The following is a 56,663-nucleotide window of genomic DNA, read 5'->3' on the forward strand; positions in this document are numbered from 1 at the left end:
GACCCCTCACCGGGCCACCGGCATCGCAACGAGTACTGCGAGAACGGCGCCAAGCACATCAACGACGAGGCGACGTCCCGGCGCATCACCGCCCGCTCCCGGACCGCGCGCCCGGCCACGGACCCCCCCTCGCCGCGCCGCCCGGCCGGGGGACACCCCGGCTCCCCGGCCCGGCGGCCGGCTCCGGATCACCCCAGTCCCGGGACGCGGAGGCCGGCCGAGGAGCGCCCCGGCCCTTGGGAGCGGGCGACCGGGGGGCGGTCGCCAGGGCGCGCACGGCGTGGAGTGCGCCCCATGCGCCCCCCGCGTTGGCGGGCGCGCCCGCCCGGTGACGGCGTCCGTCGCAGTGCAGCAGGACGCCCGGTGCGAAGGGGCGCAGCACCAGGGCGTCCAGCCCGGGCGTCCGCCGCAGTTCGGGATACGCCGTGGACAGCAGCTGTCCGATGCGGTCGAGCCGGAAGCCGTCGACCTTCTCGGTCGCCATCCGGCCGCCCGCACACGGGGCGGCCTCCAGCACCGCGGTCGTCACTCCTGCGCTGGTCAGCCGATGTGCCGCCGAGAGCCCGGCGACCCCGGCTCCCACGATCACGACGTCCGCCTGGTACGCGGGCTCAAGCACGTGCCCCTCCTCGAGGTTGCGCGGCCGGTGGAGACGTCATGCCCCCAACTGGCTCCGGGGATACCCGAGTTCGGGTCGAGGGTAGGGCCGTGATCGGGCGGGGACAGTCGCGCATCGACAGGGCACGGTCGCACGACGGTCGCATACGACCGCAGACGTCACAGAGCCGCCCGGATCGCCCCCTCGATCTCCGGGAACGCGAACGTGAACCCCGACTCCAGCAGCCGCATCGGCAACACCCGCTGGCTGCCCAGCACATCCCCGGCCATCTCGCCGAGCACCGCCCGCAGCACCGGCGCGGGCACCGGGAACAGCGTCGGCCGGTGCAGCACCCGCCCCATCGCCGCGGTGATCTCCCGGTTCGTCACCGGCCGCGGGGCGGTGATGTTGAACGGCCCCGACAGGCCGTCGGTGTCGATGAGATGCCGGATCGCGGCCACCTCGTCGTGCAGCGAGACGAACGACCAGTACTGCCGCCCGTCACCCATCCGCCCGCCGAGCCCCGCCCGGAACAGCGGGAACAGCCGCCCCCAGGCGCCGCCCCCGCGGGCCACGACCAGGCCCGTGCGGGTGAACACCGTCCGGACGCCCGCCTCCCGGGCCGGCGCCGCGGCGCCCTCCCACTCCACGCACAGCTCGGGCAGGAAGCCCGCCCCGGGCGGCGCGTCCTCGTCGACGGGCCGGTCGCCGGTCTCGCCGTAGATGCCCATCGCGCTGCCGTTCACGAAGACCCGCGGCGGCTCATCCAGGGCGGCGACCGCCTCGGCGAGAGCGGTCGTGCCCCGCACCCGGCTGTCCCGGATCCTCGCCTTGTAGGCGTCCGTCCAGCGCCGCCCGCCCACGTTCGCCCCGGCCAGGTTGACCACGGCGTCGCACCCGGCGAGCCCGGCCGCGTCGACGTACGCGCGCTCGGGGTCCCAGCGGACCTCGTCCCCCGCCCGGGGCTCCCGGCGCACCAGGCGCACCACCTCGTGCCCGTCCGCGGCCAGGGACCGCACCAGGGCGCCGCCGATCAGACCGGAGGCGCCGGCCACCGCGATACGTGAACGTCTCATGACCGCCATCCTCGCTCAGTGGTCCGAGGGAATCCCGTTGGGGTCCTCGCCGGCTCCGGCCTAGGGTGACCGTCATGCCGGTACCCCGCATACGCCACGCCACCTCCGGGGACGAGGAGCCACTGGGCCGCCTGGACCGCGCCGCCTGGTCCCCGGTGCACGCCGTCCAGCCGCGCCCCGAGCCGCCGTACGAACCGTTCTTCGGCGAGCGGTTCGGGCCCCGGGACCACCTCGTCGCGGAGCTCGACGGTGTGCTCGTCGGCTACCTCAAGCTCGGCTTCCCCACCTCCCTCGCCTGCAACGCCCACGTCCGCCAGATCCAGGGGCTGGTGGTCGCCGAGGAGGCGCGGGGCGCCGGAGTCGGCCGGGCGCTGCTGCGGGCCGCGCGGGAGCGGGCCCGCAGCAGCGGGGCGCGCCGGATCACCCTGCGGGTGCTGGCGCACAACACCCCGGCCCGGGCGCTCTACGCGTCCGAGGGCTTCGTGGTGGAGGGCGTGCTGCCCGGGGAGTTCCTGCTGGAGGGCCGGTACGTCGACGACGTGCTCATGGGACGCACCCTCTGACCTGGTCGGCGGTGGCGGTCTCCCGGCGTCTGCGCACGACCAGGTACAGCGGGATCCCCGCCACCGCGGCCGCCGTGGCGAAGCCGACGAGCATCCAGCCCGGGCTGACCGGGTGCCGGGCCGGGGCGGCGGCGGTGAGCGCGAACAGGGAGACCGGCAGCAGGGCGGTCCGCAGGGCGGTCCGGAGAGAGACGACAGCAGGTGACATGCGCCCACAGGTACGCCCGTGCGGGCCGCCGGACGCGGCATTGCCCCGTCCGAGGGCGGGGTGGGCCGCCGCGGGGCGCCCGGCGGCCCGCGCCGGTCAGGACGTGACCAGGTCGCCCGTGTCCACCGGCGCCGTCGCGCTCGCGGCGCGCTCCGCGTCGTCGGCGACCTCGTCCGCCGTCAGCACGTACCCCGTCTCGTCGTCCGAGGTGGAGCGGGCGAAGACGACGCCGTAGACCTCGCCGCCGGTGGTCAGCAGCGGGCCGCCGGAGTTGCCGGGGCGGACGGTGGAGCGGATCGAGTAGATCTCGCGGGTGACGGTCGCGTCGCCGTAGATGTTCTGCCCGGTCGCGCGCACCCGGTTCGCCACGGTCGCCGCCTGGAGGTTCAGGTCGCCGTCCTGCGGATAGCCGGCGACGACCGCCGCCTCCCCGCGCGGGGCCTCGTCGTCGAACCTCAGCACCGGCGCGCTCAGGCCGGGGACATACAGCACCGCCACGTCCTTGTCCGGGTCGAAGAGCACCACCCGGGCCTCGTACGACCGGCCGACGCCGCCGACCCGCACACTCGGATCGTCGATGCCGGCCACCACATGCGCGTTGGTCATCACGTGCGCCCGCGCGTACACGAAGCCGCTGCCCTCGCGGCCCTGGGTGCCCGAGACGCCCTCGATCTTCACGGTGCTCCGCTTGGCGGCGTCGGTGGCGCTCGCGGTGACGCTGTCGCCGGTCGGCCTGGCGACCTCGGCCGTCGACTCGTTCTCGAACGGGTTGAAGACCTGCGGGAAGCCCGCCTCGGTCAGCGCGGACGTGGCCCGCGAGAACCAGGAGGGAGTGGTGTCCGGCATGGTGTCCTGCACGGCGCCCAGCAGGGTCGAGTCCCGGATCGCGGTCGTGACCAGGGGCGACGACGACGCGCCCAGCACGCTGGCGACCACCCACGCCACGATCAGCACCGCCACCGAGTTGGCCGCGGCCCCGCCGACCCCGTCGGCCACCCTCAGCGGCCCCCGGTCCAGCTCCCGCCGCAGCGTGAGCGCCAGCCGCCCGGCGAGTTCGTGCCCCAGCACGGCCGGGACCAGCACCGTCAGCACCGCGGTCACCGTCGCCGCCGTGGTGCCCGGCGTCGCCAGGTCCATCACCCACGGCAGCGCCCACACGCCGACGACCGCGCCGCCCACGAAACCGGCGAGCGAGACACAGCCGGCCACCAGGCCGCGCCGGTAGCCGGACGCCGCGTAGGCGAGGATCACCAGCAACAGCAGGATGTCGAGCAGGTCCACGGAGCCGCCTTTCTCTCGGACCCCTCACGGGGGTGTCTCCCAGGGCGTGCTTCGAAAGTCCCGTCTGGCTCGCGACGCCTGGCACGGCACCTCGCCGGGTTGTCGGGATCGTCCACGTACACCCGGTACGCGGACGACCCTCCGCCTTGCGATGCACCGCACCAGACGCCGCGAGCCCCGCCCTCCGGGCGAACGACGCCACTTTCGAAACACGCCCTAGTACGCGCGGCACGGGCCCAGTGATCAGCCACCCGCGCGCGTGGCCACCGGAACCGGCCACGCCCGCGCGCACCTGGGGAAACGTCGCGGACCCGGACGATGGTTCCACCGGGTGGCACAGCACACATCGCGGACGCGTCGGATCCGGCCGACAGTGGGAAGCATGTGCGTCCTGCGAAGACCGCGGCGGGCACGGAAACGGCGTCCCGTACGGATACCGGCCGCCGTGCTCCTGCTGCTCGGCTGCCTGCCGGGCCTGGCCGCCGCCGGGGGGCTGGTGCTGTGCGCCAGCGGCGTCGAGCACACGGTCGAGGCCCGCTCCGGCCGGCAGACCCTCGCCGCCCGGCAGGCCGGCGCGCACGCCGCGGCCAGACCGCGCGTCGTGCCCCGGACGTCCTGGCTGAACGCCGGCACCCGGCGCGCCCAGCCACCGCCGCGCTACGACGACAAGGTCGTCGCCGTCTTCGTCCACCACACCGACTCGCCCAACGCCTACGACTGCGCCGACGCGCCCCGCATCATCCGCTCCCTGTACACGGGCCAGACCGGCGCCCGCGCGTGGGACGACATCGGCTACAACTTCCTCGTCGACCGCTGCGGCACCATCTACGAGGGCCGCGCGGGCGGCATCGACCGGGCCGTGACCGGCGCCCACACCCAGGGCTTCAACCACCGCACGACGGGCGTCGCCGCCCTCGGCACGTTCACCGCGGGCGTCCCCGTCCCGACGGCGATGACCGACGCGATCGCCGCGCTCGCCGCCTGGAAACTGGGCCCGGCGGACGTCGATCCCCGCGCGCGGGTCCGCCTGGTCTCCAGCAACAGCCACAGCCGGTTCGCGGCCGGCGCCGCCGCCTCGCTGCCCGCGCTCGCGGGCCACGACGACGGCTACATGACCAGCTGCCCGGGCGCCGCGCTGAGCGCCCGCCTGCCGGAGATCAGGGAACTGGCGGCACGGCTGCAGGGACGGCCATGAGGCTCACAGGCAGGGCACAGCGGGCCCGCAGGGTCCTGAGATCCCCGCGGCCTACGGTCGGTGACAGCAGCCGACCTGAGGTGGGGATCATGAGCAGCACCATGAGGAGCAGCAGCCGCGTGTGGACCGTGGTCTGCGCGGTCGCGACCGTCGTCCTGGGACCGGCCGCCGTCACCGCGTCCGCGCTCGACCAGGCCAACCGGGCGCCGATGCACCACGCGGTGAAGGCGGACCAGACGCAGGCGTACGTCCCGGCGGACACGACCCGCCGACGGGTCGTCGCCTGAGGACCGGGCACATCACGACCGTCGCATCACGACCGTCGCATCAGGACGGGCGCCGGAGGACCGGCGCACCGCCCGCCCGTCAGCCCTTGAACCGCTCCCACAGCTTGGGATAGCGCTCCGCCAGCACCCGCTCGTTCTCGAAGTCGACGGGTGTGCCGGCCGGCTCCGACGCCGCGGGCGGGATGCCGAGGTCGGGGGCGACGACCCCGGTGAGCTGTTCGTAGGCCTCGTCCGCCGCGTACCCGAGCTCCTCGCCGTCACCGTCGAGCTCCTCGTCGAAGTCGTCCAGGAGATCGGCGAGCGCGTCGGGGTCGTGCACGGCGCCCTCGTACACCTCGCGGCCCTGGCCGATCAGCCAGCACCGGAAGAAGTCGAACGCGTCGTCGCTCGCCCCGTCCAGCAGGACCCAGGCCGCGCCCCACAGGTCCCAGGTGTACGCGCGGTTGTAGCGGGCCTCGAAGTGACGGGCGAAGTCGAGGACCATCTCCGGGTCCAGCTGGAGCAGCCGGTCCACCAGCAGGTCGGCCTGCTCCTCGGGGTCGCCCTCGGCGGCCTCGCGGCTGGCGTCCACCAGCTCCCAGAACTCCGTCTCGTCCATCACGGGTCCAGCATCGGCCCTGGACGGGTGGGTCGCACGTGGAGTGAGGCGGATTGTTATGTCCGCGACGATGTTATGTCCCGTACAGGGCGGCCAGCCGTGCCGCGTCCGTGACGAAACGTGCCCGCAGGCTGTCCGGCGCCAGCACCTCGGCCTCCGGGCCGAGCGCCGCGAGCTGGCTGTGCGCGACCTCCTCGGACTCCACCGGGAGGGTCACCGTCACCCACCCGTCCCCGTCCGGTCCGTCCGCGGCCTCCAGCGCCTCCCGGGCCGACCGGGCGTCCACGGTGTACGGCAGCGCCCGCGCCCCGTCCCGCGACAGCCGTACGACCACCTCGGCGCGCAGGATCGACCGCGCGAACTGCTCGGCCCGCTCCTCCCAGAACCCCGGCAGGTCGAACTCCTCGTCCCGCGTGAACCGCTCCTCGCCGGTGTCCACCGCCGTGAACCGGTCGATCCGGTACACCCGGTACGCGCCGCGCCCCGCGACCCGCGCGCACAGGTACCAGACCCCCGCCTTGAGCACCAGCCCGTACGGCTCCAGCTCCCGGACCACCTCGCCCTCACCGCGCCAGTACCGGGCGCTGATCCGCCGGTCGTCCCACACCGCGTCCGCGACGGCGGGCAGCACCTCGGGCGTCTTCGGCTCCTTGAACCAGCTCGGCGCGTCCAGGTGGAACCGCTGCGCCGCCGTGCGCGAGGCGTCCCGCACCGACGGGAGCAGGGCCGCGGACACCTTCAGCCGGGCCGCCGAGGCCGCGTCCTCCAGGCCCATCTCGCGCAGCGCGCCCGGCACCCCCGACAGGAACAGCGCCTCCGCCTCACCGCGGGCCAGCCCGGTCAGCCGCGTCCGGTAGCCGCCGATCAGCCGGTAGCCCCCGGCCCGTCCCCGGTCGGCGTACACCGGCACCCCCGCCTCCGACAGCGCCTGAGCGTCCCGGGTCACGGTCCGCTCGGACACCTCCAGCTCCCGCGCCAGCTCGGCGGCCGTCATGGACGGCCGGGACTGGAGCAGCAGCACCATTTTGATGAGACGGGCAGCACGCATACGGCCATGATGCAGGCGCCCGCACCACCGGTGTGCGCGAGTACGGGAGTCTCCGCCGACGCCAATCCCGGCGCGGGCCCGCAGCTACCGGCAGCGCAGTTCCTCGCGCCCCCGAAAACCCTCCCCACCCACCCACACCCCCACAGAACCCCGCCCCCACCGAGCAAGGCACGACGGCAGCCCTCGAAGGGGCGCGGGGAACCGCGCGATCCGCCACGACGGCCCCGCAGCCAACGTCCGACGGGAGCCCTCAAGGGGCGCGGGGAACTGCGCGACCGGCCACGACGGCCCCGCAGGCGGCATGCGACCGCGACCGGGCCGGCCGGACCGGGGCCGGAATCGAACCGGGCCAGGGCCGGAAACGCGGCGAGGGGACCCGCGGCTGACGCCAGTCGGATCCCCCCGCCCCGAAGGACCCCGGGCCTACAGCCCGTAGCGCTCGCGCGCCTCCTTCACCGCCGTCGCCTGGACCTCGCCGCGGCGGGCCAGCTGGGCCAGGGCCGCCACGACGACCGACTCGGCGTCGACGCCGAAGTGGCGGCGGGCCGCCTCGCGGGTGTCCGACAGACCGAAGCCGTCGGCGCCCAGCGAGGACCAGTCCTGCTCGACCCACTGCGCGATCTGGTCCGGGACCTGGCGCATGTAGTCGGAGACCGCCAGCACGGGGCCCTCGGCGCTCTGCAGCGCCTGCCGGACGTACGGCACCCGCTCCTCGCCGCGCAGCAGGGCCGCGTCGGCCTCCAGGGCGTCCCGGCGCAGCTCGGTCCAGGAGGTCGCGGACCACACGTCGGCGGCCACGCCCCAGTCCTCGGCCAGCATCCGCTGCGCCTTGAGCACCCAGTGGATCGCCGTACCGGAGCCGAGGAGCTGGATCCGCGGGGCGTTGGCCACCGGGGAGAACCCGGCCGACTCCGCCGTGTTGAAGCGGTACAGCCCCTTGACGATGCCCTCGTCGACGCCAGGGCCGGACGGCTTGGCCGGCTGCGGCATCGGCTCGTTGTAGACGGTCAGGTAGTAGAAGACGTTCGGGTCCTCGCCCGGGGCCGCCTCGCCGTACATCCGGCGCAGGCCGTCCTTGACGATCGCCGCGATCTCGTACGCGAACGCCGGGTCGTACGTCAGGGCGGCCGGGTTGGTCGCCGCGATGACGGGGGAGTGGCCGTCGGCGTGCTGGAGGCCCTCACCGGTCAGGGTGGTGCGGCCGGCCGTCGCGCCGACCAGGAAGCCGCGGCCGAGCTGGTCGCCGAGCTGCCACATCTGGTCGGCCGTGCGCTGCCAGCCGAACATCGAGTAGAAGATGTAGAACGGGATCATCGCTTCGCCGTGCGTGGAGTACGCGGTGGACGCGGCGATGAAGTCGGCCATCGAACCGGCCTCGGTGATCCCCTCGTTGAGGATCTGGCCGTTCGTGGCCTCCTTGTAGTACATCAGCTGGTCGCGGTCGACCGGCTCGTACGTCTGGCCCTTGGGCGAGTAGATGCCGAGCGAGGGGAACAGCGACTCCATGCCGAAGGTGCGCGCCTCGTCGGGGACGATCGGCACCCAGCGCTTGCCGGTCTCCTTGTCGCGGACCAGGTCCTTGACCAGGCGGACGAACGCCATGGTGGTCGCCACGTTCTGCGAGCCCGAGCCCTTGTCGAAGGAGGCGAACGTCTTGTCGGCCGGGGCCGGGAGCGGCGCGAGGGCGTGCGTACGGCGGGCCGGGGCCGGGCCGCCGAGGGCCGCGCGGCGCTCCTGGAGGTAGCGGACCTCGGGGGAGTCGGCGCCCGGGTGGCCGTAGGGCACCACGCCGTCGACGAAGTCGCTGTCCCTGATCGGCAGTTCCAGCAGGTCGCGCATCGCCTTGAACTCGTCCACCGAGAGCTTCTTCATCTGGTGGTTGGCGTTCTTCGACGCGAAGCCCTCACCGAGGGTGTGGCCCTTGACCGTCTGGGCCAGGATGACCGTCGGGGCGCCCTTGTGCTCGACGGCCGCCTTGTAGGCCGCGTACACCTTGCGGGCCTCGTGGCCACCGCGCGAGAGGTGGAAACACTCCAGGATCTTGTCGTCGCTCAGCAGCTTCGCCATCTCGGCGAGCGCCGGGTCGGAGCCGAAGAAGTCCTGGCGGATGTAGGCGGCGTCCCGGGTCTGGTACGTCTGCACCTGGGCGTCGGGCACCTCGCGCAGCCGCCGGACGAGCGCGCCGGTGGTGTCGAGCTGGAACAGCTCGTCCCAGGCCGAACCCCACAGCGTCTTGACGACGTTCCAGCCGGCGCCGCGGAACTGGGCCTCCAGCTCCTGCACGATCTTGAAGTTGGCGCGGACCGGGCCGTCGAGGCGCTGGAGGTTGCAGTTGATGACGAAGGTGAGGTTGTCGAGCTCCTCGCGGGCGGCGAGCGCGAGGGCCGCCGTCGACTCGGGCTCGTCCATCTCGCCGTCACCGAGGAACGCCCACACGTGGGACGCGGAGACGTCCTTGATGCCGCGGTGCGTCAGGTAGCGGTTGAAGCGCGCCTGGTAGATCGCGGAGAGCGGGCCGAGGCCCATCGACACCGTCGGGAACTCCCACAGCCAGGGCAGGCGCCGCGGGTGCGGGTACGACGGGAGACCGTTGCCGCCCGCCTCCTGGCGGAAGTTGTCGAGGTGCGTCTCGGTCAGCCGGCCGTCGAGGAAGGCGCGGGCGTAGATGCCGGGGGAGGCGTGGCCCTGGATGTAGAGCTGGTCGCCGGAGCCGGGGGAGTCCTCGGACTCCTTGCCCTGGAAGAAGTGGTTGAAGCCCGTCTCGTAGAGCCAGGCCGCCGAGGCGAAGGTGGCGATGTGGCCGCCGACGCCGTGTTTCGCGCCCCGGGTCACCATCGCGGCCGCGTTCCAGCGGTTCCAGGCGGTGATCCGGGCCTCCATCGCCTCGTCACCCGGCGGGGCGGGCTCGGCGGCGGTGGGGATGGTGTTGACGTAGTCCGTCTCGAGCAGCTTGGGCAGCGCGATGCCGTTGCCCTCGGCACGCTCCAGCGTGCGCCGCATCAGGTACGCGGCACGGTGCGGCCCGGCCGCCTTGGCGACCGCGTCCAGCGAGGCCCGCCATTCGGCGGTCTCCTCCGGGTCCCGGTCGGGGAGCTGGTCGAGAGCGCTCGGCTGGATGGCGTGGGGGTCGGTCATGTCGCCGCCTTCCTCAGTCGAAGGGGGTTCCCTCATCGGTAAGGGTTCGGGGTGCCCTTTGTCTTTGGCAGGACAGGGCGTTGGGGCCTCGGTGCGGTGTCCAGGTGAGGCTCCGCCGCGCGACCCGTCGGTGACTGTAACTCCCTGATCGATGATCGATCAAAGGGTTGAAGGGCAAAACCTCTCGATTACGAGAAAGTCGGCACGCGGTGCCTCCGCCGGAGACACCGAGTGTCGTACCAGGCCCGGGATTTCCGCAGGTGAGAGCACGTCTGAGCGCACACCCGCTCCGGTGACCGGTCAAGCGCGCGGCGCGCACCCCAGCACGTGCGCCTTCACGAGGTCCGCGATCCGCGGGTCCCGGCGCCGGAACGCGGCCATCAGTTCCTCGTGCTCCTCCGCGTACGACTGCTGCACCGTCCCCAGCCAGCGGATCGACAGGGCCGTGAACACCTCGATGCCCAGCCCCTCCCAGGTGTGCAGCAGCACCGAGTTGCCCGCCGCCCGGACCAGCTCGCGGTGGAAGCCCACCGTGTGCCGCACCTGGGCCGTGCCGTCCGACGCGCGGTCGGCCTCGTACAGCGCGGCCACGTGCGGCTCCAGGGCCGAGCAGTCCTCCGCCAGCCGCCCCGCCGCCAGCTCCGCCGCGATGGCCTCCAGGCCGGCCCGGACGGGGTAGCTCTCCTCCAGGTCGGCCGCCGTCAGGTTCCGCACCCGTACGCCCTTGTTCGGCGCCGACTCGATCAGCCGCAGCGACTCCAGCTCGCGCAACGCCTCCCGCACCGGCGTCTGGCTGACCTCCAGCTCGGTCGCGATCCGTCGCTCCACGATCCGCTCGCCCGGCTTCCAGCGCCCGCTGACGATCCCCTCCACGATGTGCTCGCGGATCTGTTCGCGCAGCGAGTGGACGACGGGCGCGGTCATGAGGGCTCCTTAAGGAGGGGCCGCCCATCGGCCCCGGGGGCGTTCGACGTTTAGACAATAAGGCCGTGGGCGCTTCGGGGAAGGGCGCACGGGGGCGCTTTCGCGCAGGTGAGACGAGACTTACACGTTCCGGGACGGGGGTCCGCCGACCCCGGGGGGAAAGCGCGGTGCCCCCGCCCGGAGAACTCCGGACGGGGGCACCGTACAAGCGGGATCCCTGCTTACAGGCCGAGCTCGACCTCGAACTCGCCCGCCTCCAGGATCGCCTTGACCGCGGTCAGGTAACGGGCCGCGTCGGCGCCGTCCACCAGACGGTGGTCGTAGGACAGGGTCAGGTACGTCATGTCGCGGACGCCGATGACCGTACCCTCCTCCGTCTCGATGACGGCCGGACGCTTGACCGTGGCACCGATGCCCAGGATCGCGACCTGGTTCGGCGGCACGATGATCGTGTCGAAGAGCGCGCCGCGCGAACCGGTGTTGGAGATGGTGAAGGTCGCGCCGGACAGCTCGTCCGGAGTGATCTTGCTGGCGCGGACCTTGCCCGCGAGCTCCGCCGTGGCCTTGGCGATACCGGCGATGTTGAGGTCGCCGGCGTGCTTGATGACCGGGGTCATCAGGCCCTTCTCGGAGTCCACCGCGATACCGACGCTCTCGGTGTCGAAGTAGGTGATCGTGCCCTCGGCCTCGTTGATCCTGGCGTTGATGACCGGGTGGGCCTTCAGCGCCTGGGCCGCCGCCTTCACGAAGAACGGCATCGGGGAGAGCTTGACGCCCTCGCGCGCGGCGAAGGAGTCCTTGGCCTGGTTGCGCAGGCGCATCAGGCGGGTCACGTCGACCTCGACGACCGAGGACAGCTGGGCCTGCTCGTGCAGCGCCTTGACCATGTTGTCGCCGATGACCTTGCGGATCCGCGGCATCTTGACGGTCTGGCCGCGCAGCGGGGAGGCCTCCAGCTTCGGGGCCTTCTTCGCGGCGGCGGCCGGGGCGGCGGCCGGAGCCGGAGCCGCAGCGGCGGCCTTCGCGGCCTCGGCGGCGGCGATGACGTCCTGCTTGCGGATCCGGCCGCCGACGCCGGTGCCCTTGACGGTGGACAGGTCGACGCTGTTCTCGGCGGCGAGCTTGCGCACCAGCGGGGTCACGTAGGCGCCGTCGTCACCGGAGGTGGCGGCCGGAGCCGGAGCCGGGGCGGCCGCCGGGGCGGGCGCGGGCGCCGGAGCGGCCGGGGCCGGCTCGGGAGCCGGGGTGGTCTGCTGCTGCGGGGCCGGAGCCGAGGGCGCCTGCGGGGCCGGAGCCGGAGCGGCCGGAGCCGCGGGGGCGGCCGGCTCGGGGGCCGGAGCCGGAGCCGGGGCGGGGGCCTCGGCGGCCGGAGCCGGCGCGGGGGCGGGGGCCTCCGCGGCCGGAGCCGGAGCCTCGGGAGCCGGAGCGGCGGCCGGAGCCGCGCCCGGGGCGCCGATGACGGCCAGCTTGGCACCGACCTCGGCGGTCTCGTCCTCGCCGACCACGATCTCCAGCAGCACACCGGAGGTGGGCGCCGGGATCTCGGTGTCGACCTTGTCGGTGGAGACCTCCAGCAGCGGCTCGTCGGCCTCGACGGAGTCGCCGACCTCCTTCAGCCACCGGGTGACGGTGCCCTCGGTGACGGACTCGCCGAGCGCGGGCAGGACGACGTCCGTGCCCTCGGCGCTGCCGCCGCCCGAGGCGGCCTCGGCGGTGGGAGCGGGCGCCGGGGCGGCCTGCTCGGTGGACGGCTGCGCCGCGGGCGCCGGCTCGGGCGCCGGCGGGGCGACCTCCTCGGCGGCCGGAGCCGGAGCGGCGTCAGCCGCACCCGTGCCGTCGTCGATGACGGCCAGCTCGGCGCCGACCTCGACGGTCTCGTCCTCGGCGACCTTGATGGACGCCAGGATGCCGGCGGCGGGCGAGGGGATCTCGGTGTCGACCTTGTCGGTGGAGACCTCGAGCAGCGGCTCGTCGGCCTCGACGCGCTCACCCTCGGCCTTCAGCCAGCGGGTGACGGTGCCCTCGGTGACGCTCTCGCCGAGCGCCGGAAGGGTTACGGAAACCGCCATGGTTTCGGTTGCTCCTTACGAATTGCGGAAGTCTGTGTCGTCGCGTTCGTCGACCGAGGGTCAGTCGTGCGCGTGGAGGGGCTTGCCGGCCAGCGCCAGGTGGGCCTCGCCGAGCGCCTCGTTCTGCGTCGGGTGGGCGTGGATGAGCTGGGCGACCTCGGAGGGCAGCGCCTCCCAGTTGTAGATCAGCTGGGCTTCGCCGACCTGCTCGCCCATGCGGTCGCCGACCATGTGGACGCCGACCACGGCACCGTCCTTCACCTGGACGAGCTTGATCTCGCCCGCGGTGTTCAGGATCTTGCTCCTGCCGTTGCCCGCCAGGTTGTACTTCAGAGCGACGACCTTGTCCGCGCCGTAGATCTCCTTGGCCTTGGCCTCGGTGATGCCGACGGAGGCGACCTCCGGGTGGCAGTACGTCACCCGCGGGACACCGTCGTAGTCGATCGGGACGGTCTTCAGACCGGCCAGCCGCTCCGCCACCAGGATGCCCTCGGCGAAGCCGACGTGCGCGAGCTGGAGCGTGGGGACCAGGTCGCCGACGGCGGAGATGGTCGGAACGTTGGTGCGCATGTACTCGTCGACCAGGACGTAGCCGCGGTCCATGGCGACGCCCTGCTCCTCGTAGCCCAGGCCCTGGGAGACGGGGCCGCGGCCGACGGCCACCAGCAGCAGCTCGGCCTCGAACTCCTTGCCGTCGGCGAGGGTGACCTTGACACCGTCCTGGGTGTACTCGGCCTTCGAGAAGAAGGTGCCCAGGTTGAACTTGATGCCGCGCTTGCGGAACGCGCGCTCAAGAAGCTTGGAGGAGTTCTCGTCCTCGAGGGGGGCGAGGTGCTTGAGGCCCTCGATGATCGTGATGTCCGTGCCGAAGGACTTCCAGGCGGAGGCGAACTCGACGCCGATGACCCCGCCGCCGAGGACGATCGCCGACTTCGGCACGCGGTCCAGGACGAGGGCGTGGTCGGAGGAGATGATCCGGTTGCCGTCGATCTCCAGGCCCGGCAGCGACTTCGGGACGGAGCCGGTCGCCAGCAGCACGTGGCGGCCCTGGACGCGCTGGCCGTTCACGTCGACGGAGGTGGGGGAGGAGAGCCGGCCCTCACCCTCGATGTACGTCACCTTGCGCGAGGCGATGAGCCCCTGCAGACCCTTGTACAGGCCCGCGACCACGCCGTCCTTGTACTTGTGGACGGCCGGTACGTCGATGCCCTCGAAGGTGGCCTTCACACCGAACTGCTCGCTCTCGCGGGCCTGGTCGGCGATCTCGCCCGCGTGCAGCAGGGCCTTGGTGGGGATGCACCCCCGGTGCAGGCAGGTACCGCCGACCTTGTCCTTCTCGATCAGGGCGACGTCCAGGCCCAGCTGCGCCCCGCGCAGGGCCGCGGCGTAACCACCGCTACCACCGCCGAGGATCACTAGGTCGAAAACGGTGCTGGCGTCGTTCGCCACGTCACGTCCTCCATGCATGTGCGCCACGCCGGTCTGCGGTGACCGGTCGGCGGCTGGTGTCCGGCCGCTCGTTCTTCGGCCCTTCGGTGGGGCCCTGTCCTGCCGAGCCCCATCTTCGCACTTGTCGACGCGGGAAGAGACGCCGGGCCGGTGTGTGAGACGTCCCACCTTCACCTGAGCGCGACGCGGGCGGTGCCGATACGCGGTGACCGCGACGCCCCGGGGGCGCGGGGAACTGCGCGACCAGTCCCCACGCCCCCGCAGCCGCCGGCGAACCGGCCGGATGGGGCTCCTACGCGGTCGTCACCCCAGATCGCCCGCGGCCGTCAGCTCGGCCAGCCGCACCAGCGTCCGCACGGCGGTACCCGTACCGCCCTTCGGCGTGTACCCGAACGGCCCGCCCTCGTTGAACGCCGGCCCGGCGATGTCGAGGTGCGCCCAGGTGATCCCCTCGCCCACGAACTCGCGCAGGAAGAGCCCGGCGACCAGCCCGCCGCCCATCCGCTCGCCCATGTTCGCGATGTCGGCCGTGGACGAGTCCATGCCCTTGCGCAGGTGCTCCGGCAACGGCATCGGCCACGCCGGCTCCCCCACCTCCTCGGCGGCCTCGTGCACCGCGGAGCGGAACGCCTCGTCGTTCGCCATGATCCCGAACGTCCGGCTGCCCAGCGCCAGCATCATCGCGCCGGTCAGCGTCGCCACGTCCACGATCGCGTCCGGCTTCTCCTCCGAGGCGGCCCACAGCGCGTCGGCCAGGACGAGCCGGCCCTCGGCGTCGGTGTTGAGGACCTCCACCGTCTTGCCGCTGTACATGCGCAGCACGTCACCCGGCCGCGTCGCGGTGCCGGACGGCATGTTCTCGGCCAGCGCCAGCCAGCCGGTGACGTTGACCTCCAGGCCCAGACGCGCGGCGGCGACCACGGCGGCGAAGACCGCCGCCGCCCCGCTCATGTCGCACTTCATCGTCTCGTTGTGACCGGCCGGCTTCAGCGAGATGCCGCCCGAGTCGTACGTGATGCCCTTGCCGACGAAGGCGAGGTGCTTGTCCGCCTTGCCGGAGGTGTACGACAGCTTCACCAGCCGCGGACCCGACGCCGATCCGGCGCCGACCCCGAGGATGCCGCCGTAGCCGCCCTTGACCAGGGCCTTCTCGTCGAGGACCTGCACCTTGATGCCGTGCTCCTTCGCCGCGGCCTGCGCGACGGCGGCGAACGCCTCCGGGTTGAGGTCGTTCGGCGGCATGTTGACGAGGTCGCGGGCGCGGTTCAGTTCCTCGGCGACGGCGGTGGCGCGCTCGAGTGCCGCCTTGTACACGCGGTCGCGGGGCTTGCCGCCGAGCAGCGCGGCCTCGGCCAGCGGAGCCCTGCCGTTCTTCGCCCGGGCGCCCTTGCCGCCCGCGCCGCTGTCCTTGTACGTGTCGAAGGAGTACGCGCCGAGCAGCACGCCCTCCGCGACCGCGCCGGCGTCGGCGGCGTCCGTGAGCGGCAGCGCGAACGCCGCCTTCTTGACGCCGGTGAGGGCACGCGCGGCCACACCGGCGGCCCGGCGCAGCGCCTCGGCGTCGAAGCCGGAGTCCTTCTCGGGCTCGGTGCCCAGGCCCACCGCCACCACGAGCGGCGCCTTGAAGCCGGCCGGAGCGGGCAGCTTCGTCACCTCGCCCTCGGCACCGGCGGCGCCGAGGGTCTCCAGGACTCCGGCGAGTCTGCCGTCGTACGCCTTGTCCACGGCCTCGGCGCCCGGTGCCACGACCGGGCCTTCGGCGCCCTTGGCCACACCGATCACGATCGCGTCGGCCCGCAGGCCGGGCGCCGCGGCGGTGCTGAGAGTGAGAGCAGTCACGGTGGTGAAATCTCGCTTCCGTTGAAGTGTGCTGTGGCCGAATGCGGTTGGGTCGACCGGGCCCGACAGCCGACCCTAGGTCTCTCCCGCGGCACGGTCTTCACCTGGTCGGGTAAATCCCCGCCACGAGCCTACGCTCGGGCCCGCCGCCGATCATTCCCGCGGGTGTTCACCGGTCGGCGGCATCATGGCCACTTCGTGATCCGCACACTGATCCGCACACCCCCTGGAGCCTGCCCGGTGAGACGCCCCCTGCTGCTCGCAGCCCTGTTCCTGCTGTTGGCGGCCTGTACGACGGCCCCCGACGATGACGCCGCCGGCGAGCCGGCCGGTGCGCGCTGGCGACCGCGCCCCGGCCTGGACTGGCAGTGGCAGCTCAGCGGCCGGCTCGACACGGGAGTCGACGTGCCGGTCTACGACATCGACGGCTTCGACCAGTCCGCGAAGACGGTCGCCGCACTGCACCGCGACGGCCGCAAGGTGATCTGCTACCTCTCCACCGGCGCCTGGGAGGACTGGCGCCCCGACGCCGGGAAGTTCCCCGCGTCCGTCATCGGGCGCGGCAACGGCTGGGACGGCGAGCGCTGGCTCGACATCCGCCGCACGGACGTCCTGGAACCCCTGATGGCGGCCCGCGTCGACATGTGCCGCGACAAGGGCTTCGACGCGGTGGAGCCGGACAACATGGACGGCTACCGCAACCGCACCGGCTTCCCTCTGACGTCCTCCGACCAGCTCCGCTACAACCGCCTGATCGCCCGGCTCGCCCACGAACGCGGCCTGGCGGTGGGGCTGAAGAACGACCTGGACCAGATCCCGCGGCTGGTGGGCGACTTCGACTTCGCGGTCAACGAACAGTGCGCCCAGTACGCCGAATGCGCCGACCTGACGCCGTTCGTCACGGCGGGCAAGGCCGTCTTCCACGTCGAGTACGAACTGCCCACCCGCCGCTTCTGCCCCGACTCCCGTCGCCTGCGGCTGAGTTCGATGCTCAAGAAGTACGAGCTGGGGGTCTGGCGCCGGGCCTGCTAGGTCCCCAGCGTCAGCACCACGAGCGCGGTGGTCGCCGCCGTCTCCGCGAGAGCCCCGAACACGTCCCCGGTCACCCCGCCGAACCGGCGCGTGCAGTGCCGCAGCAGGAGTTCGGCCGCACCGGCGGCGGCGGCGACCGCGAGCACCGTACGGACGACGTCGTACGCCCCGAGGAGCGCCCCCGCGCCCGCGGCCACCGCGAGGACGACGGCCGCCGTGAGCGCCGCGCCCCGCGCCGGGACCACGCCCGCCACCGCCGCGCCGAGCCCCTCCGGCCGGGCGGCCGGGACCCCGGTGCGGGCGGCCAGGGTGAGGGCCAGGCGGGCGGCGGTCGCCGCGACGACGGCGGCCAGGGCGCCCCGCGTCCAGGAGGCGCCGTAGAGCTGTGCCAGCGCGGCCACCTGGGCGAACAGCACGAGGACGAGGGTGATCACCCCGAACGGTCCGATGTCCGACTGCTTCATGATCCGCAGCGCGTCCTCGGCGGGCCGGCCGCTGCCGAGGCCGTCCGCGGTGTCCGCGAGCCCGTCCAGATGCAGGCCCCGGGTGAGCACGGCGGGGACGGCGGCGGAGGCGACGGCGGCGAGCAGCGGGCCCGCGCCGAGGAACAGCAGGAGCACACCGAGGACGGCCGCGCACGCGCCGACCGCCAGCCCGGCCGCGGGAGCGCAGAGCATGCCCGCGCGGGCGGCCTCCCGGTCCCAGCGGCTCACCTCGACCGGGAGCGCGGTGAGCGTGCCGAAGGCGAAGCGCAGGCCGTCCGGCCAGGAGGCGGGTGAGGGGGTCGTGGACACCGGCGCAGGCTACCCGGCGGCCCGGCGGCCCGGCGGCCCGGCGGGGCGCCCAGGACGACCGGGAAGGACGAGCGTGGATAAAGTGATCATATGGGAAATTGGTTGCAGCGGAACATCGTCGAGCCGGGCAAGCTGCCGCTGCTGTTCGCCCTCGCCTCGTTCGTCCTCACGTTCCTGATCACCCGGGTCGTCACCCGCATGATCCGGGCGGGCAAGGGCCCCTTCGGCAACGTCAGCACCGGGGGAGTCCACATCCACCACGTGGTCCCCGGGGTGGCCCTCACCGTCCTCGGCGGCTTCGGCGCGGTCGCCAGCAGCCGGCACGGCTTCGGCTCGGCCGCGTTCGCGGTCGTCTTCGGCATCGGCGCCGGCCTGGTCCTGGACGAGTTCGCGCTGATCCTGCACCTCGACGACGTCTACTGGACCGAGGCCGGCCGCAAGAGCGTCGAGGCCGTGGTGCTCACGGCGGCCCTGGTCGGCCTGGTCCTCGCGGGCTTCACCCCGTTCGGTGTCAACGACATGACCGAGGACGAGCTCCAGGACCGCGGCGGTGTCATCTCGACCGTGGCGGTCAACTTCCTCTTCGCCCTGCTCGTCCTCAGCAAGGGCAAGGCCCGGATGGCGGTCTTCAGTGTGATCGTCCCCCTGGTGGGTCTGATCGGCGTCGTCCGTCTGGCCCGCCCGGGCTCCTTCTGGGCCAAGCGCTTCTACCGCCGCCGGCCGCGTGCCCGGGCCCGGGCGACCCTGCGCGCCTTCCGTCACGACCGCCGCTGGTCGGGCCCCCGCCGCCGGCTTCAGGACCTGATCGGCGGCAAGCCCGACCCGGTGCCGGCCCGCGCCCTCGACCGCCGGTAGGCGAGGGCGAGAGCGCGGGCGCGGACCAGGGGGATCGTCGCGGCGGTGCGGCCGGGGCGCTCCGAGCCCGCGAAGCGGCGGGGGAGAAGTCCAGCCGGCCGGACGCTACTCCGACGTGCCCACCTGCTCGGAGCCCTCAGCTCGCTCGGAGCCCTCAGCTCACTCCGCGTCCCGCGCCGCCTCGCCGTCCCGCGCCGTCTCGCCGTCCCGCGCTGCCTCGCCGTCCTCCGTGTCCCCGGACACCACGGCCTTCTCGGCATTCTCGGGCTTCTCAGCATGCTCGGGCTTCTCGGGAAGCTCGGCGGCCAGCGCCGCCGCGGCCTGCACGAGCGGCAGCGCCAGCAGCGCCCCCACCCCCTCCCCGACGGTCACCCCGTGGTCCAGCAGCGGTTCCAGCGCCATCGGGTCCAGCGCCTTGCCCTGCCCCGGCTCCCCGCTGCTCTGCCCGGCCAGCCACCAGTCCGGCGCCCGGAACGCGATCCGCTGCCCCACCAGCGCGCACGCGGCCACCACGACCCCGTCCAGGATCACCGGCAGCTTGCGCACCGCGCTCTGCAACAGAAAACCCGTGATGGCGGCGAGGTCGGCGCCGCCCACCGTGGCCAGCAGCCGCACCTGGTCGCCGAGCACGGGCCGGGCCCGCCTGAGCGCGTCCCGGATCGCCGCGCACTTGCGCATCCACGCCAGGTCGTCGATCGCCTGCCCGCCCCGCCCGGTCACGACGGACGCGTCGGTCCCGCACAGCGCGGCGATCAGCACGCCCGCCGCCGTGGTGCCGCCCACGCTCACATCGCCGAGCACCACCAGATCCGTACCGGCGTCGGCCTCCTCGTCGGCCACCGCGGCCCCGGCCCGGAACGCGGCCTCCGCCTCCTCCAGGGTCAGCGCGTCCTCGATGTCGATACGCCCGCTGCCCCGCCGTACCCGGTGCCGGGTGACCTCGGCCGGAAGGGACTCCGGCGCGCAGTCCAGCGCCATGTCGACCACCCGCACCGGCACCCCGAGCCGCCGGGCGAGCACCGACACCGGACGGCCGCCGTCCAGGACCTGCCGCACCAGCCGCTCGGCGGTGCCCGCGGGGTGCGCGGAGACGCCCAGTTCGGCGATCCCGTGGTCCCCGGCGAACAGGACGACCCGCGGCTGTTCGATCGGCCGTACCGGCACGGCGGCCTGAGCCGCGGCCAGCCACTCACCCAGGTCGTCGAGCCGGCCCAGGGCTCCGGGCGGCACGAGCTGACGTTCCCGGCGTGCCTCGGCGTCGCGGCGCACTCCTCCGTCGGGGCGCTCGATCAGATCGGTGAAGTCGTCGAGATTAAGCGAGCTCATTCGCCGAACAGTACCGGCCCCGATCGAACAGGACGGTGCCCCATCGCCACGTCGACGGGGCGGCGTCGTTGCATGCGCGATCGCCATCCCATACGTTCCGGTTTGCGCTAATTGTCGTACGTCTCCGGGAGTCGCCCCATGTCAGCACCCTCCGCACGGCGTCTTCGCTCCACCGCCCGGGCGATGCTGCCGTTCCCGGAGCCGGAGAGCTGGCTGGACGTGGGCACGGGCGACGCCCGCTTCCCGGCGACGGCGAAGGAGGTCTTCCCGTACACGGCCTTCGACGGTCTGGACGCCACCCGCCGGGTCGAACGGGCCCGCCGGGCCGAGCGCGTCGAGGAGGCCTACGTGGGCCTCCTGACGGACCCGCGGATCACCACCCGGCTGCGCGCCCGCTACGACGTGGTCAGCCTGCTCCACCACCTGCCGCACACCACGGACCCGCGCGAGGAACTGCACGCCGCCGTGGACGTCCTGCGCCCCGGCGGCCACCTCCTGCTGGAAGCCCCCGACCCGCAGTGCGCGTTCGCCGCGCTCCTCGGCAGACGGTGGCTGCCCCGGGCCCGCGGGCTGCGCCTGCTGCCCCTGGACGACCTCCGCGCGGAGCTGGAGTCACGGGGCTGCGTGATCGTCAGGACGGACCGCCGTGCCGCGCACGTCCCCGAGGACCTGTCGGCGGCCCTGTCCCTGGCCCTGCCCAGGCCCCTGCCCCACTGGCTGGCCACCCTTCTCCTGGCCGCGGCCAGGGTGCTGGACCACGCCCTGGCCCCCCTGCTCAGCCTCACCCGCTTCTCGAACGCCTACCGCCTCATCGCCCGCCGGGAGACACCGGCGGTGCGGCGCCCGTGCGGACAGCCGCCGGCCCCCACCGGGTGACACCGGCGCCCTGACCCGGCGTCAGCCCCGCAGCACCAGCGCCTGTCCCGCCACCACCAGCAGCACCTGCTCGCACTCGTGCGCGAACGCCGCGTTCAGACGGCCGAGCTGGTCCCGGTAGCGCCGGCCGGACGCGGTGGCCGGGACGATGCCCGACCCCACCTCGTTCGACACGGCGACCACCGTCCGCCGCGTCGCCCGCACCGCCTCCGTCACCTCCCGCACCCGCGCCCGCAGCGCCCGCTCCCCGCCGTCCGCCCACTCCGCGTCGTCCCACGCCCCGACGGCGTCCATCGCGTCCGTCAGCCACAGCGAGAGACAGTCGACGAGCAACGGCGGCCCGTCGTCCTTCAGCAGCGGCACCAGGTCGCACGTCTCCGTGGTACGCCACGACCCCGGCCGCCGCTCCCGGTGCGCGGTCACCCGGGCCGCCCACTCACCGTCCTGGGTCCGGGACCCCCCGGTCGCCACGTACAGCACGTCGGGGAAGGCCGCCAGCCGCCGCTCGGCCTCCAGCGACTTCCCGGACCGGGCGCCGCCCAGCACCAGCGTCCGCCGCGGCACATCCGGTACGTCCTCGTACACGCCGACCACCAGGGTCGTCCCGTCCGGCACCGCCCGCGCTCCCACCGCGGCCAGCCGCCGCCGCACCTCGGGCCCGGGCGGCACGTCGTGGCCGAGATGGACGGCGATCACGTCCGTGGTGGGCCCCACCGCCCCCACCGCCCGCAGCCGCGCCAGCGCGTCCGGCCGCCCCAGGACATCGGCGAGCACCATGTCGTACGTCTCCGCGGAACCCTCTTCGAGTCCCGCGGGCGCGCCCCCGGGCGGCAGGTACAGCAGCCGCTGCCCGCCCGGTCCGGTCACCGCGTACCCGGTGCCCGGCGCGTCCATCGCCACCGCCCGCACCCGATGCCCCGTCAGCAGCGCCAACTCCCGCCCGTCCGGCACCCGTCCGGGCTGCGGCAGCCCCGCCGGCACCTCGACCGCCGGCCCGTCGTGCGGGTGCGACAGCAGCACCTGCCGCACCCCGCCGAGCGAATGCCCCGCCCGCGCCGCCGCGAACGCCACCCCGGGCGTCAGGTCGAGCAGCAGGGTCCCGTCCACGAGCACCGCGGCGGCGGCACGCGCGTCCGCCCCCAGCGCGGCCGCGCAGGCGGCACAGGGACAGTCGGGGCGGGGAAGGCCCGCGGGGGCACCGGTACCAAGCAGAGTCACGTCCACGGAACCGATTTTCCCCGGTCACGGCCGGTCGTGCGCGACCGAGGTGCCCCGAAGGGGCGCGGGACGGTGCCCCATGCCGCTCCGCCACGGGCGCGACCAGCGCGGCAGGCCCGCACGGTGACCCGTCACCCGCGGTCTTTTACCGGCTCACCCGGCGGAGCGAATAGGCTGCGGTCAGGAGCCGGACCAAGATCCGGCTCCCGCTGTGCAATGTGCTCACATCAATGTGCTCACATCAGGGAGGCGTACATGGCGGCATGGACGTGGCGGTTCGAGAAGGCCGACGGGGCGGAGGTCCAGCCCGCGGTGCAGCCGGAGGAGTTCACCACCCAGGGGGACGCCGAGTCCTGGCTCGGGGAGCACTGGAAGGACCTGCTGGCCGGCGGCGCGGAACAGGTACGGCTGTTCGAGGACTCCACGGAGATCTACGGACCGATGAGCCTGCGCGCGGCCGAGGAGGCCTAGGGGCGTGGGGCGGCCGTTCACCGGCCGTCCCTCCGCACCGCTCACCTTCGTCCCGTCGACCGTCTGCGCGCCGCCGTCGCACGGGCGCCCGGTGACGATGTCTTCCGCCGCCCGGCCACCCCTGGGTGCCGGCCCGTCCGGTCGGCGGGAGGACCCACCGGCCCCACCCGTGTCACCCGGTCACCCGTGTCACCCGCCCGGAAGGGCTCAGCCCCGCACCCCGCACAGGTGCAGCAGGGCCGCCACCCCGCGGTACGGATCCGTCCGCCCGGCCCGCTCCTCGACCGCGAGCAGCGCCTCCACGTCGGCCGGGATCTCCGCCCCGTCCACCGCCGTGTCCGTGAAGACCCGTATGCCGTACCAGGCCTGCAAGGGTGCCCCGATCCCCGCGAGGGTCGCGGTCAGCGTGCCCAGCCGGTCGGCCCGGACGTCCAGGCCGAGGCGGTTGCGGTACGCGGTGGTGTCGAAGGCGGTCAGCGCCGCGGCCCAGTCCCCGGACAGTCCCGGCCGCATCGCCAGCGCGTCGCCGTTGCGCACCAGCAGCGACAGCAGACCGCCCTGGGCGAGCATCCGGGCCAGCCCCGCCAGCAGCGGATCCGGCTCCTCGACGTACATCAGCACGCCGTGGCACAGCACCACGTCGAAGCTGCCCGGCAGGAAGTGGACCCCGGTGTCCCGGCCGTCGCCCTCGATGATCCGCATCCGCTCCCGGATGCCCTCGGGCTCCCCGGACAGCGCCTGGCGGGCCGCGGCGATCATGGTCGGGTCCTGCTCCAGGCCGGTCACCTGATGCCCGGCCCGGGCCAGCCGCAGCGCCTGCGTGCCCTGGCCCATCCCCACGTCGAGCACGCGCAGTCGCCGCCCGACCGGGAACCGGCCGACTATCTGCTCGTCGAGCTGCCGGGCCACCAGCTCCTGTCGTACGACGTCCCGCAGTCCGCCCAGCTTGCTCAGCCAGGCATCCGCGCCCCCGGTGAACGGCGTCGTGCTCAGGGCCGCTCTCCGCGCTTGACCTGCGGCTTGGGCAGCCGGAGCCGGCGCATCTGGAGGGAGCGCATCAGGGCGTAGGCGACCGCGCCCTTGCGGTTGTGGTGCGGGAAGCGCTCGGCGAGCTGCTTCTTCAGACGGAAGCCGGTGCTGATCGAGTCGAGCACGATCAGCACGATCACGACCAGCCACAGCAGCAGCGAGATGCTCTGCAGCGCGCCCACCCGCACCATGCTCAGCACGAGGATGACTACGGCCATCGGCAGGAAGAACTCCGCCACGTTGAACCGGGAGTCGACGAAGTCGCGGGCGAACTTGCGGACCGGCCCCTTGTCCCGCACGGGCAGGTACCGCTCGTCACCGGTGGCCAGCGCCTGGCGCTGCTTCTCCAGCTGGGCGCGGCGCTCGTCGCGCTGACGCTTGGCGGCCTCCTTGCGCGACATCGAAGTGGTGGCCACGCTGCGGCGCTGGGACTGGGCCTCAGCGCGCTTGGGCGTGGGCCTGCCCTTCTTGGCCTGCGGGTCACGGGTCTGCTTGGAGTCGGTCAGCGGTGCCTTGACGGCGGCCGGGGCCTTCTCTTCCTTGGCGCGGCTACGGAACACAAAACCCAAGGGTACGGGGTGCGGGGGCATGGACCCCAGCCCGGTGGGGAACGATCCGGCAACACCGGTCGTATGTACGGGGGACAGATGAGGACGTCGGTGACCCGGAGCGCACCCTGAAGGTCACCTACTCCTCACGCCGGAGCAGGACCCGGGCCAGTCGTCCTTGGGGATGAGCGCATCCGTCCCGGAACAGTGCGGTAATGGATGCAGGGCCCGTACTGTGGGTTCTGTCGCAGGAGCTCGAGCTGGAGTCCGTCAGAAGGGGGCGCGCGAAGCCCATGAGCGGTGTCATGAAGCGTATGGGGATGATCTTCCGCGCGAAGGCGAACAAGGCCCTTGACCGGGCCGAGGACCCGCGCGAAACCCTCGATTACTCGTACCAGAAACAGCTGGAACTGCTGCAGAAGGTGCGCCGGGGTGTGGCCGACGTCGCCACGTCCCGCAAGCGCCTGGAACTCCAGCTGAACCAGCTGCAGTCGCAGTCGTCCAAGCTGGAGGACCAGGGCCGCAAGGCGCTGGCGCTGGGCCGCGAGGACCTGGCCCGCGAGGCGCTGTCCCGCCGCGCCGCGCTCCAGCAGCAGGTGACGGACCTGGAGACGCAGCACTCCACGCTCCAGGGCGAGGAGGAGAAGCTCACCCTGGCGGCCCAGCGGCTCCAGGCCAAGGTCGACGCCTTCCGCACGAAGAAGGAGACCATCAAGGCCACCTACACCGCGGCGCAGGCGCAGACCCGGATCGGCGAGGCGTTCTCCGGCATCTCCGAGGAGATGGGCGACGTCGGCCTGGCGATCCAGCGCGCCGAGGACAAGACGGCCCAGCTCCAGGCGAGGGCGGGAGCCATCGACGAACTGCTGGCCTCCGGCGCCCTGGACGACCAGTCCGGCATGCACAAGGACGACATCCAGGCCGAGCTGGACCGGCTCTCCGGTGGTACGGACGTGGAGCTGGAGCTGCAGCGCATGAAGGCGGAGCTGGCCGGGGGCACGAGCGGGCAGCAGGCCATCGAAGGCGGCCCGGGCCAGCAGCAGCCGCAGCAGCAGCCGCAGGACACCCCGCGCTTCGACAAGCAGTAGGGACCCACGCCTAGGAGGGCGACATGATCGTACGGATCATGGGGGAGGGGCAGGTGAGGCTGGCCGACGGCCACCTCACCGAGCTGAACAGACTGGACGACGAACTCCTGGCCGAGATGGAGAACGGCGACGGCCCAGGCTTCCGCGGCACGCTGACGGCCCTGTTGTCCAAGGTCCGTGAACTGGGCGAACCCCTGCCCGACGACTCCCTGGAACCGTCGGAACTCATTCTCCCCTCCCCGGAAGCCACGCTGGAGGAGGTCCGGGCGATGCTCCGCGACGACGGGTTGATCCCGGGCTGACCGCCCGGTGCCGGTTCTGGGAACTTTGCCCCGGCACTTGAGGACGAGGCCGTGCGGGCCGAGAGCGGGGATCCGGGGACGGCGGCCCCCGGCGGCGGCCCGAAACACCCGGCACCGCGCACAGAGACGTACAGGCAGCCCCCGTTCCACCCCCGCCAGGGCCCCCGTACCGTGGCAGGCGTGAGCACCCTCGACCGCGCCCGGCGTCACCTGAAGGCGCACCCCATGGCGCTGGACGCGGCCCTGGCGGCCGGCGTCCTGTCCTGCATGGTGGCCGGCTCGTTCGTGGACCCGCACGGAGAGCGCGGCGTCAGCTGGATCCTGCGCACCCCCGACCCCCTCAGCCTGGTCCTCATCGCCCTCGGCTCCGCCGCCCTCGTGTTCCGGCGCCGCGCCCCCGTGACCGTCCTCGTGCTCACCGGCACCTTCTCCCTCGTCGAGGCCGTCACCGGCGATCCCCGGGCCCCCGTCGCCATGTCCGCGGTCATCGCCCTCTACACCGTCGCCGCCGCCACCGACCGCCCCACCACCTGGCGGGCCGGCCTGCTCACCATGACCCTCCTCACCGGCGCCTCCATGCTCGCCGGCCCCCTCCCGTGGTACGCCCAGGAGAACCTCGCCATCCTCGCCTGGACCGGGATCGGCGCCACCGCGGGCGACGCGGTCCGCAGCCGCCGCGCCTTCATCCACGCCATCAGGGAGCGCGCCGAACGAGCCGAGCGCACCCGCGAGGAGGAGGCCCGCCGCCGGGTCGCCGAGGAACGCCTGCGCATCGCCCGGGACCTGCACGACGTCGTCGCCCACCACATCGCCCTGGTCAACGTCCAGGCCGGAGTCGCCGCCCACGTCATGGACAAGCGGCCCGACCAGGCCAAGGAGGCCCTGGCGCACGTACGGGACGCCAGCCGGTCGGCGCTGAACGAGCTGCGCGCCACCGTCGGGCTGCTCCGGCAGTCCGGCGACCCGGAGGCGCCCACCGAACCCGCCCCCGGCCTGGACCGGCTCGACGAACTCGTCGGCACCTTCCGCAGCGCCGGACTGCGTGTCGAGGTGGCCCGCGCCGACGCCGGCACCACCCTGCCCGCCGCCGTCGGACTGGCCGCCTACCGCGTCGTCCAGGAGGCTCTCACCAACGTCCAGAAGCACGCCGGGACGGAGGCGAAGGCCGAGGTGAGCGTCGTCCGCGTGGGACCGAACATCGAGATCACCGTCCTCGACGACGGACCCGGGCAGGACGACGACCCGCCGGCCGGCGGCGGGCACGGCCTGCTCGGCATGCGTGAGCGGGTGACCGCCCTGCGCGGCACCCTCACCACCGGTCCCCGCTACGGAGGCGGTTTCCGCGTCCATGCGATCCTGCCGGTCAAGGCGCGCACAGCCGTCGCCGGAAAGCCGGGGGAGCCCGTATGACCATCCGTGTCCTGCTCGCCGACGACCAGGCCCTGCTGCGCAGCGCCTTCCGCGTGCTCGTCGACTCCGAGCCCGACATGGAGGTCGTGGGCGAGGCGTCGGACGGTGCGGAGGCGGTGCGCCTGACCAGGGAGCAGCGTGCCGACGTCGTGCTGATGGACATCCGGATGCCGGGCACCGACGGTCTCGCCGCCACCCGCATGATCAGCGCGGACGCCTCCCTCGCCCATGTCCGCGTGGTCATCCTGACCACCTTCGAGGTCGACGACTACGTCGTGCGGTCGCTGCGCGCGGGCGCCTCCGGCTTCCTCGGCAAGGGCAGCGAACCCGAGGAACTCCTCGCCGCCATCCGGGTCGCGGCCGGCGGCGAGGCGCTGCTGTCCCCGGCCGCCACCAAGGGCCTGATCGCCCGTTTCCTCGCACAGGGCGACGCGGCGGACGACGACCGCGACCCCGCCCGCGGGCAGCGCCTGGCCGCCCTCACCGTGCGGGAGCGCGAGGTGCTGGTCCAGGTCGCCGGCGGGCACTCCAACGACGAGATCGCCGAGCGGCTGGAGGTCAGCCCGCTCACCGTGAAGACGCACGTCAACCGGGCCATGGCCAAGCTGGGCGCGCGGGACCGGGCCCAGCTGGTGGTGATCGCGTACGAGTCGGGGCTGGTCCGTCCGAGGGCGGAGTGAGCCGAGCCCGGCCGCACTCCTCGCACGGGCCGGACCCCGGCGGCCGGCGCCCGGCTCCGCCGCCTCCCCGTTACGTATCCTGTGGCCTCGCCTCGAACGGCTTTACGGGGGAAGGGATTTGCGACGGTGTCACTGCACAGGGACGACCCGAAGTCGGTCGGCGGGTACAGGCTGCTGGACCGGCTCGGAGCGGGCGGCATGGGAGCCGTCTACCGCGCCAGATCGCGGTCGGGCCGTGAGGTCGCCGTCAAGGTGGTGCACGCCCAGTACGCCGAGGACGCCGTCTTCCGCGCCCGGTTCCGGCAGGAGATCGAGGCCGTCCGCAAGGTGAGCGGCGTCTTCACCGCACCGGTCGTGGACGCCGATCCGGAGGCGCCGCGGCCGTGGATGGCGACCCAGTACGTGCCCGGCCGTTCGCTCGCCGAACGGATCCGTGACCGGGGCGCGCTCCGCGGCGGCGACCTGCGGCAGCTGGCGCTGGGGCTGGTGGAGGCCCTGCGGGACATCCACCGGGCCGGCGTGGTGCACCGGGACCTGAAACCGGCCAACGTCCTGATGGCCGAGGACGGCCCCCGCGTCATCGACTTCGGCATCTCCCGCGCGGCGGAGAACCACCACACCCTCACCGAGACCGGCCAGATGATCGGCACCCCGCCGTTCATGTCCCCGGAACAGCTCACCGACGCCCGCACGGTCGGTCCGGCCTCGGACGTCTTCTCACTCGGCGCGCTGCTGGTCTACGCCACGACCGGGCGCGGGCCCTTCGACGCCGACAGCCCCTATCTGACGGCCTACCGGGTGGTCCACGACGAGCCCGTGCTGGAGGGGGTCGAGCAGCCGCTGCGCGGGGTCCTGGAGCGCTGTCTGGCCAAGGAGGCCGCGGACCGGCCGGAACTGGAGCAGCTGGGACGGGAGTTCGCGGCGGCCCTGCCCGGGACGGACGCGGGCGACGCGCACACGATGACGCTGCGCCCGGGCCCGCCGGCCACCGGGCGGGAGCACCCCGGGGCGGATGCCGGCCAGGAGAGCGACGGCCCGCGCGGCCGCATCCGCCCGCTGTGGGCCGCCACCGGAACGGTCGGCGCGCTGGTCCTCGGGCTGACGGCCTACCTGCTGATCGGGCCGGGCACGGCGGAGGGCGGGGCGGGAGCGCTGCCGGACGGCTGGCGGCCCTGGCAGACGACGACGCACGAGACCGCCGCGCACGGGGCGACGACCTCGCTGAAGGGGAGCGGCCAGACCGATACCGGCCCGGACTGCCAGGCGTACGAGGGCGCCGTCTACTGCGGAGGTGAGGCGGTCGTTCCGGTCCGCCTGAACGGCCTGACCGGCGAGACGGTCTGGCGGGCCGCCATCGCGCCGTCCGGCGCCACGAGCCAGTCGTACTCCACCGCTCTCCTGGGTGTCCGCGGCGGGACGATGGTCGTCCAGCAGGTCCTCGCCGGCGACACCGTCGAGAGCGACGAGGTCACGGTGGTGGCCTTAGACACCGAGAGCGGCGCGCGGCTGTGGACCCGTCCGGTTCCCGACACGACCGGCGACACGTTCTTCTGGGGCGACCTGGTCGTGATCCCGAACGCCGACGGCCGGTCGGTGACCGCCCGTTCCGCCCGGACCGGCGCCGGGCGCTGGACGGCCGCTCTGCCCGCGGGCCACTACTGCGGGTTCGTCGAGGCGGGCGGCACCCTGTACGCGCAGTGCGTGCCCGAGGAAGAGGATCCCAAGGACTCCGTGGTGCTCGCGTTCGACGCGGCCGACGGCTCGACGAGGCGGCTGACGGCACCGTACGACAGCGGCCTCGCCGGCACCTTCGACGGCCGGCTGCTGTTCCTGGTGTGGGGCGGGGAGGACGAGAACGCGCCGGACGCCCCGTACGTCCGGATCGCGCTGGTGGACCCGGGCACCGGCGCCCGCAGCACGACGGAACTGACGCGGGAGTACGCGGGACAGGTGACGCTGGCCGACGGCACCCTGTGGTTCGCCTCGTCCAGCGGCGAGGTGACCGCCGTGTCGCCCCGCACGGGAAAACCGCTGTGGCAGACCCGGACGAGCCTGGAACAGCCCGGCGAGGTCCAGTACGACCCGCGGACCCGTGCCCTGTACCTGGCCAGCGACAGCGGCCGCGTGGCGGCCCTCGACCGGGCGGGGAAGCTGCTCTGGGAGACGCTGCCCCGTGTCGAGCGGCCGTCCGCCTACGGCTGGGTCGACCGCTCGCTGCTGCTCCAGGACGGCGCGCTGGTGGTGGTCACCCCCGACGGCACCCTCTTCAGCCTCGACCCCGGCCACCCGGAGCGGAAACCCGCCTCCGGGTGAGCGGGGCCGCGGGCCGCGGCTACGGCAGCGCCAGCATCCGCTCCAGCGCCAGCTTCGCGAACGCCTCGGTCTCCCGGTCGACCTCGATACGGTTGACCAGGTTGCCCTCGGCGAGGGACTCCAGGGTCCACACCAGGTGCGGCAGGTCGATGCGGTTCATCGTCGAGCAGAAGCAGACCGTCTTGTCGAGGAAGACGATCTCCTTGCCCTCGGGCGCGAAACGGTTCGCCAGCCGGCGGACCAGGTTCAGCTCCGTGCCGATGGCCCACTTGGAACCGGCCGGGGCGGCCTCCAGCGCCTTGATGATGTACTCGGTCGAGCCGACGTGGTCCGCCGCCGACACGACCTCGTGCTTGCACTCGGGGTGCACCAGGACGTTCACACCCGGGATGCGCTCGCGCACGTCCCGCACCGACTCCAGGCTGAAGCGGCCGTGCACCGAGCAGTGGCCCCGCCACAGGATCATCTTCGCGGCGCGCAGCTCCTCGGCGGTCAGGCCGCCGTTCGGCTTGTGCGGGTTGTACAGGACGCAGTCGTCCAGCGACATGCCCAGGTCGCGGACCGCGGTGTTGCGGCCCAGGTGCTGGTCGGGCAGGAACAGGACCTTCTCGCCCTGCTCGAAGGCCCACTCCAGGGCCCGTTTCGCGTTCGACGACGTGCAGATCGTGCCGCCGTGCTTGCCGGTGAACGCCTTGATGTCGGCGGAGGAGTTCATGTACGAGACGGGCACGACCTGCTCGGCCACGCCGGCCTCGGTCAGCACGTCCCAGCACTCGGCGACCTGCTCGGCCGTCGCCATGTCGGCCATCGAGCAGCCGGCCGCGAGGTCGGGCAGGACGACCTTCTGGTCGTCGGAGGTCAGGATGTCCGCGGACTCCGCCATGAAGTGCACACCGCAGAACACGATGTACTCGGCCTCCGGGCGCGCGGCCGCGTCCCGGGCCAGCTTGAACGAGTCACCCGTGACGTCGGCGAACTGGATGACCTCGTCGCGCTGGTAGTGGTGGCCGAGCACGAACACCTTGTCGCCGAGCTTCTCCTTGGCCGCGCGGGCGCGCTCGACGAGGTCCGGGTCGGACGGCGAGGGCAGGTCGCCGGGACATTCGACACCCCGCTCACTCCTCGGGTCGGCCTCACGGCCGAGGAGCAGCAGGGCGAGAGGAGTCGGCTGTACGTCGAGCTCCGGGGTCTGGGCGGTGGTCACGACACGCACCCTTTCTACTTTTCGTCGAACTGACGCTATCCATCATAACCCGCTTCACGTCACTTTGACGATGGTCATAGCGTCGATGTGACATGAATCCCGGAACCGGCCCAGGAGGGCGCTGTTCGCTTCTCCGCGCGTGTGCGAGCATGAATGGGGAGAAGAGAAGAGTCGAAGAACCCCAAAGTCCTCGGCCCGGAATGAATCCGCGGCCCCGACGGTTGCAACCGTCGGCAAGCAGTCTCCGTACAACCCGGGAGAGATGTAGATGTCCGTATCGGACGAGACCAGCACCGTCACCGACGGCATCATCCTGTCCGACGCCGCCGCGGCGAAGGTCAAGGCCCTGCTCGACCAGGAAGGCCGTGAGGACCTGGCGCTGCGCGTCGCCGTCCAGCCCGGCGGCTGCTCCGGCCTGCGCTACCAGCTCTTCTTCGACGAGCGTTCGCTCGACGGTGACGTCGTCAAGGACTTCGGCGGCGTCAAGGTCGTCACCGACCGGATGAGCGCCCCGTACCTGGGCGGCGCGTCCATCGACTTCGTCGACACCATCGAGAAGCAGGGCTTCACGATCGACAACCCGAACGCGACGGGCTCCTGCGCCTGCGGCGACTCCTTCAGCTGAGCCCAGCGCCCGGCCGACCGGCCGGCAGCCGAACGGCGAGAAGGCGGCGACCCCCTCCACAGGGTCGCCGCCTTCGCGCGTGTCCGGGGCCGTCGCGTCCCGCCCCGGACGGCCCGCGGGGTCACCGCGCCCCGGACGTCTCCGGCAGCCGTGCGCCCGGCTTCTCCAACGGGACCTCCTCGCCGTCCGAGCCCACGACCGTCCGGGCGCCGAGCTCCTCGTCCAGCCGCACGGTCTGGTGCTGCACCTTGGCGATCATGATGCAGACCTTGCCCTGCCACGGGGTCTCGGTCACCGTCACGGTCACCTTGTCCCCGCTCTCGGCCACGGTCGCCCGGTAGTCGCCGCACACCCCGCCCGTGTAGCTCACGGTCAGTTCCCGCCCCTCGGCCGTGTAGCCGTCCACCGGGACGTCCCGCGCGGCCGGTGCCGCCGTCGGCTGGTCGCCCGGCGCGGTCGGCCGCGTGGACGGCTGCGCGGACGGTGTGGGGGAGGTCACGTACGCCGGGTCGAGGGCCGGATACGTCACCGTGAAGGGGTTCTGCGCGCCCGCAGCCCGCACGTCGAACAGCCAGGACGGCACCAGTGCCTGCCGTCCCTCCACCGTGTGCGAGGCCAGCCCGAACACGGCCTTGTCGACGGTGAGCGCCTCCTTCGCCGCGGTGGCGCCGGGGGATCCGCAGGGCGCCTCGGCCCGGTCGTCGAGCGGGACGGACGTGGCGCAGGCGCCGATGTCCGCGCGGAACCGGGCCCCCGGCGCGGCGTTCATCAGGGCCAGCGTCTCCCCGGCGCTCAGAACGGGATACGTGTCCCCCTTCACCGGTGACTTCAGCTGCCCGTTGCCGGCCACCACCTCGCCCTGCGACCCGACGGTGACCCCGGTCGTCCAGCCGTACGTGGGCAGCTCGCCGACGACCGGATCGGCGTTCACGATCCGGTGGGCGCCCACGACCTGGCTCGCGTCCAGCTTCGTGTCGTCCTGGCCCACGGCCTTCAGGACCGGTGCCGCCGCCTTCTTCGCGGCCGCCTCGCTCACCGGGTCGCCGCCCGGGGCGGCGGGAGTCTTCGCGCACACGGTCTCGCTCCGGCAGTCGTCGGTGCCGGGGGAGTAGCGGTGGAAGGTCCAGGCGCCCGGCGCCTGCGCGTTCACCCGGAGACCCGGTCCCGCTCCGTCCTTCGCCCCGACCGTCCAGGACCGCCCCTCGGCCACGGGCGTCCCGTCGACGCCGAGCGCCTCGGCGAGCTCGGCCACCTCGTCCTCGGTGACCTCGCCCCGCGTCCGGTACACGGGCGCCGAGCCGGGGCCGTCCGGGAGGGTGCCGCCGGCCCGGTAGGTGACGCCGTAGGGGTCGGGCTCGCCGGGCGCGATGCCGTTCGTACCGCCGCCCCTGGAGTAGCCCTCCAGGGCGAGCGGCGGGGGAGTTGCGTCCCCGGACGCCCCGGACGTCGCCCGCCCGCCCGCCGAACCGCCGGCGGCCGTCGTGGCGACGTACGCCCCACCGCCCCCGACGAGCAGCACGGCGGCGGCGACGGAGACGACGACGGCGGGGGAGCGCCGCCGGGCCACGCGGACGCCCTCGACGTCATCGGCCTCCTCGACGTCATCGGCCTCCTCGACGTCATCGGCCTCCTCGACGTCATCGGCCTCCTCGACGTCATCGGCGTTCTCGGCCTTCGCGGCCCGTTCGACGTCCTGGTCCCGGCGGATCGCAGCATCGGGCGCGGCGGCGGGCTGTTCGCCGGGCGCGGCGTCGGCGCCCGCACGGGCCTCGGCGGGGTCAGGGGTACCGGCACCACCGTCCACGCCGTCGGGAGCCCCTGCGGCGCCGGACGCCTCAGCAGTCCCGTCGGCCTCGACCGCCTCGGAAGCCTCCACAGCCTCGGGAGCCTCCACCGCCTCCCCAGGCTCACCGGTCTCCTCGGCTCCGGAAGCCTCCCCGGCTCCGGAGTCCTCGCCGGTACCGCCCCCGGCCCCGGCCTCGGCCCCGGACCCCTCGGCAGAGGCGGCCCCCCGCTCCTCCGGGGTGCTCTCCGTCTCCGCGGCGCCCTGCTCCTCGACGGAGCCACCGGCGCCCCGCTCCTCCACGGAGCCGTCGGCGTCGTCGTTGTCGGGTCGCTCGGTGTTCACCGCATCGCTCCTTCGGCTGCGCGTCTGTCCCAAGACCCTGACCCGACCCTGTCAAAAGGCCGGCTACCGGGTCGTATCCCGCATCCCCTTTACGGGGGACAGCGATGGGACGCAGCGGGGGAGCGCGCGGTTCCCCGAAAAGCGCCGCCTCAGTCGCCGTACTCCGACATCGCGTCCAGCAGCCGCGCCGACGACGGCGGCACGGTCACGCCGTGGATGCGCGACGGGGAGACCGGACGGGCGGCGATCCGGTCGGGAGCCGACCAGTGCGGGGCCATCCGGGCGCAGTCGCCGCGCAGGGACGCCAGGTCGCCTTCCGGATCGGCGGAAGCGGGCGCGTGAAGGTCGAGGTTCGTCATATCCGCACGGTAGGCACGGTCGAGCCTGCGAAGAAAGATCTACTATCGGGTAGTTTTGTCCGCTTCAGCACGTAGGGGGGACCCGGTAGCGTTAGCCGTCAATCCGCCTCCCTCCAGGAGAGTCAACGCCGTGCGCATCGCAGTCACCGGCTCCATCGCCACCGACCACCTCATGACCTTCCCCGGCCGCTTCGCCGACCAGCTCGTCGCGGACCAACTGCACACGGTCTCGCTCTCCTTCCTGGTCGACAACCTCGACGTCCGCCGGGGCGGTGTCGGCGCCAACATCGCCTTCGGCATGGGCCAGCTCGGCACCGAGCCGATCCTGGTCGGCGCCGCGGGTTTCGACTTCGACGAGTACCGTGCCTGGCTGGACCGGCACGGCGTCGACACCGCCTCGGTGCGCATCTCCGAGACGCTGCACACCGCCCGCTTCGTCTGCACCACCGACGCCGACCACAACCAGATCGGCTCCTTCTACACCGGTGCGATGAGCGAGGCCCGCCAGATCGAGCTGAAGACCGTCGCCGACCGGGTGGGCGGCCTCGACCTGGTGCTGGTCGGCGCCGACGACCCGGAGGCGATGCTCCGCCACACCGAGGAGTGCCGCTCCCGCTCCATCCCGTTCGCCGCCGACTTCTCCCAGCAGATCGCCCGGATGAACGGCGACGAGATCCGGATCCTGCTGGACGGGGCCACGTACCTCTTCTCGAACGAGTACGAGAAGGGCCTCATCGAGTCCAAGACGGGCTGGACCGACGCCGAGATCCTCGCCAGGGTCGGCCACCGCGTCACGACCCTCGGCGCCCAGGGCGTGCGCATCGAGCGGACGGGCGACGAGCCGATCGAGGTCGGCTGCCCGGAGGAGGAGCGCAAGGCCGACCCCACCGGCGTCGGCGACGCCTTCCGCGCCGGCTTCCTCTCCGGCCTGGCCTGGGGCGTCTCCCTGGAGCGCGCCGCCCAGGTGGGCTGCATGCTCGCCACGCTCGTCATCGAGACGGTCGGCACCCAGGAGTACCAGTTGCACCGCGTCCACTTCATGGACCGTTTCACCAAGGCGTACGGCCATGAGGCCGCCGCCGAGGTCCAGTCGCACCTCGCGTAGCCAGGGCGTGTTCCGAAAGTCCCGTCTGGCCCCGCCCTCCGGGCGGACGACGCCACTTTCGGAGCACGCCCTAGGCCAGCCGGCGGACCACGTACGCCGTGCCGTGGTCCGCCGGCTCCTCGCCCACGTACTCCTGCCCCCGCATCTCGCACCACGCCGGGATGTCCAGCCGCGCCGCCTCGTCGTCCGCGAGCACCCGGACCGTGCCGCCCACCGGCACGTCCCCGATGACCTTCGCCAGCTCGATCACCGGGATCGGGCACCGCCGGCCGACGGCGTCCACGACCAGCGCGTCGTCCCGCACGACCGCCTCCGCGACCGGTGCCCCCAGCTTCTCCCGGACCTCGGCCACCGCCCCCGGCAGCACCTCCAGGAACCGCTCGACGTCCTCCGCGGCCGTCCCCGGCGGCAACGACACCCGCACGTTCCCCTCACTCAGCACCCCCATCGCCTTCAGCACATGACTGGGCGTCAGCGTGCTGCTGGTGCAGGACGAACCGGACGAGACGGAGAAACCGGCCCGGTCCAGCTCGTGCAGCAGTGTCTCCCCGTCGACATAGAGACACGAGAAGGTGACGACTCCGGGCAGTCGCCGCTCCGGATCCCCGACCACCTCCACATCCGGGACCGACTCCGGCACCCGCGCCCGGATCAGCTCCGTCAGCTCCCGCAGCCGTACCGCCTCGCGCGCCGCCTCGGCCCGCACCGCCCGCAGCGAGGCCGCCGCCGCCACGATCGCCGGGATGTTCTCGAACCCGGCCGCCCGTCCCGACTCCCGCTCGTCCACGGGCCCTTGCGGGGCGAACCGCACGCCCTTGCGCACGACGAGCAGTCCGACCCCCGGCGGTCCGCCCCACTTGTGGGCACTCGCGGCCAGCAGGGACCAGTCCCCTTCGACCCGTCCCCACCCCAGCGACTGCGCCGCGTCCACCAGCAACGGCACCCCGGCCGCCCGGCACGCGTCGGCCACCTCGGCCACCGGCTGCGCGGTCCCCACCTCGTGGTTGGCCGACTGCAGACAGGCCAGCGCGGTGTCCGGACGGAGTTCGGCCGCGTACGCCGACGCGTCCACCGCTCCCGCCCGGTCGACGGCCACCTGGGTGACCGTCCCGCCGCCCGCCCGGTGCGCGTCGGCGGCATGAAGGACGGAAGAGTGTTCGACGGCTGACACGATCAGGTGACGTCCGGCGCGGCGGCGTCCGGCCAGGGCGCCGACGATCCCACCGTGCACGGCGTGCGTTCCGGAGGACGTGAAGGCCAACTCGTCGGGACGGCAGCCCACGGCCTCGGCCGTCGCTTCCCGGGCGGCGTCCAGCAGCATGCGGGCCCTGCGTCCCTCCCTGTACAGCCGTGCGGAATCGGCCCATCCCTCGTCGAGAGAGGCCAGCAGCGCCTGCCGGGCAACGGGATGAAGGGGAACCGTGGAAGCAGCGTCGAAGTAGGCCACACGGCAACGTTAGATCGTGCGCCCGCCGTCCAGGGGCGCGAGGCTGTGACATCGGCCGCCGTGCCGCGCGGCGCGACCGGCCGCAATCCACCCGCGGCCGCCGAACAAGCGAACCACCCCACTAACTAGGCACCCCTCCCCGCGAACCCCCGGAGAGCGTCGGCTAGGGTTTGGTCCGCATAAACATCCAAACCCCTGCCCGACGCAGGGCGGCGACCGACCACCGAGAAGGCCGCAGCTCAATCCGCGCGGGCGAGACTCTCGGGAAGGCGCTACGTGAGTCCCAACGGCTCCGACCGCTCGCCGCGGCGCCCGATGCGGCGGAAGCTGCTGCAGGCACTGACCGCGGGCCTGGTCCTGGCGACCGCGACCGGTTGCACATACGAGGACTTCCCCCGCCTTGGCATGCCCACCCCGACCACGGAAGAGGCGCCGATCGTCCTCTCCCTGTGGCAGGGCTCATGGGCTGCCGCGCTCGCCGTCGGCGTGCTGGTGTGGGGCCTGATCCTGTGGAGTGCGATCTTCCACCGGCGCAGCCGGACCAAGGTCGAGGTCCCTCCGCAGACCCGGTACAACATGCCCATCGAGGCGCTGTACACGGTGGTCCCCCTCATCATCGTCTCAGTCCTCTTCTACTTCACGGCTCGTGACGAGTCGAAGCTCCTCACCCTCAAGAAGGAGCCCGACGTCACGATCAACGTCGTGGGCTACCAGTGGAGCTGGGCCTTCAACTACATCGAGCCCGTCGACGGTTCCTCCGGGGACGCGAAGACCGACAAGAACCTGGACGCCATTCCGAAGCGGTTCAAGGATGACTTCCCGGCGAGCGCCGGCGGCGTCTACGACGTCGGCACGCCCGCCACGCGGAACCCGCAGACCGGCAACCCCGGCCCGACCCTCTGGCTCCCCAAGGGCAAGACGGTCCGCTTCGTCCTCACCTCGCGTGACGTCATCCACTCCTTCTGGGTGGTGCCGTTCCTGATGAAGCAGGACGTCATCCCGGGCCACACCAACGCCTTCGAGGTGACTCCCAACAAGGAGGGCACCTTCCTGGGCAAGTGCGCCGAGCTGTGCGGCGTCGACCACTCCCGGATGCTGTTCAACGTGAAGGTCGTCTCCCCCGAGCGTTACGAGCAGCACCTGAAGGACCTCGCCAAGAAGGGGCAGACCGGCTACGTTCCGGCCGGCATCGAGCAGACGAGCCCCGAGAAGAACCGGGAGTCGAACATCCTGTGAGCATCCTCAACGAACCCCAGGGTGCCGAGGCGGCAGGGTCCTACTACGAGGACGAGCTGCCGGTCCGGCGCCAGAACCGCGGCAGCGTCGTGATCAAGTGGCTGACGACCACGGACCACAAGACGATCGGGACGCTGTACCTGGTCACGTCGTTCGTGTTCTTCTGCATCGGTGGCGTGATGGCGCTGTTCATGCGCGCCGAGCTGGCCCGGCCGGGTCTGCAGATCATGTCGAACGAGCAGTTCAACCAGGCGTTCACGATGCACGGCACGATCATGCTGCTGATGTTCGCGACGCCGCTGTTCGCCGGCTTCACGAACTGGATCATGCCGCTGCAGATCGGCGCGCCGGACGTGGCCTTCCCCCGGCTGAACATGTTCGCCTACTGGCTCTACCTGTTCGGCTCGACGATCGCGGTCGGCGGCTTCCTCACCCCGCAGGGCGCGGCCGACTTCGGCTGGTTCGCCTACACCCCGCTGTCCGACGCGATCCGTTCCCCGGGTGTCGGCGCCGACATGTGGATCATGGGCCTGGCCTTCTCCGGCTTCGGCACCATCCTCGGCGCGGTCAACTTCATCACCACCATCATCTGCATGCGCGCCCCCGGCATGACGATGTTCCGCATGCCGATCTTCACCTGGAACGTGCTGCTGACCGCGGTTCTGGTCCTGCTGGCCTTCCCGGTGCTGGCGGCGGCGCTGTTCGCGCTGGAGGCGGACCGCAAGTTCGGCGCGCACATCTTCGATCCGGCCAACGGCGGAGCCTTGCTCTGGCAGCACCTCTTCTGGTTCTTCGGCCATCCAGAGGTGTACATCATCGCCCTGCCGTTCTTCGGCATCATCTCCGAGGTCATCCCGGTCTTCTCCCGCAAGCCGATGTTCGGCTACATGGGCCTGATCGCGGCGACCATCTCCATCGCGGGTCTGTCCGTGACGGTGTGGGCGCACCACATGTACGTCACCGGCGGTGTGCTGCTGCCGTTCTTCTCCTTCATGACGTTCCTCATCGCCGTACCGACCGGCGTGAAGTTCTTCAACTGGATCGGCACCATGTGGAAGGGGTCCCTGAGCTTCGAGACCCCGATGCTCTGGGCCACCGGCTTCCTGATCACCTTCACCTTCGGTGGTCTGACCGGCGTCATCCTGGCCTCGCCGCCGATGGACTTCCACGTCTCCGACTCGTACTTCGTGGTGGCCCACTTCCACTACGTCGTCTTCGGCACCGTCGTCTTCGCGATGTTCTCCGGCTTCCACTTCTGGTGGCCGAAGTTCACCGGCAAGATGCTGGACGAGCGCCTCGGCAAGATCACGTTCTGGACGCTGTTCATCGGCTTCCACGGCACCTTCCTGGTCCAGCACTGGCTGGGTGCCGAGGGCATGCCGCGCCGTTACGCCGACTACCTCGCGGCCGACGGCTTCACCGCCCTGAACACGATCTCGACGATCAGCTCGTTCCTGCTCGGCCTGTCGATCCTGCCGTTCCTCTACAACGTGTGGAAGACGGCCAAGTACGGGAAGCCGGTCGGCGTCGACGACCCGTGGGGCTACGGACGTTCGCTGGAGTGGGCGACCTCGTGCCCGCCGCCCCGGCACAACTTCCTCACCCTGCCGCGGATCCGCAGCGAATCCCCGGCGTTCGACCTGCACCACCCCGAGATCGCCGCTCTCGACCAGCTCGAGAACGCTCACGGTGACAAGGCTCTGGCCGGCAACGGCGGCAAGGAGGCCGGCAAGTGAAGATCCAGGGCAGGATGTTCATCTGGCTGAGCGTCTTCATCCTCGCCATGGCGATCGTCTATGGCTACTGGTCCAAGGAGCCGGCCGGCACCACGGCCCTCTTCCTGGCCTTCGGTCTGTCCATCATGATCGGCTTCTACCTGGGCTTCACGGCCAAGCGGGTGGACGCCGGCGCGCAGGACAACAAGGAAGCCGACGTCGCGGACGACGCCGGCGAGGTCGGGTTCTTCAGCCCGCACAGCTGGCAGCCGCTCTCCCTCGCGATCGGCGGCGCGCTGGCCTTCCTCGGCGTGGCGATCGGCTGGTGGCTGCTGTACTTCTCGGCGCCGCTGGTCCTGATCGGCCTCTGGGGCTGGGTCTTCGAGTACTACCGCGGTGAGAACCGCACCCAGTAGCACGAGTCGAGCTCAGGGGAGCCCGGACACTCCGAAAGGAGTGTCCGGGCTCCCGCGTTTGCAGTACACCCGTTCCCTCGTCCGCGTCACCCACCGCGCCGCACCCGGCGAAGCTTCCTAGCGTGAAGCCATGAGCCACGCACCCCGCACCCGTACCGTCGTCGGCTGCACGCTGCTGGTGATCGCCCTCGGCGCGGGCGTCACCGCCTGCGGCGGCGACGAGCACCCGCTGTCCGCCGAGCCGTACGACGCGGCGGACCAGATCGCCTTCAGGGGCCCCGTCGGCGACGGCCGGAAGGCCGACCCCGACAAGCCCCTGGAAGTCACCGCCGAGGACGACGACGGGCGCATCACGGACGTGACGGCCCGGGACGCCACGGGGCGCTACGTGGCGGGCGAACTCTCCGCCGACGGCACCCGCTGGCACAGCACCAGCCCGCTGGCCGCCAACGCCCGCTACACGGTCCGGGTGAGCACGGAGGACGAGGACGGGGCACCCGGCCGCAAGGTCCTCACCTTCGACACCGGCAGACCCGTCACGCACAAGCGCCTGGACGTCACGTTCGGGCCGAAGGCGGGCGAGTACGGCGTCGGCCAGCCCATCACCGCCGAACTGAGCAAGCCGGTCAAGGACAAGGCGCAGCGGGCCGTCGTGGAACGGGCCCTGAAGGTGGACTCCACGCCCGCCGTGGAGGGCGCGTGGCACTGGGTGGACGACAAGGAGCTGCACTACCGCCCCAAGGAGTACTGGCCCGCCCACGCCACCGTCCGGGCCCGCAGCAACCTGGAGGGCATCAAGATCAGCGACCGGCTGTGGGGCGGCCGGGCCAAGCCGCTCGAACTGACCACCGGCGACCGGGTCATCGCGGTCACCGACGCCTCCACGCACTCGATGACGGTCTACAAGAACAACGAGGTCATCAAGGAGATCCCGGTCACCACCGGCAAGCCCGGCTTCGAGACCCGCAACGGAGTCAAGGTCGTGCTCGGCAAGGAGTACTTCGTACGCATGCGCGGCACCAGCATCGGCATCGCCGAGGGCTCCGCGGAGTCGTACGACCTCCCGGTCTACTACGCCACCCGCGTCACCTGGAGCGGCGAGTACGTCCACGCCGCCCCCTGGTCGGTCGGCTCCCAGGGCTCCGCCAACGTCAGCCACGGCTGCACCGGCATGAGCACGGGCAACGCCGAGTGGTTCTTCGACAACGTCCGCGAGGGCGATGTGGTCAAGGTCATCAACTCGTACGGCGACACGATGGAGACCTTCGGCAACGGCTTCGGCGACTGGAACCTCGACTGGCCGAAGTGGCGCGGCGGCAGCTCCCTGGTCGCGGGCGACCCGGAGGGGCCGAGCCCGTCCGAGCGGCCCCGGCTGCGGCCGGAGAGCGTGTAGGACGCCCCCGGGGAGCGGCGGGACAGGCCGCCCCGGGGGCGCGGCCGCCCAAACCAGGGACTGCTAGGCGCTCAGAGCCTTCCTGGCCCGCAGCAGCGAGGCCAGGGCCGCCGCGAACTCCACCGGATCCACCGGAAGCGTCACCGCCGCCTCCGCCCGGCTCCAGGTGGCCAGCCAGGCGTCCTGCGGGCGCCCGATCAGCAGCAGTACCGGCGGGCACTCGAAGATCTCGTCCTTGATCTGCCGGCAGACCCCCATGCCGCCCATCGGCACGGCCTCGCCGTCCAGGACACAGACGTCGATCCCGCCCCTGTCGAGCTCCTTGAGCACGGCCGCCGGGGTCGCGCACTCCACGAACTCCACCGTGGGGACGTCGGGAGCGGGCCGGCGCCCGGTGGCCAACCGCACCTGCTCGCGGGTGTTGGAGTCGTCGCTGTAGACCAGCACCGTGGCGGTCGGCTGCATGCTTCCTCCGTGACATCGGCGTCGTACGGACTGCGGACGGGCCAAGCCCGATGCCGCGGATGCTACTCCCTCGCGCAGCCCGTCGACAGCTGTGGGAACACCGCTTCCATGGGCCATACGGGCAGTACACACGGTGCGAACGCTCCGAACGGCACCCCCGGGAGTACGGGCGAGATAAGCGACCGACATAATGTCGGTCGTGGCGACAGCAACGACAGTAGATACCGGGCACGCGCACCCGTCGGTCAACCGGCCGAACCTCACCAGCGTCGGAACCATCATCTGGCTGAGTTCCGAGCTGATGTTCTTCGCGGCCCTCTTCGCGATGTACTTCACCCTGCGATCGGTGACGGGTCCTGATCACTGGAAGGAAATGGCGTCCGCGCTGAACTTCCCGTTCTCGGCGGCCAACACCACGATCCTGGTGCTCTCCTCCCTGACCTGTCAGCTCGGCGTCTTCGCCGCCGAGCGCGGGGACGTGAAGAAGCTCCGGATGTGGTTCATCGTCACCTTCATCATGGGGGCGATCTTCATCGGTGGTCAGGTGTACGAGTACACCGAGCTGGTCAAGCACGAGGGCCTCTCGCTCTCGTCCGACCCGTACGGCTCGGTCTTCTACCTGACGACCGGCTTCCACGGTCTGCACGTGACAGGCGGTCTCATCGCCTTCCTGCTGGTCCTCGGCCGCACCTACGCGGCCAGGAGGTTCACCCACGAGCAGGCGACCGCCGCGATCGTCGTGTCCTACTACTGGCACTTCGTCGATGTCGTCTGGATCGGCCTCTTCGCCACGATCTACATGATCAAGTAGCCGGGCCCGCTCCCGCACGTCCCAGAAGCATCGACGCTGAAGATCCTGACACCGGGGTAATCCGTGAAAAAGCTCTCCGCACGACGACGCCACCCGCTGGCAGCGTTCGTCGTCCTACTCATCGCGCTGGCGGCTACTGGGGTGCTGTACACCGCCTTCGCGCCGACGAAAGAGGCGCAGGCCGATGAAACCGCCCAGTCCCTGGCCATCGACGAGGGCAAGAAGCTCTACGCCGTAGGCTGCGCCAGCTGCCACGGCACCGGCGGTCAGGGCACCACCGACGGCCCGAGCCTGGTGGGCGTGGGCGCGGCCTCCGTCGACTTCCAGGTGGGCACCGGCCGCATGCCGGCCCAGCAGCCGGGCGCGCAGGTACCGAAGAAGAGGAACATCTACTCGCAGGCCGAGATCGATCAGCTGGCCGCGTACATCTCCTCGCTGGGTGCCGGTCCGAACGTCCCGACCGACGAGCAGCTCGACACCGAGGGTGCCGACATCGCCGAGGGCGGTGAGCTGTTCCGCACCAACTGCGCGCAGTGCCACAACTTCACCGGCAAGGGCGGCGCGCTGACGCACGGCAAGTTCGCACCGGATCTCGACGGTGTCAGTGCGAAGCACATCTACGAGGCCATGCAGACCGGCCCGCAGAACATGCCGTCCTTCCCCGACACCACGCTGTCGGAGCAGAACAAGAAGGACATCATCGCGTACCTGAACGAGGTCAACGGCGACGAGAGCAAGAGCCCCGGCGGCCTGGAACTGGGCGGACTCGGTCCGGTCAGTGAGGGTCTGTTCGGCTGGATCTTCGGTCTCGGCGGACTGATCGCCGTCGCCGTGTGGGTCGCCGCCCGGACCGCAAAGGCCAAGAGGTCATGAGCAGCCAAGACATTCCAGAAGAGAACCTGCCCGCAGAGCAGGACCACGCGCACGGCGCGGTGGGCGTCGCGGACGAGAAGAACCCGTTCGCCGACCCCGGTCTGCCGCCTCACGAGCACCGGATCCAGGACATCGACGAGCGGGCCGCCAGGCGGTCCGAGCGCGCGGTCGCCCTGATGTTCACGATGTCGATGCTGGCCACCATCGCCTTCATCGCCGCGTTCGTGACGATCCCGGTCGACAAGTCGGTCTACATCTTCATGATGGGCCACGTCAGCGCGCTGAACGTCGCGCTCGGCGTGACCCTCGGCATCGCCCTGTTCGCCATCGGCGCGGGCGCGGTCCACTGGGCCCGCACCCTGATGTCCGACGAGGAGATCGCCGACGAGCGTCACCCGATCGAGGCGTCCCCCGAGGTCCGCGAGAAGGTGTTCGCGGACTTCAGGCAGGGTGCCAAGGAGTCCGCGCTCGGCCGCCGCAAGCTGATCCGCAACACGATGCTCGGCGCGCTCACCCTGGTGCCGCTGTCCGGCGTCGTCCTGCTGCGCGACCTCGGTCCGCTGCCCGGGACCAAGCTCCGCCACACCCTGTGGTCCAAGGGCAAGCTGCTCGTGAACATGAACACGAACCAGCCGCTGCGTCCCTCCGACGTCGCGGTCGGCTCCCTCACCTTCGCCAAGCCCGAGGGCCTGGAGGAGCACGACCACGAGTTCCAGAACGAGATCGCCAAGGCTGCCCTGATGATCATCCGGATCCAGCCGGACGACATCAAGGACAAGCGCGAGCTCGAGTGGTCGCACGAGGGCATCGTCGCGTACTCGAAGATCTGCACCCACGTCGGCTGCCCGATCTCCCTGTACGAGCAGCAGACGCACCACGTGCTCTGCCCCTGCCACCAGTCCACCTTCGACCTCTCCGACGGTGCCCGGGTGATCTTCGGCCCCGCCGGTCACGCCCTGCCGCAGCTCCGCATCGGTGTGAACGACGAGGGCTACCTCGAGGCGCTCGGCGACTTCGACGAGCCCGTCGGCCCTGCCTTCTGGGAGCGCGGATGAGCACCAACGAGAACACCCAGTCCCGCGACCGCGGGAAGGCACCGGCCGGCGAGCGCGTCGCCGACTGGGCCGACGGCCGGCTCGGGATCTACTCCCTGGCCAAGGCCAACATGCGCAAGATCTTCCCGGACCACTGGTCCTTCATGCTGGGTGAGATCTGCCTCTACAGCTTCATCATCATCATCCTCACGGGTGTGTACCTGACCCTGTTCTTCCACCCGTCGATGAACGAGGTGGAGTACCACGGCAGTTACGTCCCGCTGCAGGGCCAGCTGATGTCGGAGGCCTTCGCCTCCACGCTGGAGATCAGCTTCGACGTGCGCGGTGGTCTGCTCATCCGGCAGATCCACCACTGGGCGGCGGTCATCTTCCTCGCCGGCATGTTCGTGCACATGATGCGCGTCTTCTTCACCGGCGCGTTCCGCAAGCCGCGCGAGGTCAACTGGCTCTTCGGCTTCCTGCTGTTCGTCCTCGGCATGTTCACCGGGTTCACCGGCTACTCGCTCCCGGACGATCTGCTCTCCGGAACCGGTGTCCGCTTCACCCAGGGCGCGATCCTGTCGGTGCCGATCGTCGGCACGTACATCTCGATGTTCCTGTTCGGCGGGGAGTTCCCCGGCGGCGACTTCGTCGCCCGGTTCTACTCGATCCACATCCTGCTGCTGCCGGGCATCATGCTCGGGCTCGTGGTCGGCCACCTGATCCTGGTCTTCTACCACAAGCACACGCAGTTCGCGGGTGCCGGACGGACCAACAAGAACGTCGTCGGCATGCCGCTGCTGCCGGTCTACATGGCCAAGGCCGGAGGGTTCTTCTTCCTGGTCTTCGGTGTCATCGCCCTCATCGCCGGTATCGCGTCCATCAACCCGATCTGGGTGCTGGGCCCCTACCGTCCGGACCAGGTGTCGACGGGCGCCCAGCCCGACTGGTACATGGGCTTCGCCGAGGGACTGGTCCGGGCCATGCCCGGCTGGGAGATCAACTTCTGGGGCCACACGCTCGTCCTGGGCGTCTTCATCCCCCTGGTGCTCTTCGGCATCTTCCTCATGATGATCGCGCTCTACCCGTTCATCGAGGCATGGGTCACCGGGGACAAGCGCGAGCACCACATCCTGGACCGGCCGCGCAACGCCCCGACCCGCACCGCCTTCGGTGTCGCGTGGGTCACCGGTTACATGATCATGCTGATCGGCGGTGGCAACGACATCTTCGCCACCCACTTCCATCTGTCGATCAACGCGGTCACCTGGTTCGTCCGTATCGGGTTCTTCGTCGGCCCGGTCCTGGCGTTCATCCTCACCAAGCGGATCTGCCTCGGCCTCCAGCGCCGGGACAAGGACAAGGTGCTGCACGGCCGCGAGTCGGGCATCATCAAGCGCCTGCCGCACGGCGAGTTCATCGAGGTGCACGAGCCGCTCAGCCAGGAGCAGCTGCACACGCTCACCGCGCACGAGCAGTACCAGCCGCTCGCGATCGGCCCGACGGTCGACGTGAACGGTGTCGAGCGCAAGGTGAAGGGCTCCGAGAAGCTGCGCGCCAAGCTGAGCGAGGCGTACTACGGCGAGGAGAGCCAGATCCCCAAGCCGACCGTCGAGGAGTACAAGGAGATCACGAGCGGCCACGGCCACCACTGATCACCGCGTCGCCACACCACGGCAAGGGCCCCCGTCCGGTCTTCGGACGGGGGCCCTTGCCGTGCCCGGTGCTGGATAGGGTGGACCCGACGAGAACGGGCGTCCCGGAGACCGGGACCGGACCAGGAGCGGCTTATGAGCGCTGTGACCCCCGCTGGAGGCGACACCGCGGCGGGCCGTTCCTGGCCCGAGGTGCTGAACGCCCTGCTGTACGGCCGTGACCAGGGCGCCGACGCGACGGCCTGGGCAATGGACCGGATCCTGCGCGGCGAGGCGACCGACGCGCAGATCGCCGGGTTCGTGGTGGCGCTGCGCGCCAAGGGCGAGACGGTCGAGGAGATCACCGGTCTGGTCCGCACGATGTACGAGCACGCGAACGTGATCGAGGTGCCGGGCGCGACCGTCGACATCGTCGGTACCGGCGGCGACGGCGCGAAGACGGTGAACATCTCCACGATGTCCTCGATCGTCGTGGCCGGCACGGGCGCGAAGGTCGTCAAGCACGGGAACCGGGCGGCGTCCTCCGCGTCCGGCGCCTCCGACGTGCTGGAGAAGCTCGGGGTCAACCTGGAGCTGACGCCCCGGCGGGTGGCCGAGGTCGCCGAGGAGGCCGGGATCACCTTCTGCTTCGCGATCAAGTTCCACCCGGCGCTGCGCCACGTGGGCGCCGCGCGCGGCCAGTTGGGTATCCGTACGGTGTTCAACGTGCTCGGCCCGCTGACCAACCCGGCCAGGGTGCGGGCGCAGGCCGTCGGGGTCGCGGACCCGCGGATGGCGCCGATCGTCGCGGGCGTCTTCGCCGAACGCGGCAACTCCTCGCTGGTGTTCCGCGGTGACGACGGCCTGGACGAGCTGACCACCACGGCGACCTCACGGGTCTGGGTGGTCCGGGACGGCAAGGTCACCGAGGAGAGCTTCGACCCGCGGGACGTCGGCCTCGACCTGGTCCCGGTGGAGGCGCTGCGCGGCGCGGACGCGGCGTACAACGCGGAGGTCGCGCGGCGGCTGCTGGAGGGCGAGAGGGGCCCGGTGCGGGACGCCGTCCTGCTGAACTCGGCGGCGGCGCTGGTGGCGCTGGAGCCGGGGGACGGGCCGCTGGCCGAGCAGATCCGGGCCGGTATGGAGAAGGCCGCCGAGGCGGTCGACTCGGGGGCGGCGAAGCGGACGCTGGAGCGCTGGGTGGCGGCCAGCAACGCGTAGCGCCCGTGAGAGGGATGTCCCGCGATCCGGACACGGGTTGCGGGATCCCGATCACTTCACGTACGTTTTCGCACCAGGTCATGAGTGACAGTCATGAGGCCCCGGCCGACTGTCCGGCAACCCTCCGTCCGTGGCGGGGTGCCCCGGGTGAGGACCAGGCCGTAGGCAGCGAGGTCTGCGGCAAGCGCGGACCCCTCGAGATACCAGGGGTCCTGGTCGTCGAGGAGCCTTCCGTGAGCAAGCGAATGCGATAGGGCCGCAGAGCCCCGCCTCCGCACCCCCTTCTTCACCTTCTCCGCGCCGAGCCGTGTCCGCTCGCGTCGTGATTCCAGCTGCCACTCACGGGAGTTCGCCATGTCTGTCTCCACCGCTGCCGTCGCCCAGTCCGTTTGTGCCCCGCTGCCCGTTCTGGGCCGGGATGTCACCGTCCCGCTCGTCACGGGCGGCGAGGTCACCTACGCGGCGCTCGACTACGCGGCCAGCGCCCCCGCCCTCCAGCGGGTCTGGGACGACGTGGCGGCCTACGCCCCGTACTACGGCAGCGTGCACCGCGGCGCCGGCTACCTCTCCCAGCTCTCCACCGACCTGTTCGAGAACGCCCGCCGGACCGTCGCCGCGTTCCTGGACTGCCGCGCCGACGACCAGCTGGTCTTCACCCGGTCCACCACCGACTCCCTCAACCTGCTCGCCGCCGCGCTCCCCGCCGACTGCCGGGTCTTCGTCTTCGAGACCGAGCACCACGCCTCGCTGCTGCCCTGGCGCAACGCCGAGGTCACCTGCCTCGACGCCCCGCGCACCCCGCGCGAGGCCGTGGCGGCCCTGGAGCGCGCGCTCGCCGACCGCGACCCGAAGGGCCCGGCCCTGGTCTGCGTCACCGGCGCCTCCAACGTCACCGGCGAGCTGTGGCCCGTACGGGAGCTGGCGGCCGCCGCGCACGCCCACGGTGCCCGGATCGTCCTGGACGCCGCGCAGCTGGCCCCGCACCACCCGGTGTCCGTGCGCGACCTCGACGTCGACTGGGTCGCCTTCTCCGGACACAAGCTGTACGCCCCCTTCGGCTCCGGCGTGCTGGCCGGCCGGGCCGACTGGCTGCGGGAGGCCGACCCGTACCTCGCGGGCGGCGGCGCCAGCCGCAGGGTCACGCGCCGCGAGGACGGGGGAGTGGACGTGGAGTGGCACGAGAGCGCCGCCCGTCACGAGGCCGGTTCCCCCAACGTCATCGGCGCCTACGCCATCGCCTCCGCCTGCACGGCACTCACCGAGGCCGGCTTCGACGGCCTTGTCGCCCGCGAGCGGTACCTGATCGAGAAGGTCCGCACGGGCCTCGCCGAGGTTCCCGAGGTCAGGGTCCTGTCCCTCTTCGGGGACGACGCCCCCCGGGTCGGCGTGATCTCCTTCGTCGTCGACGGCTGGAACAGCTCCCACTTCGCCGCCGCGCTCTCCGCCGAGTACGGCATCGGCGTCCGCGACGGCCTCTTCTGCGCCCACCCGCTGCTCCGCGCCCTGCTCGGCAGCGACCCCCGGACCCAGGGCGAGTGCGGCGCCCCCGAGGCCGCGCCGGGCGAGAAGTCCCTGAACGCCCTCAGGGTGAGCTTCGGCGCCGGAACGCCCGACGAGCACGTGGAGCGTTTCGTCACCGCGGTGAAGGACCTGGTGACGCACGGCGCGAAGTGGAGCTACCGGACGGAGGACGGCCGCTGCGTGCCCGCGGTCGGATGACCTGCCCTCCCGGGGGCGCGGGACCTACGAGTCCAGCCCGATGGCGAACGCGGCCTCCAGGTCGTGCTGCGAGTACGTCCGGAAGGCGACGTGCGTGTCCGTCCCCTCCACCCCCGGGATCTTGCTGATCCGCCCGGGAATGACCTCCGCCAGATCCTCGTGCTGCCTGACCCGGACCATGGCGATCAGGTCGTACGTACCGGTGACGGAGAAGACCTCGCTCACGGAGTCCAGCGCGGCGATCGACTCCGCGATCTCGGGGATCCGGTCCACGCTGGTCTTGATGAGCACGATCGCGGTGATCACGGCTGTTTCTCTCCCTCGGGGGCCGGAGCTGGGGCGGACCTCACTTTAGTCGTACGACCGGAACACACCCACGCGTAACCGAAGCCCGCCCCGAAGCCCACCAGGTGGGCCAGGTACGCCACCCCCGGGCCCTGTGACGCCCGGCCCGCCGCCAGCCACTGCAGGGCCGCCCAGAAGGGCAGCACCACCCAGGCGGGGAAGCGCAGCGGCAGGAAGAAGAGGAACGGCAGAAGACTGGTCACCCTGGCCCTGGGGAACAGGTACAGAAACGCGCCGAGGGCCGCCGAGATCGCCCCGGACGCACCGACCAGGGACTGCTCGGAGTCCGCGTTGGCGGCGGCGTAGCCCAGCAGGGCGAGATAGCCGCAGCCGACGTAGAAGAGGGTGAACTGGACGCGGCCCATCCGTTCCTCGGTCATCACCCCGAAGACGTAGAGGAAGAGCATGTTGCCCAGCAGGTGCACCCAGCTGCCGTGGACGAAGAGCGCCGTGGCGGGCGTGAGGGCCGCTCGCGCGGAGCCCTCGAACAGCTCGGCGGGGACCACCCCCCAGCGGTGGAAATAGGCGCGCTGCACGGCGAGCAGCGTGTCACCGGTGCCGTACGCCGGATGGAGGCCCGCCGCCGGACCGGTCAGGAAGATCAGGGAGCACACGGCGATCAGCCCGTACGTCACCGGCGCCGGTGATCTCCGGACCGACCTGCTCACCCTGACGGCCGTCTCGCTCCAGTCGCGGATCATGAACACAGAGCATGACGTAACGGGACGCGACGGGACAGAGTGCCTCGCCGCCGCGGGCGCCCGAGCGGCGACGGTCCGCCAGGCCGTAGGGTAACGAGCCACACGCACCGGGGAGCCCGGAGCGTCACCGACACCAGTAAGGAACGAACAGCCACGATGACGGTTCCCCTGCCGACCGCCACGACCCGGTGGCGCTGCGCCCTGTGCGGCAACCTCACCCGTTTCGACGTGACCCGCTCGTCGAAGGTCGTCGAGTACGTCCACCTCGACCTGGCCGGAGAGCCGAAGGTCGAGGAGCGCGAGGTGGTCAGTGAGACCATCGAGTCGGTGCGCTGCCGCTGGTGCAACGCCGTGGACCAGGTGGAACTCGTGGATCGGCCGGGCGCCGGCTCCTGACCGGAGCGGGCCCCGCACAGCATTGGGGTGAGGATGGTGGAGACCGCAGGCGGGGGGCCGGGCGACGGCGCCGCTGAGGTGCTCGACCGTCCGCTGCCCGACGGCGTGCGCCGCAGAGTCGTACAGATCGTCTCCGACGGCTTCGGCGGGCTGACCGTCGGCGAGCTGCCCGCCCAGCTGCGGCAGTACGCCCGGTTCGCGCCGAACCGGCGGGCCAAGTTCGCCGGCAACGCCATGGCCGCGGCGCTGGAGACCGATCCGCTGTTCCGCCAGCGCATCGGGGAGAAGTTCAGAGAGGCGCAGCCGGAGCTCTCCGGCGCTCTCGACTCCGGCTCGCCGCCCCCGGCCGCGGACCCGCTCGACGTGGCGGCCGCGGCCTATGTACTGCGGCCGGCCGGCTGGGTGAAGCTCGTGACCGCGGCCGGCGAGGAGGCCCAGCGGGCCGTCGCCGAGCGGGTCGACGAGGAGAGCCGGGCCGAGCTGGAGCGGCTGCGCGAGGAACTCGACCGGGCCCGTGAGCACACCCGGACCGAGACCGAGCGGCTGCGCGCCGAGCTGGATGCGGCCAAGAAGGAAGCCGAGTCCCTGCACCGCAAGCTGCGCGCCGCCCTCAGTGACGTCAAGCGCGGCGAGGCCGCCCTGCGCAAGCTGCACGGCGAGATGGACACGCTGCGCGCCGAGGGGCAGGCGCAGGTGTCCGCCGCCGAGAGCGAGACGCGGCGGCTGAAGACCCGGCTCGGGGAGGCGGAGGCCGCCCTGGAGGCCACCCGCAGGGCGGCCCGCGAGGGGCGCAGCGTCGAGGACATGCGCGTACGGCTGCTCCTGGACACCCTGCTGGACGCGACCCAGGGGCTGCGCCGGGAACTCGCGCTGCCGCCCGTGTCGGTGCGGCCGGCCGAGACCGTGGACGCGGTCGAACCGGGACGGATGACCCCGAAGGACATCGCCGCGCGGGCCCTGTCCGAGAACGACCCCGCGATCCTCGACCAGCTCCTCGCGCTGCCGCAGGCCCATCTGGTCGTCGACGGCTACAACGTCACCAAGACCGGCTATCCGCAGATGCCGCTGGAGAAGCAGCGGTTGCGGCTTCTCGGGCAGCTGTCGCAGCTCGCCGCGCAGACCGGGGCCGAGGTGACGTGTGTCTTCGACGGGGCCGAGCTGGCCGCGCCGGTGCTGCTGGCGCCGCCGCGCGGGGTGCGGGTGCTGTTCTCCAAACCGGGCGTCACCGCCGACGAGTTGATCCGCCAGCTGGTGCGTGCGGAGCCGCCGGGCCGGCCGGTCATCGTCGCCTCGACCGACCGCGAGGTGGCCGACGGGGTGGCCCGGGCGGGGGCGCGGCCCGTCGCGTCCGTGGTACTTCTCAAGCGACTGTCCTGAAGGTCAACGTCCGTACGCAATGACCGAATTGACGGAGTCGTCACGCAACCCAGCGTCGAACGTGTCTCACTGCATGTGAGTCAAGTGCAAAGAATGCAGGGTGTGACGAGATTTTTCTCGTGAGGATTTGAACTGATCACGAGAGGGTCACTAGGGTCTGGGCTCGAACCTCCGAGCGGGTGATCACTCAAGAGAATTGGAGTTCACCTCCGTGGCGTCCCACCGTCGACCCAAGCAACCGAGCCGTGCACGTGTGACCGTGCTGACCACCGCGGCAGCCGCCGCGGTCGCCCTCAGCTCGCAGGCCGCGAACGCCGCGCCGAGCGAGAAGCCGAGCAAGGACGAGGTCAAGGCCAAGGTCGACAAGCTCTACGAAGAGGCGGAGCAGGCCACCGAGAAGTACAACGGGGCCAAGGAGAAGCAGGAGAAGCTCCAGAAGGAGATCTCCACCATCCAGGACGACGTCGCCCGCGGCCAGGAAGAGCTGAACGAGCTGCGCGACTCCATAGGCCTGGCGGCCGCCGCCCAGTACCGCACGGGCAGCATCGACTCCTCCGTCCAGCTGTTCCTGTCCTCCGACCCGGACGACTACCTGGACAAGGCGTCCGCCATGGACCAGCTGAGCGCTCAGCAGGTCGACGCGCTGAAGAAGATCCAGGAGAAGCAGCGGGAGCTGTCCCAGGACCGCTCCGAGGCCTCCGAGAAGCTCACGGACCTCGCGTCCACCCGCACCGAGCTGGGCAAGAAGAAGAAGGAAGTCCAGAGCAAGCTCGCCGAGGCGCAGAAGCTGCTCAACTCGCTGACGGCCGCCGAGAAGGCCGCGCTCGCCGCCGAGGAGGACCGCGCCAGCCGCTCGTCGAGCGAGCGTGTGGAACTCGGCAAGAGCGTCCCCGCCTCCGGCCGGGCCGCGGCCGCCTTCTCCGCCGCCCAGAGCAAGCTCGGCTCGCCCTACGTCTACGGCGCCACCGGCCCGTCCTCCTACGACTGCTCGGGCCTGACCTCGTGGGCCTACGCCCAGGCCGGCGTCGGCATCCCGCGCACCTCGGAGGCGCAGTCCCAGTACGGCACCCGGATCACCTCGGTCAGCGACCTGCAGGTCGGCGACCTCGTGTTCTTCTTCAACGACCTGCACCACGTCGGCCTGTACGCCGGCAACGGCCAGATCATCCACGCGCCGCGCAGCGGCACGGTGGTCCGCTACGAGTCGATGGACACCATCGGCGGGCCGTTCATGTGGGGCGTCCGCGTCTGACCCGACGATCCCTGGATCGCCACGCCGCACCGCCCGAACGGGCGAATCACGACGACGTGAACTGACCCCGCGCCCCGCCCATGACCTGGTCATAGGCGGGGCGTCACGTTGTGTGCCCGCCAAGGTCGTTGGTGGGGCCCCCTCGACGGGGCTACTGTCTGCCGCGTTTCCTTGTCCGCCAGCGGAAGGAGTGCGGCTTCCCGTGGGGTCCCATCGCCGCCTTGCACCGTCCGGGTTCGACCGGGGCGCCAGTGCAGCGCTCTGCGTCATGTCAGCCGCGGCCGCGGCCTTCGGGCTGGTACCCGCCATGTCGGCCGTCGCCGCACCGCACGACGACACCCGTGCCGAGGTGGACCGTCTCTACGAGGAGGCCGAGAAGGCGACCGAGGCCTACAACAAGGCCGACGAGCGCGCCGACGCGCTGCGCAAGGACGTCAGCGGCGCCCAGGAGCGCATCGCCCGGCAGCAGGAGCGCATCAACTCCATGCGGGAGACGCTCGGTTCGCTGGCCGGGGCGCAGTACCGCTCCGGCGGCCTCGATCCCTCCCTCGCGCTGCTGTTCTCCGACGACCCGGACGACTACCTCGACAAGGCCGCCGTCCTCGACCGGATCAGCGTCCACCAGGCCGGGGAGCTCAAGGACCTCCAGACGGCGATGCGCGAGCTCTCCCAGGAGCGCTCGGAGGCCGCCCGCAAGCTCGGCGAGCTGGAGAAGAGCCGCAAGGCCGTCGCCGCCCACAAGCGGACCGTGGAGAAGAAGCTCGCCGCGGCCCGGCAACTGCTCAACTCCCTGCCGTCCGACGAGCGGGACGCCTACGACCGGGCCTCGCGCTCCGGCCGCGCCGACATGCCCGACCTGGGGGACGCCTCGGCGCCCTCGGCGCGGGCGGCGGCCGCCATCGCCGCGGCCCGTTCCGCGCTCGGCAAGCCGTACGTGTGGGGCGCCAACGGGCCCGCCGGCTTCGACTGTTCGGGCCTGATGCAGTGGTCGTACGCGCAGGCCGGCGTCGGCCTGCCGCGCACCTCGCAGGCGCAGCGCTTCGCCGGCCGGCAGGTGCCGCTCTCCCAGGCCCAGCCCGGTGACCTGGTCACCTACCGGTCCGACGCCAGCCATGTCGCGATGTACATGGGCAACGGCCAGGTGATCCACGCGCCGTACCCCGGCGCCCCCGTGCGCTACGACCCGGTGCACATGATCCCGGGCGCGACCGTCACACGGGTCTGACCGCGCGCCCCGCGCCCCCGTACGATCGGAAGGTGGCAGGTCGAGGGCGGGCGTCGGGGCGCGGAGTCGTGGCGCTGTGCGTGCTGCTGCTCGTGGCCCTGGTGGGCTGCGGCGGCACGTCCGCCACCGACAGCGCGAAGGCCGAGGTGCAGCGGGTCCTGGACCGGCGGGCCGGCGCGGTCATGGACCGGGACGAGGCGGCGTTCGTGCGGACCGGCGCGCTGAGCTGGTTCGAGAACCTGAGGGCGGTCCCGCTCGCCGCCTGGTCCTACCGCGTCACCGCCCTGCACCGCACCGGCGGCACGGCCACCGCCGACGTCGAACTCGACTACCGCGTCCAGGGCTACGACCGGGCCCCCGTCACCGTCGGCCGCACGCTGAAGCTGTCCCTGGACGCGGGCGGGCGGTGGTACGTGGACGCCGAGCAGCCCGCCGAGAAGGCCGCGCAGCAGCTGTGGGACCAGGGCGAGGTGACCGTCGTCCGCGGCGCGCGCAGCCTGGTCCTCGGGGTCGGGCAGACCGGCGAGACGCTGTACTCCTACGCGGACCTGGCGGACCGCGCGGTGCCCGCCGTGTCGGACGCGTGGGGCACGGACTGGTCCCGGCACGTCGTGGTGCTCGTACCGGACTCGGTGGAGGGGATGGCGGGACTGCTCGGCTCGCCCGCCTCCGCGTACCGCGGGATCGCCGCGGTGACCACCGGCGAGACCGGCGCCCGGGCGCAGGCGCCCGCGGACCGGATCATCGTCAACCCCGACGCGTACGGCGTCCTCGGCGCGCTCGGCAAGCAGGTCGTCCTCACCCACGAGGCCACCCATGTCGCCACCCGCGCCGACACGACCCCCGCGACGCCGCTGTGGCTGTCCGAGGGGTACGCCGACTGGGTCGGCTACCGGGGCAGCGGGCGCACGCCCCGGCAGGCCGCGCCGGAGCTGGCGGAGGCCGTGTCCGTGGGCAGGGTCCCGGCCGCCCTGCCGACGGACGAGGACTTCGGGTTCAGCGGGGACGCGGCCGGGCTGGCGCGGGCGTACGAGAGCGGCTGGCTGGCCTGCCGGCTGATCGCCGAGCGGTGGGGCGAGGCGCGGCTGGGCGCGTTCTACCGGGCCGTGGGGACGCATCAACGCCGGGACGGGGCGGCCGAGGACGCGATGCGGCGGGTGCTCGGCACGACACCGGCCCAGTTCACCGCGCGGTGGCGGGCGTATCTGCTCGACCAGCTGGGCTGATCGAGCAGGGCGCAGCCCCCGAGCCCACGCCCCGTTCCGCCGCGCCGGTGGCCCGGGCCCTTCGCGCCGTACCCGCCGGACCGCCGGGAGCGGGCCGCGGTGCCGGGCCGTCGGCTGGAGCGCGCGCACCTGGACCGTGATCTCGGTCCGCCGGAGGGGCCGCAGCCGCTCCGGCAGCAGGACCCGCGGCGGTGCGGCTGCCGCTCCCGTACGCCCGTACGGGCCTTGGGCTGCCGGGCGTGTGCCTGACGCCGGCGCCGGCCATGGCGGCGCGGTGCGGGATCGTGCCGGTGCTGCTCCGGCGGGCCCCGGCTCAGGAGGAGGCTGACGCCTCCTTGGCGCGGGCCGCCTGACCGGGCACCCGGACCGGCTCCGGCCTCGGGACGGTGGCGCGCCACAGGACACGGGCGGCGAGGACGCTCGCGAGCACCAGCAGGCCGTTGCGGACCGCGAGGAGGGTGATGCCGAGCGGGGTGCTCCCGACGACGTCACCGAACCAGAGGGGGAACTCCAGCACCGTCACGAAGCAGGCCACCAGCACCAG

General features: G+C 72.1%; 52 protein-coding genes, 1 pseudogene and 1 riboswitch (1 of these 54 running past the window's edge). Of the genes and pseudogenes, 29 read left to right on the plus strand and 24 right to left on the minus strand.

Annotated features, from left to right (window positions below; translation table 11 throughout):
* Nucleotides 1–94: 94 nt before the first annotated feature.
* Nucleotides 95–619, minus strand: a pseudogene (locus tag ACWD0J_RS01360) (FAD-dependent oxidoreductase); the annotation flags it as partial.
* A 158-nt stretch (nt 620–777) separates the two neighbouring features.
* On the minus strand, nt 778–1,674 hold the full coding sequence (locus ACWD0J_RS01365) for a TIGR01777 family oxidoreductase (protein ID WP_451493646.1): 897 nt from the start codon (nt 1,672–1,674) through the stop codon (nt 778–780).
* Between the two features lie 65 nt (nt 1,675–1,739).
* Here ACWD0J_RS01365 and ACWD0J_RS01370 point away from each other — a divergent pair, with 65 nt between their 5' ends.
* Nucleotides 1,740–2,237 (plus strand): N-acetyltransferase family protein, encoded by a 498-nt coding sequence (locus ACWD0J_RS01370; protein WP_451493647.1) that lies wholly within the window; start codon nt 1,740–1,742, stop codon nt 2,235–2,237.
* On the opposite strand, the gene ACWD0J_RS01375 is transcribed toward ACWD0J_RS01370, so the two are convergent.
* Nucleotides 2,218–2,445: a hypothetical protein gene (locus ACWD0J_RS01375; RefSeq protein WP_451493648.1), complete on the minus strand. Its 228-nt coding sequence runs from the start codon at nt 2,443–2,445 to the stop codon at nt 2,218–2,220. The genes ACWD0J_RS01370 and ACWD0J_RS01375 overlap by 20 nt on opposite strands.
* A gap of 96 nt (nt 2,446–2,541) precedes the next feature.
* The gene (locus ACWD0J_RS01380; RefSeq protein WP_451493649.1) at nt 2,542–3,726 is read right to left on the minus strand and encodes a MarP family serine protease; all 1,185 of its coding nucleotides are present in this window, start codon (nt 3,724–3,726) and stop codon (nt 2,542–2,544) included.
* Between the two features lie 382 nt (nt 3,727–4,108).
* Here ACWD0J_RS01380 and ACWD0J_RS01385 point away from each other — a divergent pair, with 382 nt between their 5' ends.
* Entirely contained in the window at nt 4,109–4,921 is an 813-nt protein-coding gene (locus tag ACWD0J_RS01385; protein ID WP_451493650.1) for a peptidoglycan recognition protein family protein, read from the plus strand.
* Nucleotides 4,922–5,010: 89 nt separating this feature from the next.
* Nucleotides 5,011–5,208, plus strand: coding sequence for a hypothetical protein (locus ACWD0J_RS01390; protein ID WP_451493651.1), 198 nt, complete (start codon nt 5,011–5,013; stop codon nt 5,206–5,208).
* Between the two features lie 79 nt (nt 5,209–5,287).
* Here ACWD0J_RS01390 and ACWD0J_RS01395 read toward each other — a convergent pair whose 3' ends face one another.
* From ACWD0J_RS01395 to ACWD0J_RS01425, 7 genes are all read right to left on the minus strand, one after another.
* Nucleotides 5,288–5,806, minus strand: coding sequence for a DUF4240 domain-containing protein (locus ACWD0J_RS01395; protein ID WP_451493847.1), 519 nt, complete (start codon nt 5,804–5,806; stop codon nt 5,288–5,290).
* Between the two features lie 73 nt (nt 5,807–5,879).
* Nucleotides 5,880–6,854 (minus strand): helix-turn-helix transcriptional regulator, encoded by a 975-nt coding sequence (locus tag ACWD0J_RS01400; protein WP_451493652.1) that lies wholly within the window; start codon nt 6,852–6,854, stop codon nt 5,880–5,882.
* A gap of 423 nt (nt 6,855–7,277) precedes the next feature.
* Complete coding sequence (gene aceE, locus ACWD0J_RS01405; RefSeq protein WP_451493653.1) at nt 7,278–9,989, minus strand: pyruvate dehydrogenase (acetyl-transferring), homodimeric type; 2,712 nt, start codon at nt 9,987–9,989, stop codon at nt 7,278–7,280.
* Between the two features lie 300 nt (nt 9,990–10,289).
* Nucleotides 10,290–10,913, minus strand: a complete 624-nt coding sequence (locus ACWD0J_RS01410) for a GntR family transcriptional regulator (RefSeq protein ID WP_451493654.1) — start codon at nt 10,911–10,913, stop codon at nt 10,290–10,292.
* A 221-nt stretch (nt 10,914–11,134) separates the two neighbouring features.
* On the minus strand, nt 11,135–12,982 hold the full coding sequence (gene sucB, locus ACWD0J_RS01415) for a 2-oxoglutarate dehydrogenase, E2 component, dihydrolipoamide succinyltransferase (protein ID WP_451493655.1): 1,848 nt from the start codon (nt 12,980–12,982) through the stop codon (nt 11,135–11,137).
* Nucleotides 12,983–13,042: 60 nt separating this feature from the next.
* Nucleotides 13,043–14,431: a dihydrolipoyl dehydrogenase gene (gene lpdA / locus ACWD0J_RS01420; protein ID WP_451493656.1), complete on the minus strand. Its 1,389-nt coding sequence runs from the start codon at nt 14,429–14,431 to the stop codon at nt 13,043–13,045.
* Between the two features lie 303 nt (nt 14,432–14,734).
* Nucleotides 14,735–16,270 carry a leucyl aminopeptidase gene (locus ACWD0J_RS01425; protein WP_451493657.1) on the minus strand — a complete coding sequence of 512 codons (1,536 nt, stop codon included), beginning with the start codon at nt 16,268–16,270 and terminating at the stop codon, nt 14,735–14,737.
* A gap of 240 nt (nt 16,271–16,510) precedes the next feature.
* Between ACWD0J_RS01425 and ACWD0J_RS01430 the strand changes: the two genes are divergently transcribed.
* Nucleotides 16,511–17,302: an endo alpha-1,4 polygalactosaminidase gene (locus tag ACWD0J_RS01430; protein WP_451493658.1), complete on the plus strand. Its 792-nt coding sequence runs from the start codon at nt 16,511–16,513 to the stop codon at nt 17,300–17,302.
* On the opposite strand, the gene ACWD0J_RS01435 is transcribed toward ACWD0J_RS01430, so the two are convergent.
* Nucleotides 17,299–18,096 carry an adenosylcobinamide-GDP ribazoletransferase gene (locus ACWD0J_RS01435; RefSeq protein ID WP_451493659.1) on the minus strand — a complete coding sequence of 266 codons (798 nt, stop codon included), beginning with the start codon at nt 18,094–18,096 and terminating at the stop codon, nt 17,299–17,301. The genes ACWD0J_RS01430 and ACWD0J_RS01435 overlap by 4 nt on opposite strands.
* 90 nt (nt 18,097–18,186) lie before the next feature.
* Here ACWD0J_RS01435 and ACWD0J_RS01440 point away from each other — a divergent pair, with 90 nt between their 5' ends.
* The gene (locus ACWD0J_RS01440) at nt 18,187–18,951 is read left to right on the plus strand and encodes a hypothetical protein (RefSeq protein WP_451493660.1); all 765 of its coding nucleotides are present in this window, start codon (nt 18,187–18,189) and stop codon (nt 18,949–18,951) included.
* 159 nt (nt 18,952–19,110) lie between these two features.
* Here the strand turns inward: ACWD0J_RS01440 and cobT are convergent, their stop codons facing one another.
* Nucleotides 19,111–20,277: a nicotinate-nucleotide--dimethylbenzimidazole phosphoribosyltransferase gene (cobT, locus tag ACWD0J_RS01445; RefSeq protein ID WP_451493661.1), complete on the minus strand. Its 1,167-nt coding sequence runs from the start codon at nt 20,275–20,277 to the stop codon at nt 19,111–19,113.
* 138 nt (nt 20,278–20,415) lie between these two features.
* On the opposite strand from cobT, the gene ACWD0J_RS01450 reads away from it, so the two are divergent.
* Nucleotides 20,416–21,153 carry a methyltransferase domain-containing protein gene (locus tag ACWD0J_RS01450; RefSeq protein ID WP_451493662.1) on the plus strand — a complete coding sequence of 246 codons (738 nt, stop codon included), beginning with the start codon at nt 20,416–20,418 and terminating at the stop codon, nt 21,151–21,153.
* 21 nt (nt 21,154–21,174) lie between these two features.
* Here the strand turns inward: ACWD0J_RS01450 and ACWD0J_RS01455 are convergent, their stop codons facing one another.
* Nucleotides 21,175–22,377: a bifunctional adenosylcobinamide kinase/adenosylcobinamide-phosphate guanylyltransferase gene (locus ACWD0J_RS01455; protein ID WP_451493663.1), complete on the minus strand. Its 1,203-nt coding sequence runs from the start codon at nt 22,375–22,377 to the stop codon at nt 21,175–21,177.
* A 249-nt stretch (nt 22,378–22,626) separates the two neighbouring features.
* Between ACWD0J_RS01455 and ACWD0J_RS01460 the strand changes: the two genes are divergently transcribed.
* Nucleotides 22,627–22,842 carry a hypothetical protein gene (locus tag ACWD0J_RS01460; RefSeq protein ID WP_286061927.1) on the plus strand — a complete coding sequence of 72 codons (216 nt, stop codon included), beginning with the start codon at nt 22,627–22,629 and terminating at the stop codon, nt 22,840–22,842.
* 207 nt (nt 22,843–23,049) lie between these two features.
* On the opposite strand, the gene ACWD0J_RS01465 is transcribed toward ACWD0J_RS01460, so the two are convergent.
* Together ACWD0J_RS01465 and ACWD0J_RS01470 are read right to left on the minus strand one after the other, a co-directional pair.
* A complete protein-coding gene (locus ACWD0J_RS01465; protein ID WP_451493664.1) occupies nt 23,050–23,751 on the minus strand; it encodes a class I SAM-dependent methyltransferase in 702 nt (233 codons plus the stop codon).
* Nucleotides 23,752–23,831: 80 nt separating this feature from the next.
* Nucleotides 23,832–24,461 (minus strand): DUF3043 domain-containing protein, encoded by a 630-nt coding sequence (locus ACWD0J_RS01470; RefSeq protein ID WP_451493665.1) that lies wholly within the window; start codon nt 24,459–24,461, stop codon nt 23,832–23,834.
* 263 nt (nt 24,462–24,724) lie between these two features.
* Between ACWD0J_RS01470 and ACWD0J_RS01475 the strand changes: the two genes are divergently transcribed.
* From ACWD0J_RS01475 to ACWD0J_RS01495, 5 genes are all read left to right on the plus strand, one after another.
* The gene (locus tag ACWD0J_RS01475; RefSeq protein ID WP_451493666.1) at nt 24,725–25,507 is read left to right on the plus strand and encodes a PspA/IM30 family protein; all 783 of its coding nucleotides are present in this window, start codon (nt 24,725–24,727) and stop codon (nt 25,505–25,507) included.
* A gap of 23 nt (nt 25,508–25,530) precedes the next feature.
* Nucleotides 25,531–25,809 (plus strand): PspA-associated protein PspAA, encoded by a 279-nt coding sequence (pspAA, locus tag ACWD0J_RS01480; RefSeq protein ID WP_451493667.1) that lies wholly within the window; start codon nt 25,531–25,533, stop codon nt 25,807–25,809.
* Between the two features lie 180 nt (nt 25,810–25,989).
* Nucleotides 25,990–27,219: a sensor histidine kinase gene (locus ACWD0J_RS01485; RefSeq protein WP_451493668.1), complete on the plus strand. Its 1,230-nt coding sequence runs from the start codon at nt 25,990–25,992 to the stop codon at nt 27,217–27,219.
* Nucleotides 27,216–27,899: a response regulator gene (locus tag ACWD0J_RS01490; protein ID WP_451493669.1), complete on the plus strand. Its 684-nt coding sequence runs from the start codon at nt 27,216–27,218 to the stop codon at nt 27,897–27,899. The genes ACWD0J_RS01485 and ACWD0J_RS01490 overlap by 4 nt, the downstream gene beginning before the upstream one ends.
* 126 nt (nt 27,900–28,025) lie before the next feature.
* Entirely contained in the window at nt 28,026–30,212 is a 2,187-nt protein-coding gene (locus ACWD0J_RS01495; protein ID WP_451493670.1) for a serine/threonine-protein kinase, read from the plus strand.
* 19 nt (nt 30,213–30,231) lie between these two features.
* On the opposite strand, the gene nadA is transcribed toward ACWD0J_RS01495, so the two are convergent.
* Nucleotides 30,232–31,416, minus strand: coding sequence for a quinolinate synthase NadA (nadA, locus tag ACWD0J_RS01500; protein WP_451493671.1), 1,185 nt, complete (start codon nt 31,414–31,416; stop codon nt 30,232–30,234).
* Between the two features lie 268 nt (nt 31,417–31,684).
* Between nadA and ACWD0J_RS01505 the strand changes: the two genes are divergently transcribed.
* Nucleotides 31,685–32,041, plus strand: a complete 357-nt coding sequence (locus tag ACWD0J_RS01505; protein WP_093827773.1) for an iron-sulfur cluster assembly accessory protein — start codon at nt 31,685–31,687, stop codon at nt 32,039–32,041.
* Nucleotides 32,042–32,162: 121 nt separating this feature from the next.
* Here the strand turns inward: ACWD0J_RS01505 and ACWD0J_RS01510 are convergent, their stop codons facing one another.
* Together ACWD0J_RS01510 and ACWD0J_RS01515 are read right to left on the minus strand one after the other, a co-directional pair.
* Nucleotides 32,163–34,169 carry a hypothetical protein gene (locus tag ACWD0J_RS01510; RefSeq protein ID WP_451493672.1) on the minus strand — a complete coding sequence of 669 codons (2,007 nt, stop codon included), beginning with the start codon at nt 34,167–34,169 and terminating at the stop codon, nt 32,163–32,165.
* A gap of 149 nt (nt 34,170–34,318) precedes the next feature.
* The gene (locus ACWD0J_RS01515; protein WP_451493673.1) at nt 34,319–34,528 is read right to left on the minus strand and encodes a hypothetical protein; all 210 of its coding nucleotides are present in this window, start codon (nt 34,526–34,528) and stop codon (nt 34,319–34,321) included.
* 130 nt (nt 34,529–34,658) lie between these two features.
* On the opposite strand from ACWD0J_RS01515, the gene ACWD0J_RS01520 reads away from it, so the two are divergent.
* Nucleotides 34,659–35,633, plus strand: coding sequence for a carbohydrate kinase family protein (locus tag ACWD0J_RS01520; RefSeq protein ID WP_451493674.1), 975 nt, complete (start codon nt 34,659–34,661; stop codon nt 35,631–35,633).
* Nucleotides 35,634–35,703: 70 nt separating this feature from the next.
* Here the strand turns inward: ACWD0J_RS01520 and ACWD0J_RS01525 are convergent, their stop codons facing one another.
* Entirely contained in the window at nt 35,704–37,080 is a 1,377-nt protein-coding gene (locus ACWD0J_RS01525; protein WP_451493675.1) for an aminotransferase class V-fold PLP-dependent enzyme, read from the minus strand.
* Nucleotides 37,081–37,356: 276 nt separating this feature from the next.
* Here ACWD0J_RS01525 and ctaC point away from each other — a divergent pair, with 276 nt between their 5' ends.
* The 4 genes from ctaC to ACWD0J_RS01545 all read left to right on the plus strand — a co-directional run bounded on the left by ctaC (nt 37,357) and on the right by ACWD0J_RS01545 (nt 41,840).
* The gene (ctaC, locus tag ACWD0J_RS01530; RefSeq protein WP_451493676.1) at nt 37,357–38,316 is read left to right on the plus strand and encodes an aa3-type cytochrome oxidase subunit II; all 960 of its coding nucleotides are present in this window, start codon (nt 37,357–37,359) and stop codon (nt 38,314–38,316) included.
* Nucleotides 38,313–40,052, plus strand: coding sequence for an aa3-type cytochrome oxidase subunit I (gene ctaD / locus ACWD0J_RS01535; RefSeq protein ID WP_451493677.1), 1,740 nt, complete (start codon nt 38,313–38,315; stop codon nt 40,050–40,052). Before ctaC ends, ctaD begins: the two co-directional genes overlap by 4 nt.
* Complete coding sequence (locus ACWD0J_RS01540; protein WP_451493678.1) at nt 40,049–40,447, plus strand: cytochrome c oxidase subunit 4; 399 nt, start codon at nt 40,049–40,051, stop codon at nt 40,445–40,447. Before ctaD ends, ACWD0J_RS01540 begins: the two co-directional genes overlap by 4 nt.
* 130 nt (nt 40,448–40,577) lie before the next feature.
* On the plus strand, nt 40,578–41,840 hold the full coding sequence (locus tag ACWD0J_RS01545) for an Ig-like domain-containing protein (RefSeq protein ID WP_451493679.1): 1,263 nt from the start codon (nt 40,578–40,580) through the stop codon (nt 41,838–41,840).
* A 63-nt stretch (nt 41,841–41,903) separates the two neighbouring features.
* Here ACWD0J_RS01545 and ACWD0J_RS01550 read toward each other — a convergent pair whose 3' ends face one another.
* Nucleotides 41,904–42,305: a hypothetical protein gene (locus ACWD0J_RS01550; protein WP_451493680.1), complete on the minus strand. Its 402-nt coding sequence runs from the start codon at nt 42,303–42,305 to the stop codon at nt 41,904–41,906.
* A 190-nt stretch (nt 42,306–42,495) separates the two neighbouring features.
* Here ACWD0J_RS01550 and ctaE point away from each other — a divergent pair, with 190 nt between their 5' ends.
* The 6 genes from ctaE to ACWD0J_RS01580 all read left to right on the plus strand — a co-directional run bounded on the left by ctaE (nt 42,496) and on the right by ACWD0J_RS01580 (nt 49,597).
* Nucleotides 42,496–43,116 carry an aa3-type cytochrome oxidase subunit III gene (gene ctaE / locus ACWD0J_RS01555; RefSeq protein ID WP_286061909.1) on the plus strand — a complete coding sequence of 207 codons (621 nt, stop codon included), beginning with the start codon at nt 42,496–42,498 and terminating at the stop codon, nt 43,114–43,116.
* Between the two features lie 63 nt (nt 43,117–43,179).
* On the plus strand, nt 43,180–43,989 hold the full coding sequence (gene qcrC, locus ACWD0J_RS01560; RefSeq protein ID WP_451493681.1) for a cytochrome bc1 complex diheme cytochrome c subunit: 810 nt from the start codon (nt 43,180–43,182) through the stop codon (nt 43,987–43,989).
* The gene (gene qcrA, locus ACWD0J_RS01565) at nt 43,986–45,044 is read left to right on the plus strand and encodes a cytochrome bc1 complex Rieske iron-sulfur subunit (protein ID WP_451493682.1); all 1,059 of its coding nucleotides are present in this window, start codon (nt 43,986–43,988) and stop codon (nt 45,042–45,044) included. Before qcrC ends, qcrA begins: the two co-directional genes overlap by 4 nt.
* Nucleotides 45,041–46,678 (plus strand): cytochrome bc1 complex cytochrome b subunit, encoded by a 1,638-nt coding sequence (gene qcrB, locus ACWD0J_RS01570; protein WP_451493683.1) that lies wholly within the window; start codon nt 45,041–45,043, stop codon nt 46,676–46,678. Before qcrA ends, qcrB begins: the two co-directional genes overlap by 4 nt.
* 135 nt (nt 46,679–46,813) lie before the next feature.
* Complete coding sequence (gene trpD / locus ACWD0J_RS01575) at nt 46,814–47,878, plus strand: anthranilate phosphoribosyltransferase (RefSeq protein WP_451493684.1); 1,065 nt, start codon at nt 46,814–46,816, stop codon at nt 47,876–47,878.
* 76 nt (nt 47,879–47,954) lie between these two features.
* Nucleotides 47,955–48,071: riboswitch (SAM riboswitch) on the plus strand.
* Between the two features lie 161 nt (nt 48,072–48,232).
* Nucleotides 48,233–49,597 carry an aminotransferase class V-fold PLP-dependent enzyme gene (locus ACWD0J_RS01580; protein ID WP_451493685.1) on the plus strand — a complete coding sequence of 455 codons (1,365 nt, stop codon included), beginning with the start codon at nt 48,233–48,235 and terminating at the stop codon, nt 49,595–49,597.
* 24 nt (nt 49,598–49,621) lie between these two features.
* On the opposite strand, the gene ACWD0J_RS01585 is transcribed toward ACWD0J_RS01580, so the two are convergent.
* Complete coding sequence (locus ACWD0J_RS01585; protein ID WP_037737028.1) at nt 49,622–49,903, minus strand: Lrp/AsnC family transcriptional regulator; 282 nt, start codon at nt 49,901–49,903, stop codon at nt 49,622–49,624.
* Nucleotides 49,900–50,643: a rhomboid family intramembrane serine protease gene (locus ACWD0J_RS01590; RefSeq protein WP_451493686.1), complete on the minus strand. Its 744-nt coding sequence runs from the start codon at nt 50,641–50,643 to the stop codon at nt 49,900–49,902. The genes ACWD0J_RS01585 and ACWD0J_RS01590 overlap by 4 nt, the downstream gene beginning before the upstream one ends.
* Before the next feature lie 156 nt (nt 50,644–50,799).
* Here ACWD0J_RS01590 and ACWD0J_RS01595 point away from each other — a divergent pair, with 156 nt between their 5' ends.
* From ACWD0J_RS01595 to ACWD0J_RS01615, 5 genes are all read left to right on the plus strand, one after another.
* Entirely contained in the window at nt 50,800–51,039 is a 240-nt protein-coding gene (locus ACWD0J_RS01595; RefSeq protein WP_189702999.1) for a hypothetical protein, read from the plus strand.
* A 33-nt stretch (nt 51,040–51,072) separates the two neighbouring features.
* The gene (locus ACWD0J_RS01600; protein WP_451493687.1) at nt 51,073–52,416 is read left to right on the plus strand and encodes an NYN domain-containing protein; all 1,344 of its coding nucleotides are present in this window, start codon (nt 51,073–51,075) and stop codon (nt 52,414–52,416) included.
* Nucleotides 52,417–52,627: 211 nt separating this feature from the next.
* The gene (locus ACWD0J_RS01605; RefSeq protein ID WP_451493688.1) at nt 52,628–53,668 is read left to right on the plus strand and encodes an NlpC/P60 family protein; all 1,041 of its coding nucleotides are present in this window, start codon (nt 52,628–52,630) and stop codon (nt 53,666–53,668) included.
* 202 nt (nt 53,669–53,870) lie between these two features.
* On the plus strand, nt 53,871–54,893 hold the full coding sequence (locus ACWD0J_RS01610; RefSeq protein WP_451493689.1) for an NlpC/P60 family protein: 1,023 nt from the start codon (nt 53,871–53,873) through the stop codon (nt 54,891–54,893).
* A gap of 32 nt (nt 54,894–54,925) precedes the next feature.
* Nucleotides 54,926–56,119 carry a hypothetical protein gene (locus tag ACWD0J_RS01615; protein WP_451493690.1) on the plus strand — a complete coding sequence of 398 codons (1,194 nt, stop codon included), beginning with the start codon at nt 54,926–54,928 and terminating at the stop codon, nt 56,117–56,119.
* A 313-nt stretch (nt 56,120–56,432) separates the two neighbouring features.
* On the opposite strand, the gene ACWD0J_RS01620 is transcribed toward ACWD0J_RS01615, so the two are convergent.
* Nucleotides 56,433–56,663 carry the end of a glycosyltransferase 87 family protein gene (locus tag ACWD0J_RS01620; protein WP_451493691.1) on the minus strand. Its footprint extends 1,005 nt past the window's final position, so only the last 231 of its 1,236 coding nucleotides appear in the window; the start codon falls outside the window, past its right edge — the gene reads right to left on this strand; its stop codon occupies nt 56,433–56,435.

This window comes from Streptomyces sp. NPDC003011 (assembly GCF_053591515.1).

Coding starts and splice junctions, on each gene's coding strand:
- ACWD0J_RS01365 (WP_451493646.1), bottom strand. CDS start 1,674: ATGAGACGTTCACGTATCGCGGTGGCCGGCGCCTCCGGTCTGATCGGC.
- ACWD0J_RS01375 (WP_451493648.1), bottom strand. CDS start 2,445: ATGTCACCTGCTGTCGTCTCTCTCCGGACCGCCCTGCGGACCGCCCTG.
- ACWD0J_RS01385 (WP_451493650.1), top strand. CDS start 4,109: ATGTGCGTCCTGCGAAGACCGCGGCGGGCACGGAAACGGCGTCCCGTA.
- ACWD0J_RS01390 (WP_451493651.1), top strand. CDS start 5,011: ATGAGCAGCACCATGAGGAGCAGCAGCCGCGTGTGGACCGTGGTCTGC.
- ACWD0J_RS01395 (WP_451493847.1), bottom strand. CDS start 5,806: ATGGACGAGACGGAGTTCTGGGAGCTGGTGGACGCCAGCCGCGAGGCC.
- ACWD0J_RS01400 (WP_451493652.1), bottom strand. CDS start 6,854: ATGCGTGCTGCCCGTCTCATCAAAATGGTGCTGCTGCTCCAGTCCCGG.
- aceE (WP_451493653.1), bottom strand. CDS start 9,989: ATGACCGACCCCCACGCCATCCAGCCGAGCGCTCTCGACCAGCTCCCC.
- ACWD0J_RS01410 (WP_451493654.1), bottom strand. CDS start 10,913: ATGACCGCGCCCGTCGTCCACTCGCTGCGCGAACAGATCCGCGAGCAC.
- sucB (WP_451493655.1), bottom strand. CDS start 12,982: ATGGCGGTTTCCGTAACCCTTCCGGCGCTCGGCGAGAGCGTCACCGAG.
- ACWD0J_RS01440 (WP_451493660.1), top strand. CDS start 18,187: ATGGGAAATTGGTTGCAGCGGAACATCGTCGAGCCGGGCAAGCTGCCG.
- cobT (WP_451493661.1), bottom strand. CDS start 20,277: ATGAGCTCGCTTAATCTCGACGACTTCACCGATCTGATCGAGCGCCCC.
- ACWD0J_RS01450 (WP_451493662.1), top strand. CDS start 20,416: ATGTCAGCACCCTCCGCACGGCGTCTTCGCTCCACCGCCCGGGCGATG.
- ACWD0J_RS01460 (WP_286061927.1), top strand. CDS start 22,627: ATGGCGGCATGGACGTGGCGGTTCGAGAAGGCCGACGGGGCGGAGGTC.
- ACWD0J_RS01470 (WP_451493665.1), bottom strand. CDS start 24,461: ATGCCCCCGCACCCCGTACCCTTGGGTTTTGTGTTCCGTAGCCGCGCC.
- ACWD0J_RS01475 (WP_451493666.1), top strand. CDS start 24,725: ATGAAGCGTATGGGGATGATCTTCCGCGCGAAGGCGAACAAGGCCCTT.
- pspAA (WP_451493667.1), top strand. CDS start 25,531: ATGATCGTACGGATCATGGGGGAGGGGCAGGTGAGGCTGGCCGACGGC.
- ACWD0J_RS01490 (WP_451493669.1), top strand. CDS start 27,216: ATGACCATCCGTGTCCTGCTCGCCGACGACCAGGCCCTGCTGCGCAGC.
- ACWD0J_RS01505 (WP_093827773.1), top strand. CDS start 31,685: ATGTCCGTATCGGACGAGACCAGCACCGTCACCGACGGCATCATCCTG.
- ACWD0J_RS01515 (WP_451493673.1), bottom strand. CDS start 34,528: ATGACGAACCTCGACCTTCACGCGCCCGCTTCCGCCGATCCGGAAGGC.
- ACWD0J_RS01545 (WP_451493679.1), top strand. CDS start 40,578: ATGAGCCACGCACCCCGCACCCGTACCGTCGTCGGCTGCACGCTGCTG.
- ACWD0J_RS01550 (WP_451493680.1), bottom strand. CDS start 42,305: ATGCAGCCGACCGCCACGGTGCTGGTCTACAGCGACGACTCCAACACC.
- ctaE (WP_286061909.1), top strand. CDS start 42,496: ATGTCGGTCGTGGCGACAGCAACGACAGTAGATACCGGGCACGCGCAC.
- qcrA (WP_451493682.1), top strand. CDS start 43,986: ATGAGCAGCCAAGACATTCCAGAAGAGAACCTGCCCGCAGAGCAGGAC.
- qcrB (WP_451493683.1), top strand. CDS start 45,041: ATGAGCACCAACGAGAACACCCAGTCCCGCGACCGCGGGAAGGCACCG.
- trpD (WP_451493684.1), top strand. CDS start 46,814: ATGAGCGCTGTGACCCCCGCTGGAGGCGACACCGCGGCGGGCCGTTCC.
- ACWD0J_RS01580 (WP_451493685.1), top strand. CDS start 48,233: ATGTCTGTCTCCACCGCTGCCGTCGCCCAGTCCGTTTGTGCCCCGCTG.
- ACWD0J_RS01590 (WP_451493686.1), bottom strand. CDS start 50,643: ATGATCCGCGACTGGAGCGAGACGGCCGTCAGGGTGAGCAGGTCGGTC.
- ACWD0J_RS01595 (WP_189702999.1), top strand. CDS start 50,800: ATGACGGTTCCCCTGCCGACCGCCACGACCCGGTGGCGCTGCGCCCTG.
- ACWD0J_RS01600 (WP_451493687.1), top strand. CDS start 51,073: ATGGTGGAGACCGCAGGCGGGGGGCCGGGCGACGGCGCCGCTGAGGTG.